The organism is Paenibacillus sp. FSL L8-0333 (assembly GCF_037965665.1).
Classification (GTDB): domain Bacteria; phylum Bacillota; class Bacilli; order Paenibacillales; family Paenibacillaceae; genus Paenibacillus_AQ; species Paenibacillus_AQ odorifer.
Genome location: NZ_CP150186.1, coordinates 2,018,502 through 2,076,172 on the forward strand (window position 1 = coordinate 2,018,502; position 57,671 = coordinate 2,076,172).

58 protein-coding genes (2 of these 58 cut by a window edge) are annotated in these 57,671 nt (G+C 42.3%); 43 read left to right on the forward strand and 15 right to left on the reverse strand.

From position 1 onward, the window contains the following. Both NYE72_RS08665 and NYE72_RS08670 read right to left on the reverse strand, forming a co-directional pair. Positions 1–325, reverse strand: partial view of an HD-GYP domain-containing protein gene (locus NYE72_RS08665; RefSeq protein WP_036684091.1) — the beginning only. 716 nt of this gene lie to the left of the window's left edge; the window shows 325 of its 1,041 coding nt (coding positions 1–325); the start codon lies at positions 323–325; the stop codon falls past the left edge of the window. Between the two features lie 77 nt (positions 326–402). Continuing rightward, positions 403–1,116, reverse strand: coding sequence for a molybdenum cofactor biosynthesis protein MoaE (locus NYE72_RS08670; RefSeq protein ID WP_038569590.1), 714 nt, complete (start codon positions 1,114–1,116; stop codon positions 403–405). Positions 1,117–1,253: 137 nt separating this feature from the next. Here NYE72_RS08670 and NYE72_RS08675 point away from each other — a divergent pair, with 137 nt between their 5' ends. The 15 genes from NYE72_RS08675 (at position 1,254) to NYE72_RS08745 (ending at position 15,322) form a co-directional block, all read left to right on the forward strand. Continuing rightward, positions 1,254–2,693 (forward strand): bifunctional UDP-sugar hydrolase/5'-nucleotidase, encoded by a 1,440-nt coding sequence (locus NYE72_RS08675; protein WP_076214361.1) that lies wholly within the window; start codon positions 1,254–1,256, stop codon positions 2,691–2,693. Positions 2,694–2,767: 74 nt separating this feature from the next. Next, positions 2,768–3,595, forward strand: a complete 828-nt coding sequence (locus NYE72_RS08680) for an undecaprenyl-diphosphate phosphatase (protein ID WP_036684081.1) — start codon at positions 2,768–2,770, stop codon at positions 3,593–3,595. A 144-nt stretch (positions 3,596–3,739) separates the two neighbouring features. Beyond that, positions 3,740–4,852, forward strand: a complete 1,113-nt coding sequence (locus NYE72_RS08685; protein ID WP_036684079.1) for an HD-GYP domain-containing protein — start codon at positions 3,740–3,742, stop codon at positions 4,850–4,852. 221 nt (positions 4,853–5,073) lie between these two features. Beyond that, entirely contained in the window at positions 5,074–6,210 is a 1,137-nt protein-coding gene (gene yfkAB / locus NYE72_RS08690; protein WP_036684078.1) for a radical SAM/CxCxxxxC motif protein YfkAB, read from the forward strand. Between the two features lie 20 nt (positions 6,211–6,230). Beyond that, positions 6,231–7,589: a hemolysin family protein gene (locus NYE72_RS08695; protein ID WP_036684171.1), complete on the forward strand. Its 1,359-nt coding sequence runs from the start codon at positions 6,231–6,233 to the stop codon at positions 7,587–7,589. 164 nt (positions 7,590–7,753) lie between these two features. Then, positions 7,754–8,434, forward strand: a complete 681-nt coding sequence (locus tag NYE72_RS08700; RefSeq protein WP_076100020.1) for a response regulator transcription factor — start codon at positions 7,754–7,756, stop codon at positions 8,432–8,434. After that, positions 8,431–10,185, forward strand: coding sequence for a HAMP domain-containing sensor histidine kinase (locus tag NYE72_RS08705; RefSeq protein WP_076100019.1), 1,755 nt, complete (start codon positions 8,431–8,433; stop codon positions 10,183–10,185). The genes NYE72_RS08700 and NYE72_RS08705 overlap by 4 nt, the downstream gene beginning before the upstream one ends. 42 nt (positions 10,186–10,227) lie before the next feature. Further along, entirely contained in the window at positions 10,228–10,752 is a 525-nt protein-coding gene (gene pssA / locus NYE72_RS08710) for a CDP-diacylglycerol--serine O-phosphatidyltransferase (RefSeq protein WP_036684073.1), read from the forward strand. 7 nt (positions 10,753–10,759) lie between these two features. Then, the gene (locus tag NYE72_RS08715) at positions 10,760–11,254 is read left to right on the forward strand and encodes a DedA family protein (RefSeq protein WP_339211715.1); all 495 of its coding nucleotides are present in this window, start codon (positions 10,760–10,762) and stop codon (positions 11,252–11,254) included. 47 nt (positions 11,255–11,301) lie between these two features. After that, positions 11,302–12,327 (forward strand): AI-2E family transporter, encoded by a 1,026-nt coding sequence (locus NYE72_RS08720; protein ID WP_076100015.1) that lies wholly within the window; start codon positions 11,302–11,304, stop codon positions 12,325–12,327. Positions 12,328–12,534: 207 nt separating this feature from the next. Further along, positions 12,535–12,753 carry a spore coat associated protein CotJA gene (locus NYE72_RS08725; protein ID WP_036684070.1) on the forward strand — a complete coding sequence of 73 codons (219 nt, stop codon included), beginning with the start codon at positions 12,535–12,537 and terminating at the stop codon, positions 12,751–12,753. A gap of 3 nt (positions 12,754–12,756) precedes the next feature. Beyond that, a complete protein-coding gene (locus NYE72_RS08730) occupies positions 12,757–13,023 on the forward strand; it encodes a spore coat protein CotJB (RefSeq protein ID WP_036684069.1) in 267 nt (88 codons plus the stop codon). Positions 13,024–13,073: 50 nt separating this feature from the next. Then, complete coding sequence (locus NYE72_RS08735; protein ID WP_036684067.1) at positions 13,074–13,643, forward strand: manganese catalase family protein; 570 nt, start codon at positions 13,074–13,076, stop codon at positions 13,641–13,643. Positions 13,644–13,757: 114 nt separating this feature from the next. After that, the gene (locus NYE72_RS08740) at positions 13,758–14,447 is read left to right on the forward strand and encodes a helix-turn-helix domain-containing protein (RefSeq protein ID WP_076147889.1); all 690 of its coding nucleotides are present in this window, start codon (positions 13,758–13,760) and stop codon (positions 14,445–14,447) included. A 20-nt stretch (positions 14,448–14,467) separates the two neighbouring features. After that, the gene (locus tag NYE72_RS08745; protein WP_081383579.1) at positions 14,468–15,322 is read left to right on the forward strand and encodes an IS3 family transposase; all 855 of its coding nucleotides are present in this window, start codon (positions 14,468–14,470) and stop codon (positions 15,320–15,322) included. Between the two features lie 381 nt (positions 15,323–15,703). Here NYE72_RS08745 and NYE72_RS08750 read toward each other — a convergent pair whose 3' ends face one another. Beyond that, positions 15,704–16,039, reverse strand: coding sequence for a potassium channel family protein (locus tag NYE72_RS08750; protein ID WP_076104570.1), 336 nt, complete (start codon positions 16,037–16,039; stop codon positions 15,704–15,706). Between the two features lie 218 nt (positions 16,040–16,257). Here NYE72_RS08750 and NYE72_RS08755 point away from each other — a divergent pair, with 218 nt between their 5' ends. Next, positions 16,258–16,596, forward strand: a complete 339-nt coding sequence (locus NYE72_RS08755) for a hypothetical protein (RefSeq protein WP_038569602.1) — start codon at positions 16,258–16,260, stop codon at positions 16,594–16,596. Positions 16,597–16,628: 32 nt separating this feature from the next. Then, positions 16,629–17,036 (forward strand): HAD hydrolase family protein, encoded by a 408-nt coding sequence (locus NYE72_RS08760; protein WP_081388120.1) that lies wholly within the window; start codon positions 16,629–16,631, stop codon positions 17,034–17,036. A gap of 311 nt (positions 17,037–17,347) precedes the next feature. On the opposite strand, the gene NYE72_RS08765 is transcribed toward NYE72_RS08760, so the two are convergent. From NYE72_RS08765 to NYE72_RS08780, 4 genes are all read right to left on the reverse strand, one after another. Further along, positions 17,348–18,547 (reverse strand): MFS transporter, encoded by a 1,200-nt coding sequence (locus NYE72_RS08765; protein WP_076104606.1) that lies wholly within the window; start codon positions 18,545–18,547, stop codon positions 17,348–17,350. Between the two features lie 66 nt (positions 18,548–18,613). Further along, positions 18,614–19,231 carry a sugar O-acetyltransferase gene (locus NYE72_RS08770; protein WP_038569607.1) on the reverse strand — a complete coding sequence of 206 codons (618 nt, stop codon included), beginning with the start codon at positions 19,229–19,231 and terminating at the stop codon, positions 18,614–18,616. 38 nt (positions 19,232–19,269) lie between these two features. Next, complete coding sequence (locus tag NYE72_RS08775; RefSeq protein ID WP_051491321.1) at positions 19,270–20,178, reverse strand: ROK family protein; 909 nt, start codon at positions 20,176–20,178, stop codon at positions 19,270–19,272. Between the two features lie 664 nt (positions 20,179–20,842). Next, on the reverse strand, positions 20,843–21,373 hold the full coding sequence (locus NYE72_RS08780; RefSeq protein ID WP_076100009.1) for a hypothetical protein: 531 nt from the start codon (positions 21,371–21,373) through the stop codon (positions 20,843–20,845). Between the two features lie 318 nt (positions 21,374–21,691). Between NYE72_RS08780 and NYE72_RS08785 the strand changes: the two genes are divergently transcribed. The 7 genes from NYE72_RS08785 to NYE72_RS08815 all read left to right on the forward strand — a co-directional run bounded on the left by NYE72_RS08785 (position 21,692) and on the right by NYE72_RS08815 (position 28,083). After that, positions 21,692–22,222, forward strand: a complete 531-nt coding sequence (locus NYE72_RS08785; protein ID WP_076214349.1) for an RNA polymerase sigma factor — start codon at positions 21,692–21,694, stop codon at positions 22,220–22,222. After that, on the forward strand, positions 22,219–23,043 hold the full coding sequence (locus tag NYE72_RS08790; RefSeq protein WP_038569608.1) for a hypothetical protein: 825 nt from the start codon (positions 22,219–22,221) through the stop codon (positions 23,041–23,043). Before NYE72_RS08785 ends, NYE72_RS08790 begins: the two co-directional genes overlap by 4 nt. Further along, positions 23,033–23,896: an ABC transporter ATP-binding protein gene (locus NYE72_RS08795; protein WP_076214345.1), complete on the forward strand. Its 864-nt coding sequence runs from the start codon at positions 23,033–23,035 to the stop codon at positions 23,894–23,896. Before NYE72_RS08790 ends, NYE72_RS08795 begins: the two co-directional genes overlap by 11 nt. A 5-nt stretch (positions 23,897–23,901) precedes the next feature. Next, positions 23,902–25,035: an ABC transporter permease subunit gene (locus NYE72_RS08800; RefSeq protein ID WP_076214340.1), complete on the forward strand. Its 1,134-nt coding sequence runs from the start codon at positions 23,902–23,904 to the stop codon at positions 25,033–25,035. 200 nt (positions 25,036–25,235) lie between these two features. Further along, positions 25,236–26,450, forward strand: coding sequence for an S-layer homology domain-containing protein (locus tag NYE72_RS08805; RefSeq protein ID WP_256721475.1), 1,215 nt, complete (start codon positions 25,236–25,238; stop codon positions 26,448–26,450). A 143-nt stretch (positions 26,451–26,593) separates the two neighbouring features. Continuing rightward, positions 26,594–27,085, forward strand: a complete 492-nt coding sequence (locus NYE72_RS08810) for an RNA polymerase sigma factor (RefSeq protein ID WP_036684055.1) — start codon at positions 26,594–26,596, stop codon at positions 27,083–27,085. Then, positions 27,082–28,083, forward strand: coding sequence for an anti sigma factor C-terminal domain-containing protein (locus NYE72_RS08815; protein WP_076214333.1), 1,002 nt, complete (start codon positions 27,082–27,084; stop codon positions 28,081–28,083). The genes NYE72_RS08810 and NYE72_RS08815 overlap by 4 nt, the downstream gene beginning before the upstream one ends. Before the next feature lie 798 nt (positions 28,084–28,881). Here NYE72_RS08815 and NYE72_RS08820 read toward each other — a convergent pair. Then, on the reverse strand, positions 28,882–29,226 hold the full coding sequence (locus tag NYE72_RS08820) for a helix-turn-helix domain-containing protein (RefSeq protein ID WP_036684053.1): 345 nt from the start codon (positions 29,224–29,226) through the stop codon (positions 28,882–28,884). Between the two features lie 174 nt (positions 29,227–29,400). Between NYE72_RS08820 and NYE72_RS08825 the strand changes: the two genes are divergently transcribed. The 5 genes from NYE72_RS08825 to NYE72_RS08845 all read left to right on the forward strand — a co-directional run bounded on the left by NYE72_RS08825 (position 29,401) and on the right by NYE72_RS08845 (position 34,221). After that, a complete protein-coding gene (locus tag NYE72_RS08825; protein WP_036684051.1) occupies positions 29,401–30,333 on the forward strand; it encodes an aldo/keto reductase family protein in 933 nt (310 codons plus the stop codon). Between the two features lie 31 nt (positions 30,334–30,364). Beyond that, the gene (locus NYE72_RS08830; RefSeq protein WP_036684049.1) at positions 30,365–31,213 is read left to right on the forward strand and encodes an NAD(P)-dependent oxidoreductase; all 849 of its coding nucleotides are present in this window, start codon (positions 30,365–30,367) and stop codon (positions 31,211–31,213) included. 35 nt (positions 31,214–31,248) lie between these two features. Next, complete coding sequence (locus NYE72_RS08835; RefSeq protein WP_076100000.1) at positions 31,249–32,271, forward strand: SDR family oxidoreductase; 1,023 nt, start codon at positions 31,249–31,251, stop codon at positions 32,269–32,271. Positions 32,272–32,423: 152 nt separating this feature from the next. Continuing rightward, complete coding sequence (locus NYE72_RS08840; RefSeq protein ID WP_036684047.1) at positions 32,424–33,083, forward strand: class I SAM-dependent methyltransferase; 660 nt, start codon at positions 32,424–32,426, stop codon at positions 33,081–33,083. Between the two features lie 85 nt (positions 33,084–33,168). Beyond that, positions 33,169–34,221 carry a CapA family protein gene (locus tag NYE72_RS08845; RefSeq protein ID WP_256717423.1) on the forward strand — a complete coding sequence of 351 codons (1,053 nt, stop codon included), beginning with the start codon at positions 33,169–33,171 and terminating at the stop codon, positions 34,219–34,221. 582 nt (positions 34,222–34,803) lie between these two features. Here the strand turns inward: NYE72_RS08845 and NYE72_RS08850 are convergent. Together NYE72_RS08850 and NYE72_RS08855 are read right to left on the reverse strand one after the other, a co-directional pair. Beyond that, the gene (locus NYE72_RS08850) at positions 34,804–35,637 is read right to left on the reverse strand and encodes a carbohydrate ABC transporter permease (protein WP_036684045.1); all 834 of its coding nucleotides are present in this window, start codon (positions 35,635–35,637) and stop codon (positions 34,804–34,806) included. Continuing rightward, a complete protein-coding gene (locus NYE72_RS08855; protein ID WP_036684044.1) occupies positions 35,637–36,527 on the reverse strand; it encodes a sugar ABC transporter permease in 891 nt (296 codons plus the stop codon). Before NYE72_RS08855 ends, NYE72_RS08850 begins: the two co-directional genes overlap by 1 nt. Before the next feature lie 197 nt (positions 36,528–36,724). On the opposite strand from NYE72_RS08855, the gene NYE72_RS08860 reads away from it, so the two are divergent. From NYE72_RS08860 to NYE72_RS08875, 4 genes are all read left to right on the forward strand, one after another. Continuing rightward, positions 36,725–38,587 (forward strand): histidine kinase, encoded by a 1,863-nt coding sequence (locus NYE72_RS08860; RefSeq protein ID WP_339212059.1) that lies wholly within the window; start codon positions 36,725–36,727, stop codon positions 38,585–38,587. Beyond that, positions 38,580–40,223, forward strand: coding sequence for a response regulator (locus NYE72_RS08865; RefSeq protein WP_339211716.1), 1,644 nt, complete (start codon positions 38,580–38,582; stop codon positions 40,221–40,223). Before NYE72_RS08860 ends, NYE72_RS08865 begins: the two co-directional genes overlap by 8 nt. 125 nt (positions 40,224–40,348) lie before the next feature. Next, complete coding sequence (locus NYE72_RS08870; RefSeq protein WP_076316742.1) at positions 40,349–41,659, forward strand: extracellular solute-binding protein; 1,311 nt, start codon at positions 40,349–40,351, stop codon at positions 41,657–41,659. Between the two features lie 119 nt (positions 41,660–41,778). Beyond that, positions 41,779–43,872, forward strand: a complete 2,094-nt coding sequence (locus tag NYE72_RS08875; protein ID WP_076316743.1) for a glycoside hydrolase family 36 protein — start codon at positions 41,779–41,781, stop codon at positions 43,870–43,872. 76 nt (positions 43,873–43,948) lie between these two features. Here NYE72_RS08875 and NYE72_RS08880 read toward each other — a convergent pair whose 3' ends face one another. Next, positions 43,949–44,740 carry a GHKL domain-containing protein gene (locus NYE72_RS08880; RefSeq protein WP_080742445.1) on the reverse strand — a complete coding sequence of 264 codons (792 nt, stop codon included), beginning with the start codon at positions 44,738–44,740 and terminating at the stop codon, positions 43,949–43,951. Then, complete coding sequence (locus tag NYE72_RS08885) at positions 44,737–45,486, reverse strand: LytTR family DNA-binding domain-containing protein (protein WP_076104094.1); 750 nt, start codon at positions 45,484–45,486, stop codon at positions 44,737–44,739. The genes NYE72_RS08880 and NYE72_RS08885 overlap by 4 nt, the downstream gene beginning before the upstream one ends. A 183-nt stretch (positions 45,487–45,669) precedes the next feature. Between NYE72_RS08885 and NYE72_RS08890 the strand changes: the two genes are divergently transcribed. From NYE72_RS08890 to NYE72_RS08925, 8 genes are all read left to right on the forward strand, one after another. Continuing rightward, on the forward strand, positions 45,670–47,397 hold the full coding sequence (locus NYE72_RS08890) for an ABC transporter ATP-binding protein (RefSeq protein ID WP_076296035.1): 1,728 nt from the start codon (positions 45,670–45,672) through the stop codon (positions 47,395–47,397). Between the two features lie 77 nt (positions 47,398–47,474). Continuing rightward, the gene (locus NYE72_RS08895; RefSeq protein WP_036684027.1) at positions 47,475–47,654 is read left to right on the forward strand and encodes a CLI_3235 family bacteriocin precursor; all 180 of its coding nucleotides are present in this window, start codon (positions 47,475–47,477) and stop codon (positions 47,652–47,654) included. 40 nt (positions 47,655–47,694) lie between these two features. Beyond that, positions 47,695–49,152 carry a Cys-rich peptide radical SAM maturase CcpM gene (gene ccpM, locus NYE72_RS08900; RefSeq protein ID WP_217904434.1) on the forward strand — a complete coding sequence of 486 codons (1,458 nt, stop codon included), beginning with the start codon at positions 47,695–47,697 and terminating at the stop codon, positions 49,150–49,152. 11 nt (positions 49,153–49,163) lie between these two features. Next, complete coding sequence (locus NYE72_RS08905; protein ID WP_036684025.1) at positions 49,164–50,273, forward strand: TIGR04066 family peptide maturation system protein; 1,110 nt, start codon at positions 49,164–49,166, stop codon at positions 50,271–50,273. 16 nt (positions 50,274–50,289) lie between these two features. Then, a complete protein-coding gene (locus NYE72_RS08910; RefSeq protein ID WP_036684022.1) occupies positions 50,290–50,574 on the forward strand; it encodes a hypothetical protein in 285 nt (94 codons plus the stop codon). Between the two features lies 1 nt (position 50,575). Next, positions 50,576–51,211 carry a DUF6033 family protein gene (locus NYE72_RS08915; protein ID WP_036684019.1) on the forward strand — a complete coding sequence of 212 codons (636 nt, stop codon included), beginning with the start codon at positions 50,576–50,578 and terminating at the stop codon, positions 51,209–51,211. A 93-nt stretch (positions 51,212–51,304) separates the two neighbouring features. Continuing rightward, entirely contained in the window at positions 51,305–52,825 is a 1,521-nt protein-coding gene (locus tag NYE72_RS08920; protein ID WP_080742448.1) for a S8 family serine peptidase, read from the forward strand. 601 nt (positions 52,826–53,426) lie between these two features. Continuing rightward, positions 53,427–53,684: an AbrB/MazE/SpoVT family DNA-binding domain-containing protein gene (locus tag NYE72_RS08925; protein WP_036684015.1), complete on the forward strand. Its 258-nt coding sequence runs from the start codon at positions 53,427–53,429 to the stop codon at positions 53,682–53,684. Between the two features lie 105 nt (positions 53,685–53,789). On the opposite strand, the gene NYE72_RS08930 is transcribed toward NYE72_RS08925, so the two are convergent. Continuing rightward, positions 53,790–54,299: a PadR family transcriptional regulator gene (locus tag NYE72_RS08930; RefSeq protein WP_036684013.1), complete on the reverse strand. Its 510-nt coding sequence runs from the start codon at positions 54,297–54,299 to the stop codon at positions 53,790–53,792. Positions 54,300–54,395: 96 nt separating this feature from the next. Beyond that, a complete protein-coding gene (locus tag NYE72_RS08935) occupies positions 54,396–55,559 on the reverse strand; it encodes an ABC transporter permease (protein WP_051491309.1) in 1,164 nt (387 codons plus the stop codon). Between the two features lie 193 nt (positions 55,560–55,752). Here NYE72_RS08935 and NYE72_RS08940 point away from each other — a divergent pair, with 193 nt between their 5' ends. Together NYE72_RS08940 and NYE72_RS08945 are read left to right on the forward strand one after the other, a co-directional pair. Continuing rightward, a complete protein-coding gene (locus NYE72_RS08940) occupies positions 55,753–56,478 on the forward strand; it encodes an HAD hydrolase-like protein (protein WP_051491308.1) in 726 nt (241 codons plus the stop codon). Positions 56,479–56,676: 198 nt separating this feature from the next. Beyond that, positions 56,677–56,985, forward strand: coding sequence for a hypothetical protein (locus tag NYE72_RS08945; protein WP_339211717.1), 309 nt, complete (start codon positions 56,677–56,679; stop codon positions 56,983–56,985). Between the two features lie 222 nt (positions 56,986–57,207). Here the strand turns inward: NYE72_RS08945 and NYE72_RS08950 are convergent, their stop codons facing one another. Further along, positions 57,208–57,671: the 3' portion of a glutathione peroxidase gene (locus NYE72_RS08950; RefSeq protein WP_339211718.1), read on the reverse strand. 88 nt of this gene lie beyond the right edge of the window; 464 of the gene's 552 nt are visible here — the last part of the coding sequence; its start codon lies beyond the right edge, outside the window — the gene reads right to left on this strand; the stop codon is at positions 57,208–57,210.

Consider the following 57,671-nt stretch of genomic DNA (forward strand, 5'->3'; position numbering starts at 1 on the left):
ATTGAAGCGAAGGCTGAAGAATGTCGTTAACCACGGATTGGTTAAAGCTTCCTTTTAATAGTGCTTCCATATAAAGATTCTCAAAGCCGTCAATCATGGTATCAAAACTAGTGGTCACCGTCTGAATAATTGAAGGTCTGCTTAATGGGGCAGGTTCTTCCACTAACGTCTGGATATCAACATAATCAACTCCATGCTGCATCAGCTTGGCGATATCATCTATCTGGAGCAGCGATCCCTTTGGTAATACATGCAGACCTCTTGAACTATAAGCGTCTGAGTTGAGGTGATTACCAGGTTTTAGATCCGAGACGTGTACTCTCAATGCCTATGCCACCTTTTATCCGATTTTATCCAGAATATCAACAAAGTGCAGATTTTTCAATGAAAAAGGAGTGAAGATTAATTGTGGAGGGAATCGGCAGCCTTTTGTTCAGAGCCTACCCAGTGCTGGCCTGATTCATTGATGTCTTTTTTCCAGATAGGGACGGTCTGTTTCAGCAGTTCAATGGCCAGACGACTAGCCTCGTAACAGGTATCGCGATGAGGGGTAGAGACGGCAATGATAACGCTTGCTTCCTTCAGGCCTACAAGCCCAATGCGGTGGGAAATCGCGCAGCGTGCATTCCAGCGATTCTGCACCTCGTCACCAATTTCTTTCAGCTTGCTTAAGGCCATAGGAATATAGGCTTCATAGTCTAATGCTGTTGTACGTTGTTCTCCGGTCATTTCGCGTGTAGTTCCTACAAATAACAGGGATGCTCCATGATTGGCGTCGAGGACGGCATCCAGAAGCTTCTCAGCATTTAAAGGCAGATCCGTTATGCTATAGAGGCCGTCAGAAGTGCTCTCATATAAAGAACCATTCTCTCCACCGGAAACGGGAGGGATTAATGCAACTTCGGCAGACTCGGTGATGAGGGCTTCATCAGGTGCATATTCCCGGTCAATGGCGACCAAAGAAGTTCCAATTAGGGATGCTGCATCCGGATAAGAGGTTGAAAGGAGTTCTTTTAACTTCCCAGCGGTTAAGGGATTCTCTGTCGCATGAAAGGTCAGAGAAGATGAGCCGATAATCTCAGCCAAACCCGCGAACAGACGGATTGTGATATGCATACTTATTCACCTCTGAAATATGTTGTAATGTCTACAATATACCATAATGAGCCTGAAAATGTTATGCTAGGCTCTATAAGATCATGCATCGGCTGCTTCATTAAAGAGCGGCTCAACAGGTAGGAGGAATGTTGCTAATGGGGCATGTGCCGCAAAGACTGACCATACTTCATACCAATGATATACATAGCCATTTCGAAATGGTGAGTCCATTGGCAGCAGAAATCGGGAGACAAAGAGCTGCAGCGGGGGAAGAGCCTGTGCTGTTGCTGGATATTGGCGATCATATGGATCGTGCAGCCGTCGAGACAGAAGGAACTATGGGTCAGGCTAACATCGATGTACTTAACTTAACAGGATATGATGCTGTAACCATCGGTAATAATGAGGGGTTAACATTCTCACAGGAGATGTTATCCTCTATTTTCTCCGGGTTACAGTGCCCAGTGGTATGCTGTAATTTTGTGGAGACTGCAACAGGGGAACCTCCCCACTGGATGAAGCGTCATGCCATCTTGGAGAAGGATGGAATCAGAATAGGAATAACTGGAGCGACAGCGGCATTTAGTTCGTTCTATTCCTTGCTGGGCTGGGATGCCCTGGATCCCGAGACAACCCTTCGGGAACAATGCCTTCTTTTAGCTCCCCGGGTGGATATTCTAATCATCCTTTCTCATTTGGGGCTTCCCGCAGATCGAATTCTGGCAGAGCGGCTGGAAGGTGTGCATGCTATTCTTGGTGGACATACGCATCATATGCTGGAAGAGCCGCTCATGATTAACGGAACAGCTGTATGTGGAGCGGGGAAATTCGGGCGTTACCTCGGGCGGCTTCAATTTGAGCGGAGAGAGGGACAAACTGGATTCAGTCTGGTGGCAGGTGAATGTATTCCGATTGACCCAGAACTGAAGGAAGAGGTTGTAGGTCCTGCCGCTACTATTCATTTGGAGCGTGGTCGTGAGGCTCTTCAGCAGACCGTTGCGATCACAGATCGTGAGCTTCCTTTGAATTTGCAGGGAGAATCCCCTTTTGGCAATCTTTTAGCCCAAGCTGTACGTAGATTTACAGGCGCCAGTTTGTCGATAGTTAACACAGGTCAGCTTCTAGGACCTTTGCCTGAAGGGGAGGTTACAACGGGAATGCTGCACGCCCTATGTCCTTCTCCCATTAATACATGCGTAATCAAGCTGAAAGGCCTAGATATTCGCATAGCTTTGGAGCAGAGTCTTACGGAAGAATTTTATAATAAGGTGATTTTTGGGTATGGCTTTCGCGGGAATTATCTGGGCAGCTTAGCAGTAGATGGGATAAAAATCTTGTACGATCCGCAGCAGATACCGTATGATAACAATATTGCAGTTTTTGTCGAAGGAAATCCGCTGGAGGATGATAAAGAGTATAATGTTGGTACGCTGGACATGTTTACTTTCCGTGCAGGCTATGAGACGATCGCCAATGGGAAGGATCCTTTATTTTTGCTGCCTCATTTTTTACGCGACCTGCTTGGGATGGAATTGCAGCGCCCGGACAGTCTTGATGAATGCATGCTCACTCGCTGGCAGATCAAGTCTGAGTAAACCTGCAGCTTACAAGATTTACTTTTTGATTCCATTTAGACAGTGCTAGATTCCCAAAAAAATAGGAGGAAATTATGGACACGATTACAGCTATTATTTTAGCAATTGTCGAAGGGATCACTGAATTTATTCCTGTTTCTTCTACAGGACACATGATTTTGACCTCGAAGCTTCTGGGCTTTGATGAGCAGGATTCGATTATGAAGACTTATGAAATCGTTATTCAGCTAGGGGCAATATTGGCGATTGCGCTTGTTTACCGCGAGCGTGTGCTTAATTTGCTGGGCATTGGGCGTAAGAACTCAGGAAGAGGCGGTGTGATGCCGGCGTCTCGTTTGAACTTAATCCATGTAATACTTGGGATTGCCCCAGCACTAGCTGTGGCATTTTTTGCCCGCGATTTTATAAAAAGTCTCTTTGGGGCCACGACTGTTCTTTGGGCGCTTGTCGCCGGAGGGATTCTAATGATTATCGCAGAATGGGTAAATAGACGCAAAATTAGAGTTACAGCGCATGAGCTAGACGATCTTTCTTACGGACAGGCGCTGGCTATCGGGATGTATCAGATTATTTCAGTGCTTTGGCCAGGATTTTCCCGTTCGGGATCTACGATCTCCGGAGGGATGTTAAGTGGAGTTAGTTATAAAGCTTCTGCGGATTTCTCCTTCCTTATAGCCATTCCTATTATGTGTGCGGCTTCCGGATATGAACTGTTGGATTCTTATAAGAACTTCACTAGTGAGACGATTGGCTATTTTGTAATTGGATTTCTGATTTCTTTTGTAGTGGCTTATGTAGTGGTCATTTTGTTTATGAAATTGATTCAAAAGATTAGATTGACGCATTTCGCGATCTACAGATTTATTCTTGCTGCTATATTCTGGTTGTTTATTATGCGTTAATGCCCATAGGCAAAGACCTAGACACACCCGATGTTCTTCATGGTGCACCTGTCTGATCTCTACATAAACGGTATAGACAAAGCGTGTGACCCAAGGATTTCAAAACAGAATAGCATTTTACCGTTAAAGGCAGGAGTGAGCTAAGTGCGTTTAGTATCCGTGAATCAGCTTCAAGCAGGCATGAAATTAGGTAAAAAAATATATAATGATGAAGGTCTAACTCTCCTCGCGGATGGGGTGGAGCTTACTGATGCGTTGATCAAGAGGCTTGCAAGAATTGACATCGGTTATATTTACATAGAGGACTCTGTCACGGACGATGTTGAGATTATAGGTATGCTTCAAGATGAGACGCGCAATCAGGCACTGAAGGTGATTCGTAATCAGTTTCAGCAAATGACAGGCGCTTCAGGAATAAGTAAGGGATTCTACCATCTGGATAAAAAATTCTCAAAAATCATGGATAGCATCCTGGATGATTTGTCTTTACAAGAAGATCCGATGATCATGCTGCTTGATATGCACACTGCTGATAACTACTTGTACGTCCATTCCCTGAACGTCTGCTTGTACACTTTGGTGCTTGGCATTGCGCATGGGTACAGCAAAGAGGAGCTTCGAGTGATTGGTCTGGGTGCGCTGCTGCATGATATTGGCAAGACCCAAGTCCCGATAAAAATCATTCAAAAACCCGGCAAGCTCAGTGAAGATGAATTTCGGCATATGCAGGCACACACCGAGATCGGGTATCAGATTCTCAAGGAAGAACCGAATATCCCGCTGCTCGCGGCTCATTGTGCGCTTCAGCATCATGAACGCATTGACGGATCCGGATATCCGCGGGGATTAAAAGGACCTCAAATTCATGAATATGCCAAATGGTTGGGCGTGGCTGATTCCTACGATGCCATGACCTCCAACCGGGTCTACAAAAAGGCTATGCTGCCACATCAAGCCGTTGAGGCGCTTTATGTAGGTTCCGGTACATTGTATGAGCAGAAGCAGCTAGAGTTATTTAGAGATCGTGTGGCTATCTATCCACTTGGTCTTACGGTGAAGCTCAGTACGGGTGAAAGTGGAGTTGTTGTCAAAATAGATCCAAGTACGCCTCACAGACCGATCGTACGTGTGCTTACAGGGCCTGAAGGAGAGAAAGTCGTACCGTTCGAAAGGGATCTAGGAAAAGCCCTCTCCGTTGTTATCGTTGACGTCGCAGATCAAGGCGATTCTGTGGGAACGCCAAAATATTTATCATAGCAGCGAAGAGAGAAGATTAGGCTTGTCCGCATAACTCGCGGAAGCCTATTCTTCGTCTCGCTGCTATTATTTTTTACAGTGAGAAAGCTTGTGAGGACAGTCCGAAAGACATCCGAAGTGCAGTTTTTCTGACTAACGTGGTATGATATAGGATAAGACACCGTTCAATCTTCATGATTATGGGTTAATAATAGGAATAAGATTTAAAGGAGCTAGTACAAATGAATGTTTTAAGACCATTAACATCTTCACCGAAGGAGCTGTCGCCAAGCTACGATCCATGGGATCCCATTACTTCTTTACGCAAGCATGGACGCCATGTGCTAACGAGTGTGGAATTTACAGTAACCAATTTATGTAATATGCGGTGTGAACACTGTGCGGTAGGTGATAGTTTAACCTCTAGAGAAGGGGATATGCTGCCGCTTAAAAATATGTTGGACCGTTTAGATGAAGTAGAGCATCTGGAGACTATTAGTATTACCGGCGGAGAGCCTATGTTTTTGGCCGGAACGGTGGATAATATCATAGTGCCGCTCTTAAAGTATGCCAAAGAGCGGGGGATTAGATCGCAAATTAATTCTAATCTGACGATGCCGTATGCTCGATATGAAAAGCTGCTTCCGTATTTGGACGTTATGCATATTTCTTTTAATTATGTGAACGGAGACGATTTTCATGAAGTTGGTTTTGCCAACAGCGGGCATGCTGTTTCAAAGGAAAGTGCATATCGGTTATATAATGCAATGATTGAGAATTCTCGACGGCTAAGTGAGGATGGTATGCTAATTTCTGCGGAAACTATGATTAATTACCGTACACATACTAAGCTGCCTGAAATTCATAAGTTGATTCTCGATATGGGCGCCAAACGGCATGAGGTACATCCTATGTACAACTCCAGCTTTGCTTCGGCGTTGCCAGTGTTGTCCTTGAATGAAATGCGGACGGCAATCCATAAACTACTGGATACCCGTGATCCGGAGATTTGGATGCTGTTTGGGACCCTTCCGTTTTTTGCTTGCAGCTTCCTGGAAGAAGACCAGAAGCTGATAAGCAGAATGCGCGCCGAGAAGAATGTTACCCTTCGCAATGATCCGGATGGCCGGAATCGAGTGAACGTAAACATGTTTACGGGCGATGTTTTTGTTACAGATTTCGCTGATATCGCAGCCTTTGGCAACATCGAGAACCAAAAGCTGGATGATATATTTATCGATTGGCAGACTAAACACCCGCTGAACCAAAAGGTGAACTGCCACTGCGATGCAGCAGGCTGCTGCGGACCTAATCTGTTAGTGGCGGATATGTATTATCCGGAAGTTGACTTCAAAACTAGAAAAGCGATCAATCTGTAGAAATGAGGCGTTGTTAAGTGGTGCATACGGAATTTGAAGTAGGGAGATTATTGCTTAATCTTTTGCTGGTTCTGGTGCTCGTATTATTGAACGGTATTTTTGTAGCAGCGGAATTTTCATTAGTTAAGGTCAGGCAGTCCCGCCTGACCCAACTTGTCAGTGAAGGTAATAAAATGGCTGGATATGCTCTGAAAGTAAATAAGAGACTGGACTCCTATTTATCCGCCACTCAGTTTGGGATAACACTTGCATCGCTGGGCTTAGGTTGGGTTGGAGAGCCCGCGATTTCTGAGCTGTTGGTCGAACCTTTAATGTACCAGATGGGGATCACCGATCATACCCTGATTTCTACCGTATCTGTGATTATTGGATTTTCGATCATTACATTTTTACATATTGTACTTGGGGAGCTTGCTCCTAAATCGCTTGCGATTCAAAGAACAGAAGGTTCGGCACTGTTGTTATCTGCACCCCTGATGTTCTTCTATAATGTGTTCATGCCTTTTATCTGGGTGCTGAACGCTTCAGCCAACGCGTTGCTTCGGTTAGTCGGTGTGGAGCCTGCAAATGAAAGTGAAGCAGCACACTCGGAAGAGGAAATACGTATTCTGATGAATCAGAGCGCCAAGAGTGGCGTCATTGACAAAGATGAAATGAAACTAATGGATAATATCTTTGAATTCTCAGATCTGCTTGCACGTGAAGTCATGCTGCCTCGTACAGATATGGATGTGCTTTACAGCAATCTTTCGTTAGAAGAAAATATGAAGATTATTACCGAAACGAGACATTCACGTTATCCGGTTGCTCTGGAAGATAAGGACCGTATTATCGGTTTCATTCATATTACCGACCTGTTGTTTGCTCCACCGGAGCAGCAGAATGATCTTACAACTCTGGTTCGGCCTATCCTTAACGTTCCGGAATCGATGGAGATCAGTCATACTCTTCGTTTTATGCAGAAGAATAAGGCGCAGCTAACGTTGGTTGTCGATGAATATGGCGGCACAGCAGGTTTGCTGACAGCAGAAGAGATTCTGGAAGAAATCGTAGGAGATCTGCATGACGAGTTCGAAGATGAGCGTCCAAGTGTGGAACATAACGGGGAGTATATCTCTGTTGAGGGCCGGATGCTGATTGAGGATGTCAACGATCTTACGGGTGTTGTGATTGAAGATGATGAGGTGGATTCCATCGGCGGCTGGTTGTTTAAGGAGCTGGAGGGTAATCCAACCAAAGGAAAACGTGTCAAAGTTGAAGATGTTATTTTTGAAGTCGAGGAATCGACAAGATTGCGTATCACTAGAATTAATATCCACCGGGAACCCCGTGTTGAGGATGAAGAAACCTCATCAAAATTGGACGAGGATAAAGAATAATCTATTAAAGATTGTAACGTATTGTTCCGGTTGATCAGGGATATAATGAACTCCTCCTGTAAGAGCTTTATGGCTCACGACAGGGGGAGTTTTTTGTGGACACATAAAGGACATAACGCTCGTCTATGCTAATGTTTATAAATTGTTTGAAAGCGGGGTCTAGATTGAAAAAGAAACTTCTTCTCGTTGAGGATGAAATTCGTATTCGTGAACTGGTATCTGATTATTTCTTACAGAATGATTGGGAAGTACTTGAAGCGGATAATGGAAGAGATGCATTGGTTTGGTTTGATTCACTGTTGCCGGATCTGCTGATTCTGGATATCATGATGCCTGCTATGAATGGCTTTGAAGTGTGCCGTGAAGTTCGTGAGAAATCAGCGGTACCCATCATTTTGTTAACCGCCAAGTCTACAGATGACGACAAAATCTATGGATTTGAATTAGGAGCCGATGATTATGTTACAAAACCATTTAGTCCAAAGGTGCTGGTAGCCCGGGCAAATGCACTCATGAAGCGGGTTGAAGGCACCCATCAGCCTGAATCTGGCATAATAAAATTTGGTTCCGCGATGTTTAATACCTTAGCTCATCGGTTGGAGGTAGAAGATGCGGAAGTGGAGCTTACCCCTAAGGAATATGATCTTTTATGGCTTTTAATACGAAATAAAGGGATTGTCATTTCAAGGGATACGATCCTCAGTCGGATCTGGGGAATTGAATTTGAAGGAGATTCCAGAGTTGTGGACAGTCATATTAAAAAGCTGCGAAGTAAATTGGGTTATGAATCACGTTTTATTCGTACGGTAATTGGCACAGGATACATGTTCGAGGAAGAGGCATGAGAAGACGGGGAATTACTTTTAAACTGTTTGTGATGACCGTTATCTTTTTCCTTTGCTTCTATGGCATGGTGATTCTAAGCCAATTGCTGTTGTTTGACAATTTCTATCAGAAGCAAAAAGAGCACCGCGTGGAGAAACACCTTAAGAGCTTTGCGGCAAGATATATAAGTGAGCCATGGGGAAGCACTCGAACCTCTCAGGAGCTTGTCCGGTTTATGCTGCGGAATAAAACACAAATGGTTATTTTGAAGCTGGATGGAAAGATGAATTCAGAAGATCCATTTCATATAAAGCTAATCGATGATGACGGGAAGAGTATGGTTGTTTCTTTATCCCTATTCATGAATCAGTACGGAGATTCACTGAGAGCAGCAAACATTAAAGTAGATGATCAGTTGAGCGTGGAAGGCGAACTTTTGGACGAAGACAGTGCTTCACCCGTTATACTCTACCCCATAAGCATTACAAAAAAAGGGGGCGGAACAATAGGGGAGACGGGAGAGACTGGGACGATTCATGCATCTGGTACTGTTGCCGAAGTTGTACTGCCTGATTTGAAAATATGGAATCCACGCCAGGGAATACTGTTTGAGGCTCTAGAGGAATGGTTTCCTTTGACACCGGCGCAGGCAGAAGACTTCAAAAATTTGAAAATACAGAAGCAAGACTGGATTGCTCCCTGGAGTGGGAGTCGCAATTCTGTGGTTATTCTGCCCCTGAAGCAAAGTAACGGAGAAATTGAATTACTATTCACAGTCACTTCATTACAGGAAGTTAAGGATTCGAACGATGCGTTGCGTTGGTTCTTTTTATATCTGGGAATGGGTGGTTTTGTCCTGATTCTGGTGCTTTCTCTCTTTTTCTCGAAAATGGTAACGCGTCCGCTAATTAAATTAAATAACATAGCCAAACGTATGGTTTCTCTGGATTTTACAGGGGACACATCGATTCGGCAGAAGGATGAGTTAGGCAGCCTTTCTAACAGCATGTTCACCTTATCACTAAGTCTGGATTCTGCTTTACGAGAGTTAAGAGAGGCCAATCAGCAGCTAGTTGAGGATATGGAGCAGAAACAAAGAATGGAGATCATGCAGCAGGACTTTTTTGCCAACGCCTCCCATGAATTGAAGACACCACTCAGTATTATCAAAGGTTTTGCTGAAGGCTTGGAAGATGGCGTTAGCGCCGGCAAGCAGGATCACTACATTAAGGTAATTATTGAGGAAGCCGATAAAATGGAGTTTCTTGTCAAAAATATGCTAGATCTAGCGCGGTTGGAGTCGGGCACGATTAAACTTCGGAAAACTTCCTTTATGTTAAGTGAACTGACGGAAAAGGTGACGGACAAGCTGGTCCACTTGCTGAGTGAAAAACATTTGGAAGTCATCATTATTCCTGCAAATGAATTACCGGTCTATGCGGATGTGAACTGGATCGAACAAGTTATGCTAAATTTTATGACCAATGCTATCAGGCATGCGGAAGAAAGAAGTTCTATCACCGTCAATATTGAGAGTCATGCCCAGACTATTGTATTCACTATTCAAAATATAGGAGAATCAATCCCTGAAGATCAGCTGGAGCAGATCTGGGAGCGGTTCTATCGGTTGGAGCCATCCCGCAGTCGAATGACAGGCGGTACGGGTCTGGGGCTTTCCATTGCGAAGCGAATACTAGATATGCATGCTTGTCTTTATACAGTGAAAAATACGGAGAACGGTGTCAGCTTTACTGTGACCTTTGTAGGTTAAATCGGATCAACAGAAATACTGCTATGAAAGGGGTGAGATTGTATGAAATTGAACTGGTTGCCTTCAACGTGCACACTAGGAAACTTGGGACTAGGATCACTGTCCTTGTATTTTACGATTCAAGAACGATATAGCCTAGCTTTATTAATGATTTTGCTCGCGGCAATATGCGATGTACTGGATGGATTACTGGCAAGAATATTGCAATGTACTAGTGAATTCGGTAAACAATTGGACTCATTGGCGGATATTATATCATTTGGTTTAGCGCCTACCTTCCTTATCTTGTTGTATAGGTTAGAAGATGCCCACTGGATTGGACCTGCAGCTGCAGTTTTCTTTTTGATCTGTGGCGCACTTCGTTTGGCCAGATTTAATCTGTCGGCGCCTTCCAAAGGGTTCGTGGGGATGCCGATTACTGCTGCTGGAGTCATTCTGTCGATGATTTCTTTACTAGATGAACGTATGAAACCAGGACTGGTCATCGGATTAATGGCATTGCTGTCCGTAATGATGATCAGCCGTATCCCATTTCCGTCCCTTAAAAAATCCTTCAACAGGAAGTGATACACCCATGCCTTGGATTATAGAGTTTATTTCACAGTACGGATATTTAGCCATATTTGGCCTTATGGCACTTGGGATTGTCGGACTTCCTGTGCCTGATGAGGTGTTAATGCTGTTTGTAGGCTATTTATCCTCCGTTATGGTTTTGGATTTTTCACTTTCTGTATTGGTTTGTTTCATGGGATCCATCACAGGAATGCTTATCAGCTATACTATTGGTCTAAGGCTAGGGCAACCTGTGGTAGCAAAATTCGGCAAGTGGGTTGGCCTTACACCCAAGCGTTTTGCGAGTATGAAAAGATGGTTTTTGCGGTTCGGAAACTGGGCGATTTTCATTGCTTATTTTATTCCAGGTCTGAGGCATGTATCGAGCTATATCTCTGGAATCAGTGCTATGTCTTTCAAAAAATATATACTTATAACGACTGCAGGAGCGCTAACCTGGTCACTCCTTTTTGTTTCTATCGGCTTTTTTGTGGGGGCTAAGTTTTCCTTTTTATAGCCATTGAAGTTTAACATTATTAATCGCAATTGAATGGAGCAAGATCAATGAATGTATTCAAGCGATTCTACGCGAATAGTACTACCAGACGCTTTTTTATTCTCGCACTTATCGGGTTGCTGCTGTACATGGTTCGTGGGATGCTTAATCTGGTGTTGCTGACGTTTCTGATTGCTTTTGTCATGAACAGCTTTCAGATTGTGCTCAGTAAACGAATTGGTAAATTCATGAAGGTTAACAGTAAGGTGATTATTGTCATTTTATACCTTGCTTTAATCGCATTGATTGTACTGGCCCTTGTAAAATATCTTCCTAAAGTATTGGAGCAGATTAAGCAATTAGCCATCTTCCTCACCAATCTCAAGTCAGAGGATCTTCCGCAGAACAAGATTACATTATATTTGTATGATATGCTCAGGGACCTTAACTATCAGTCCTATATCAAAAGAGGCATCGATTATGTGCTGCAGGTTAGCAACTGGGGTGCAACTTTCGTTCTATCAACCATTTTAAGCTTTGTGTTTATTCTGGAGAAGAACCGGGTCGTCAGTTTCACTTCTAGGATGAGAGAGAGCAGGATTGCCTGGTTTTATATAGATCTGGAGTATTTCAGCCGAAAATTCATCGTTTCCTTTGGGAAAGTAATAGAAGCGCAAATTCTCATTGCCATGTTCAATACCTGTCTTACTGTTATTGGCTTGTGGCTGCTTAACTTCCCGTATTTATTTGCCCTGGCGATTTTGATTTTTTTGCTCAGTCTCATTCCGGTGGTTGGTTTTTTGATTTCGCTCATTCCGCTTTTAATAATTGGTTACAACATCGGCGGTCTGATAACAGTTACTTATGTGCTGGCGATTATTGCGGTGTTGCATTTTATCGAAGGCTATTTCTTGAATCCTAAGCTGATGTCCACAAAAATGAATTTGCCGATGTTCTTCACCTTTAGCGTGTTGTTGTTCTCTGAGCATTATATAGGTGTCTGGGGACTTATTCTTGGTATTCCTATCTTTGTATTTATGTTGGATATCCTTGAGATTACCCACGAAGATTCGTTCAAAAGAGCGAACCCCTAAGCTGAATACTAAAAGACTCAAGTTATAAGCTGTTTCCGGTACTTTTCCGGAGACAGCTTATTTGTCGTGCACATTGCTCAAAAAAATTGCTAATGGGCTTTTTTTGTAAATAACGTTTTATATTGTGTCCTGCTGTCATAAGTTAGCTAAGGGAGTAATGTTCAGAGTCTTTAAAGAAGGAACAGGAACAAAGGAGGTACAAAAAAGATGGAATCACAGCTGCGGAGGTATACCCCCTTTAGGGGCCCGTTTGATCCTTGCCCACCGGTGCCGTTCAAGACGTATGTAGTTCCACCCAATCAATTTATCACCTTTCAGCCACCCGATTTGCCACAGTTTAGTTTGCAGGAGGCTCTGAAGTATGGAACGCTCTGGCCAGCACTATTTAGTCCGTATGAATCCAAGTGCAAAGGAGGAGGAAAATAGACTATGGAGGCAAATCCTTGCGACCAACGTTATTATGAATTGCTTGAACAGTTGCAGACCCTTGATTTTGCCTTAGTGGAGTTGAACTTATATCTAAATACGCATCCTGACGATCTGAGAAGTATTGAACAATTTAATCAGCTTACGCTGGAACGAACCAAGCTAGCGAATCATTTTCAGGAGTTATATGGTCCGCTGCAGAATTTTGGCCGCGCTTATTCTAAATGTCCATGGGAATGGAATCAACCCCCTTGGCCTTGGCAGGTGTAAGAGGAGTATAACCGTAAGGAACTATTTTTCTAGAGGAGGGAAGTTCCCGAATGTGGATATACGAAAAAAAACTGCAATATCCGGTACGGGTGGGTAAATGTGATGTCCGGATGGCGCGTTATTTGAGTGAGCAATACGGAGGAGCAGACGGCGAGCTCGCCGCTGCACTACGCTATATGAATCAAAGATACACGATTCCAGATAAAGTTATTGGCGTGTTGAACGATATTTCGACTGAGGAATTCGCTCACCTTGAGATGATTGCCACGATGATCTACAAGCTGACAAAGGATGCTTCGGTATGTGAATTAGAGGAAGCGGGATTAGGGCCACATTTTGTAGCGCATGATCATGCCCTGTTCTACACGGATGCTAGCGGTGTTCCATTCACTGCAGCCTATATTCAAGCTAAGGGAGACCCTTTGGCAGACCTTTATGAAGACATTGCGGCTGAGGAAAAAGCCCGGGCTACATACCAGTGGCTGATTGACATGACGGATGACGTGGACCTGCAGGATAGCCTCAAGTTCCTGCGGGAGCGGGAGATTGTGCATGCATTACGGTTTAAGGAAGCGGTGCAGATTATTATTGATGATCGGAATCAGAAGCGGGTGTTCTAAGGATTTCTGTGAAAAAAACATTAAAAGCCGTTCTCTTCTATTGATAAGCTCCCATCATAGTAGACAGTAGAAAAAACAAAAACTTCTACTGCTACAATGATGGGAGTTTTTCTAATGTCTAATAGAAGTCCAACATCTTTAAAAGTAAAATTACATGTCGTAAGGCTGTGCCTTGAGCACAAGTCAAATCCAAACTATGAGGCAAAGCAGCTAGGTCTTAGTTCACACACAGTTAGAGAATGGATTAGGAAATATAAAGCAGATGGTTTGGACGGGTTGAGGGAATCGAGAACATGGAAATCATACCCAAAGGAATTGAAGCTTGCTGCTGTTAACGAAGTGTTGTCTGGTCGTTGCTCCGTTGAAGAGGTGACAAACAAGCATTATATTTCAAGCAGAAGTGTTTTGACAAAATGGATTACCAAGTATACTAATGAGATAGAATTGAAACCTACACATACAGGAAAAGGACTATCTCATATGAACCAAGGACGTAAAACAACTTTCGAAGAACGCATTGAAATTGCACAATATACCATCGCTAATGGATTGGATTATCAGAAAGCGATTGAAAAGTACGGAGTATCTTATCAGCAAGTTTACGCATGGGTCCGGAAATATCAAGTTGGCCGCGAGGAGGCTCTTCAGGACAATCGCGGTCGCAAAAAGCCTGTAGAAGAACTAGATGAGCATGACCGCCTTAAACTACGGATTAAAGAGCTAGAAGCGCGAAATGAATACCTAGAGATGGAGAATGACTTCGCAAAAAAGTTGGCGGAGATCAAGCGACGAAATACACGCTAACCCTCGTTCGACAAGTAAACTTGTATCAAGCGATTCAAGAACTGAACAAAGAAAAAGGTCACGCAATTACGAAGTTGTGTGCGTTAGCTGGGGTTGCTCGATCTGCCTATTACAAGTGGTTAAAATGGAAACCCTCTTGCATAGAACTTGAAACTCGTGCGTTAGCGAAAGAAGTAAAGCTACGATATGACAAGCGAAAAGGGATTCTTGGCTATCGTCAAATGCGCACGCAATTAAACCGAAAGCTCAAAAAGCAGTACAACAAAAAGCGTTATTACCGAATTATGTGTGCTCTTGGGCTTAAAGCAGTCATTCGCAGAAAACGAGCGAGTTATGTGAAAGCTACGGAGATCCATGTAGTTGAAAATGTAATGAACCGTAACTTTGATGCCAATTCTCCTAATTCAAAATGGTGTACAGATGTGACTGAACTGAAGTACGGGAATGGGCGCAAAGCCTATTTGAGCGCTATTATTGATGTATATGATAATTCCATTGTCTCATGGGTATTAAGCCATTCCAACAACAATAAACTCGTGATGGATACGTTGAAGAGGGCTTACGCGAAGAATCCTGGCGTATCCCCTCTTTTACAAAGCGACAGAGGCTTCCAGTACACGTCTCATGAGTACAACCGACTTCATGTAAAATACGGATTTAAGAAAAGCATGTCTCGTGTGAGTCGGTGTTTGGACAACCAACCTATTGAGCGTTTTTGGGGTACATACAAGTCAGAAAGCTATTATCTTACAAAGTATGACACCTATGATGATGTCCTCACAGAGGTTAGCAAATATATTCACTACTACAATAATTACCGCTACACAGAGTGTTTGGATGGCTTGTCACCTAGCGAATACCGACGAGCTGCATAACGAAGATACCTCAGTTCTGGCAATACGAACTGAGGTATCTAAACTAACTATTTTTGTTTTTTACACTGTCCACTTGACAGGGAGCACTTCACTATAAGAGAACGGCTTTTTTACGTTAGAAAATATGGAGCGGCCAACAATCCAGCCATGCATAAAGCCATTTTTCAAGCCTTGTTTGGTCATTTCAATGGTAATGGTGAAAGCAGTAAAGCTCTTGCAGCCATTGGAGATGAGACACGTTAATCCATCAACATTGCTTTGATTGAAGGTGAAAGTGATTGCGAAAAAGAAACAGATATAATCGAATATTTGAAAAAAATAGCCATGTCAGCTTCGGCTAACAAGGCTATTAATAATGTCACGAGTTCTGGATTCCATTATTTAATTGTTATCTTTATCGGTTTGTTTGATCAGTTCATAAGCGATATACCCCATCATTCCCAAGAACAACCCTGTGCCTGCAATAATGTAAACGATCGTAAATATTTTTCCGAGTGCTGTCTGGGGAACAAATGTTGGATGACCTAATGTACTAAGCGTTGCAACACAGAAATAAATAGCATCCAGGACAGACAAACCTTCCTGTTTGACATAAAAAATGGTTCCGGACAACAGCGTCATCAAAACTAATAAGAATAATGCTTGGAAATTTTTACGTTTGAGCGCTTTCCATAAGCCCGAAAATAAACGTTTTAAAGTTAGTAAAAATGATAACATGCAGCTCCACCCTTCATTTATATTAGAGCATACATAACAAATTAACGTCAAATTTAAAATAGATTTGCAGGAAGAAACCGAGGAGGATGTGGGGAGCTTGAATTTCTAACACTCAGAGCAGAAACTGGTCGCAATCCATTCAAAGCAAGTCTAAGCTATGTTATTATTACCTTATATTTTCCTATAAATAACAATATATAGAGTTTGGAGGTTTATGAATGAGAAGTAAGCGTAGCTTGATAATGCTGTTATTGTTTGCTTTGACGATTATACTTTCAGCCTGTAATGATAAAAAAACTGCAATATTATCCATGGATGAAATACAGGATCTAGCTCATCAAGGCGAGGCGTTGTCGTGGAAGGATTTTGAAGGTTATCCCTTTGAAGATGTCGGTTCAGGCTTGTACATCCGTAAATATGAAATCAATGAAAACTACCATGTGCTGGTGGGTGGCGGAAGTGTTGATGCAGCTCCTCTGTATATAAATCTTGTCAAAAGAAACGGAGAAAAGATCGATATCCGTTATGATGACATCGATCATTTTATCCTCAATTAAATGAGGGGCATTTAGGTCTATGGTTGGCGGGAATGGTGCGGAGAAATGTAGATCCAGAACAACGCGCCAAAAATGTAACTCCATCGGAGCTGGATGAGATTGTGAAGGTAGTTATTTTGAGCAGTCTGAATGGGGAACAACTTATTCATAAGCTGCAAAATCTGCCGATTGAGATCTACCAGCATGGACAAGAAGATATTATGGATATAAGTCCCCAAGGTGTAAACAAATGGACAGGACTAAAAAATTTAGGCATAGAACCGCAGCAATTTATTGCTTTTGGTAACGATGCTAATGATATAGAAATGTTCAGACATTCCGCACACTCGGTTTGTGTTGGCGATCATATAACCTTGGGAGAAGTTGCAACGGAAAAGGTTAGTAGCGGTGAAGAGCAGATTGTTAGAAAAATAATGGAGCTGGCGGGAGGGCTGCGATAATTGTTGGGATGGTGATCACCAGCTCAGAGGTCATTGTTGCGGACTGTATAGTCGCTATTTCAGGATTTAGCTTCATTAGGCGGAGTGTTCGGACTCAGGAGGCGTTATCAAGTCAGAAGACAGCGGTTTTTGCACAAAAACAACTCAATAACGACTCTGGGGTCCGAAAAACCTCGTTTCTGCCTATTTCGAAGCCAATAAGGTCATTTGAGTCCGATGGTGGGAGGTTGGTCGCTATTTGCAACAAAACAACCTGCCATGAAATCAGCAGGTTGTTGCAGGGATGAGCAGAAGTAAGTGCGATAACTATTCTATATAAGTTCTTGGCGGCGATTTAAATAACGATATAAAACACAACCGGATATCGCGCATATAGCTGCACATAAACCGATAAAACCATACCCAGCTTGAAGTCCACGTAGCAAGCCAGTTTGTGTTTCTGCTCCGTAAAGCCGCTTCACACCTTCGATCACTGCACCTATGGCATAGTTGCCAATCACGCTACCGACTCCCATTAGTGTAACTGTAAAGGTGATGGCAGTGTCACTGCCATGCGGATACCTTTTTGCGATAAACGCCATGACGGTCGGATAAATCATAGCGATACCTATGCCTGCTGCTGCAAATAGAAACGCGAGCTGTTCCCCACCCAAAATAGCAGCAAACGTACATAAGGCAGAGAAGGCTGAAAAGATGATAAGCGATAGATTGAAACCAATCTTATCTGTAACCGGCCCCAGCAGGAGCCTTGCTAGCGAGAAGCAGAGAAAAAAGGTGGACAACATACCAGAAGCTGTAACTGTATCCCACAAGTATGCTTTTTCTAGGAAATTCACTAGCCATCCACCTACTGCAAGTTCTGACACTACACCGAAAGAAAGAATAAGCACCATCAGCCATAAAGCGGGATCGCGCACCAGCGTTTTTAATGGGATCCGGTCCTCTTGTGGAAGATCGTCACCCGGAAATGTACTGCGCAAGGCAGATAGAATAGGCAGTAAAGATAAGCTTAGCATAATCAAATACATTCCGCGCCAGTCGAGTGGATGGCCAAATATACTTACCGACATGAGTCCTGTTGCCAGCAGTGGAGCTAAGGTTGAACTAAATCCGTAGAAAAAATGGGATAAGTTCATCATCGTCCCGGTATTTTTTACGAAGATGCGTGCTCCCAAAATGGCAAGACCAATCTCCAGCATTCCGTTTCCGATGTACATCAGGAAATAAGAAGCTGAGAAAAAGGGGTAGCTGTGGGAGATATAGATTAACACTCCTGAAAATATCATGGATGCAAAAGCAATGATACTGACAGCCTTGATCCCCCACTTCCGAACCAATACAGCTGTAAAGGAGCAGGCGATCAAATAACCTAATGCATTTAGGGATAAAAGGGTGCCAAGCTGTTTCTCGTCCAGATTAAAGTCGAATTGGATTCGCGGAATGGCGGGTCCTTTAATATTTTCCGATATGCCAAACACTATAAATCCCAAAAAGATGGTCGCCAATTGCATGGCATAAATCTTGTTAAATCCCCCGAAGCGCTTTTTCAAATTAAGATCCTCCCAGAGCGGGTTACTTTATTGCTCAATGTCTCTGTAATACTCTTCCTTAAGTTTTTCCCAGTGTTGCTTATCGTCTTCGGTGATTGCTCTTAATACCTTGCATGGGTTACCCACCGCAATTACATTGTCAGGGATATCCTTAGTTACGACTGAACCTGCACCGATGATTACATTGTTGCCGATTTTTACCCCAGGATTAATTACCGCGTTTCCACCAACCCACACATTGTTTCCAATGGTAATTGGTGTACCGAATTCAAGCATACTAATACGCACGTCCGCATCTATAGGGTGACCAGCAGTATATACGCCTACTCTAGGTCCAAAGAGAACATTGTTACCAATCGTTACTTTAGCTACATCAAGGATAATGCAGTCAAAATTAGCGTAGAAGTTATTGCCAACGGTAATATTACTGCCGTAATCACAACGGAAGGGAGGTTCAACATATAATGATTCTCCTGTAGACTCAAATAATTGCTTGAGTAGTTCTACTCTATATTCACCTTGTTCTTCCGTCGTATTGTTAAATAAACGAGTGAGCATTCTGGATCTTTTGTTATCCTTTGCTAATTCTTCACCGCCTGCCATATATAGCTTTCCTGCGATCATGTTTTCTTTGTTTGTTGCCATTCGTAGTTCCTCCTGAAGTGTATGTTAGTTTTATGTTTTTAACGGCGCTTCTCAACCAACTGCAATGAGTAGGTTAAGCTTTCAAGTGTGATCGCAATTAATCCGTTCATGTAATGATCATCAGGTTGATCCAGCACAATTAAGTGAGGCATATGCTCCTCTGGAATCACTTCCAGACAACGTTGATAAATCGGCCGCACATTCTCTTGTTTGACTTGTTCTCCTGTGAGAGCTATGGTCTCTGGATTAATAATTGCAATCAGGGACGATATAGTGTGAGCCGCCAAAGGGATGAAGGTATCCGTGTGGTCCAAGCTACTCAATTGCTGTTCACGCGAGATTCCAAACGGTAAAAAAGAGACTTCACCAGCAAATCTAGTATTACCTTTGTGGATATGCCCGTCGATCATCATCCCGGCGCCTGGAAAAGCTCCTTTGATAAAGGTCACCACGACAATGGTTTTATCCTCTTCATAATCCTGCTGTTTATAGAACCCGTAAACGGTCAGATTCATATCATTTTCAATCGTGACTTCAAGCTCGTATTTTTCTCTGAGCAGTGATTCTAAGGGAGCATTAATTAACTCTTTAATGTCACAGATATTAATGACACCTTGGTGAGCAAGGCCGGGAATTCCAATCCCGACTGCCTTGATGTTGTTATATTGTTGGATAAGCGTATCCAGCAGATGGTCGATGGCTGCAGCATCTATGTACTCTAATTCCATCCATCCATGATCCACACGATCACCAACTGAATTGGTCACCGCATAGGTTATGGATTTCTGGCCATCCTCAATTTTGGCATAGATACATGCAATATAGGAAAAATCAGCGTTATAGATAAATCGTCTGGCCGGTCGACCTCCATTTGATGCCTCCAGTTCAGTCTCAATGACTTCACCAGTCTCCAGAAGTTCATTCAGGATATTTCCGCAGGTAGCAATACTTAATCCGGTGGCACTTGCAATCGTGGATTTGGTTCCTTCTTTCATCGATTTCAAGGCCTGCTTGATAAGCTCCTGATTTATCTTTTTAACACGAATAGAATTGTTTGCGATTTGGGTTATTTTATTCACCTCTAGACTTTTAAAAATGGTTATTAAAAGTATTATCAATACTATAACTTGGCTCTATATAATTGTCTAGCAATCGACAGTTTTTTATTATGGATTTTTTTGAAATGACATGTGGCTTTTAATCAACCTGCGGTGTCTAATTAAATGTAAGGTCAAGAGGAGGTTCTTACAATGTCTGGAGCTCATGACAAATCCACTGTTTATCCGGATGCACAGGGAGACAAGCAAAGCTTTGAAATCACTTATAATCAATATCGCGAAAGAATCCATAAATATCTTTTGTTGAAAGTAAACTCGGGTCAGAGCAAATTCATAATCTTGTTATTCCTACTTTTCAATAATTAAATTCCGAGGGCTGGGATCTTTAAACGATCCGAACTAGAGTTGCATGAACAATTTGTTGTATATTTAAAAAATAGATAGTTAGATTTCTATTCAAGGGAACCCATAAGCCATCTGGATGACTTCTGGGCCCTGAATATTTCGATGGAATGCCTAATATGATTAGCGGGTTTAAATCAGAATGTTAGCTTTAATTGGCATCCGCTTGTATAACAAAAGCATATCTATATTCTTTTTCTCCCCAGCTTGCCGTTATGCTAAAGCCTCTATAGTCTTTTTTGTTCTCTTCGTAAAACGAACTCAATGAAGAAGCCATATGCTTTTCGATCGTAAAGGAATATTTACCGTCTTCTTTTGTAATTGGAACTTCTAGTGTTTCTCTGGATGAAAATTGATAAGCTCCACTCTTATTTAGTACGCTATCTTCGAGCGATACATTATCTGGCTCAGAATCTCCAAAGTCTAGAGTAATGATTTCTCCATTTTTTAAATATTGAATATTCTTTACTGCATCCTGCTCAAAGGCGAATTCAAATCCACTTGCTTCAGCGTTTGAGGATAAGTCACTCTTCGCGTTAGCTAATTTAGTGTTAGATAATGTTGTACTTTTAATTTCTTGATCTCCTGCGCTTATCTTAAGATCTCCTATATTACTCTCTGCACATCCACTTATACCTATTAAAGAAACTATTAAAAGAATAGACAGCATCATTTTTTTCATCGAACAATAATCCACCTTTTCCGAAGAGTTTCACAAAAAGACCACTTGTAATGAGTGTACACTATGGAAATTAATAGAATCAATGTTATATAATTCACTAAGATACAAGCTGAGAATGTTCACTCATAATTTGAACCGGGGACATAATCTAGGGAAAATTTATATTCGGCCAGCCAGAACCTTCTGGTTGGTCTTTTTAATGTGATGCGTCTACTTTGTAGGCGATTTCGTTATATTTAGTAGATTGGTAGATTGGAGGGGAATTAAATCGGAGAGGACAAATGGGTCACAGAAGCGCAGCAGGGCAATGAGGCAGCGGTGGAATTATTAATTCGGTATACCTATAGCGATATTTATCGATTCATCAGATGGAAAATACATAATGACGAATTAGCCTGGGATCTTGCACAGACGGTGTATGAAAAAGCATGGGCCAAGCTTGGCAGCTATCAAAATAAACAGGGGAGTTTTCGAGCTTGGTTGATGGTGATCGCGCAAAATGTCTGCATTGACTATTTTCGCAGCAAAAGTGCTCGGCAAGCAGAGTTGAATCAAAGCTTATCTGATGAAATCACAGTCGAAGGAGACTTTCTTGAAGGAATATTACTTCGTGAAGAGGTTAAGCAGGTATACGCCGCGATTTGCTCACTGCCAGAGGAACAGAGGGATGCGCTCTTGTTAAGGTATAAATATGAATTTACGTTTACAGAAATAGCTGCCGTAACTCATGAACCTGAATCAACTGTGAAGTCAAGGGTAAGTCGATCACTGATAAAATTACGCGATTTACTAAGGTATTCCAAGCAAGAGGATATATCCCAACCCCTAAAGAAAGGAGCAGGGAAATGAGGGTTAAACGTAACCATCAAGATTACCTCAATCTAAATTTACAGGATGAGATGACAGCAGAGTCTGTAGAGGAGATAGTGAATTCCATCAAGTGCATTCCTGAACCGCCACTCCTTGACGGTTTTGCAGAAGAAGCCATGAGCAGGTGGAGAAGATCCAAGCGGGCTTTACCTGCGCCAGTCCCACCAGTTCCTCTATTTGTACGGGAACAGATGAGGATTCTTTTTTCACAGGGATGGTGGAGAGAAGTTGTGCTTGGTGTGATCTTGTTTGTAGTAGGATATTTGGTTCTGAGTGTTACGGAGATTGTTAGCCCTATGTTTATTCTGTCCATCGTGGGTTGTATTCCTTTACTGGTGGTCGTCTCTCATACGGCTCGGAATACGCTCTGTGGAATGGGAGAACTCGCACGTAGTTTTAGAATCCCGTTGCATCGGTATGTGCAAGCTCGGTTCCTTATGGCAGGGCTGATCTCACTAATGATTAACTTTAGTGTTACTGCTATGGTAACCCCTTTAGGGGGAAAGGAGTTTATGCTGCGTATGACCTTGCTATGGTGCATCCCAATCCTAATGAATGCGGCGGTAGCGTCAGTATTATCTACGCTGATACGTAATTTTAGACAATTAACGACCGTACTCTTCAGTTTGCCTCTCTTTTGGATGATTTTATTTTCCGGAGAATTTGCAGTGAGCTGGACGACGTCGGTTGAGTTATTTTGGTTAATGGGATTGGGTGTTCTGTCGGCAGTGTTATTTGTCTTAGCCATGAGGTTTCAATCCAGAGTATTGAGCAAGGGAGGGTTTCTGATTGGAGCTTAAACTATGTAATATCGTACATGATTTCGGCAAAAAGCGAATTTTGAATACTATTAACCTTTCTATGTCACCTGGTGTGTATGGTCTTCTAGGACCTAACGGAACAGGAAAAACGACATTGATGCGTATTGTCGCAGATGTTCTGTATCCGACTCGTGGAAATGTACTTTTAGATGGACAAAACAAGGATGACATGGGGGATCAGTACCGGGCTCAGATTGGTTATTTACCACAGGAACTGGGGATGTACAATCATTTTTCAGCTCGTGATTTCTTGTATTATGTTGCTGCCCTAAAGGGGTTGACCAAGAAGGAGGCGAGTGATCGTATAGAGGTTCTGGCTCAAACGGTTAATCTATCCGGTGAAATGGATAAAAAATGCGGAAAGTACTCCGGCGGGATGAAGCGTAGACTCGGTATCGCACAAGCATTGCTTAATAATCCGAGCATCCTCATATTGGATGAGCCCACAGTAGGACTTGATCCCTCGGAACGCGTAAGATTTCGAAATTTAATTTCTGAAATATCAAATGAGCGCATCGTTATTTTGTCTACTCATATCGTTTCTGATGTTGATCATATAGCTAAACAGGTGCTACTGATGGGGCGAGGAGAGTTACTTCGTCAAGGAACAATTAAGGAGTTGACCGATGAATTGCAAGGAGAGGTTTGGGAGGTTCATATCCCTGCACGGTTGCTGGCTCAAATCGAAGAGAAGGGAACTGTAGTGAATGTGCAGCAGTCAGATACTGGACTAGTGGTTCGGATAGTCAGCAAGGATTCGCCAGTTGAGAATGCGGTAATGGTGAATCCTTCATTAGAAGATGTATATATGCATTATTTTCGGAGGGGATGATACACATGAACCGTCTGGTGATGTTTGAATTACGTAAAATTATGATTCCCAGAGTCTGGATTTCTATAGCTGGAAGTATTGCATTAGCCATTTTTTGTTTTGTTAGTTTCTACCCATCCGGTTCGGATAGTCTATTGGTTGTAAACAAGGAAAAGCCTGAAGCTATTGCCGCTCATCTAGGAACGATTCAACCAGATTTAGCTTTGAAATACGCACCTAGACTCAAAGAAGAATATGCTGAAGACAGCGCTTGGCCCAAAGAGGAGAAGATGAAACGAATTCTGGAGCAACACTATGCTGGTACAGCTTATATGGCAGATCAATTCAACAGAAATTTAACAGAGCTGAGAGAGCAGAAGGTTTTATTAGAGCAAGAACCAGGATCTTATGCACTAAGAGATGTTACTAAAAAGCTCTCCATGCTGGAGGAGGGAAAACCACGGGGGTTTTATGTAACGGAGGACTGGGACTTATTACATATATTTTTTTCAAGCTCGCCTGGCGTCGGCGATCTTCTGATCGGTCTTATTCTAGTATTTGCGCTGGCACCCTTGTTCTCTGGTGAGGAAAACTATAGAATGGATGCACTTATTCTATCTAGTAGATACGGAAGGTTGAAGATTGTTTCGGCAAAACTATTAGCTGGATTTATAGTTACGTTTAGCTGGGTTACTCTTTTTTACGGAATTTGCACATTGCTGGCCTGTTTACCGTTCGGCTTCGTGGGCTGGAATGCCCCGCTGAATAGTTACTTTTATTTTGATGAGACTCCATATGCCTTAACCCAGCTGCAGGGATTTGCCCTGAAATATGCTGTAACCTTGCTGGCTGCATGTGGTCTATTGTTATTGACGGCGCTGATATCCGCTTTGTGTCGGAGTAGCTTAAGCAGTCTTGGACTGGCAGCATTCGTAGTTATTCTTCCCCTTTTCTCTTTGCCTGGAATGTTGGGCAAAATAATCTCTTTTTTACCGTCAGGTGTAATGGTTAGCAGATCCTTAATCGTAAAATATGTATCCTATAACATTTTTGGCATCCCTATATTACATCTACCCTTGTCAATTCTTTCGGTGATAATCATAGGTATACTTGCTATAATGCTTATCCCCAAAGCTTTCGAACGTCGATTAAAGGTCTAAGTAGTAGGTAGGTTAAGATCGTTCCCGCTATGAAGGGGAGCGATCTTTTTTGGCTTTTCTTGTGAAAAAGGAGAGCAGTATATTTACGAATCAGACTTTTTACCCGATAGTTAAGATAAAGGGTTAATCACGATAAACCTGACAAAGAGAGCAGGAACCCCTTACCGATAAGAACGAAAGGGATTATTAAATTGAAGATAATGAAGCTATTGGTACTAGGTCTTATCTCGGGGACAATTGTGACATGCGGCAACGTGAGTTATAGAGTTCATGCTGAAACGACAACGTACGAGAATACAGGGACATATGAAGAAGTGGAAGAGGACGGTGAGGAGGATCCGGCATCTTCACTGTTCACTGACATTCAAGGTCACTGGTCTGAACCTTGGGTGCGCTGGGCGTTAGGCAACCAATTGATGGTTGGTTATGATGATGGGAGCTTTCGACCGGATCAGCCGATTACGGAAGCGGAATTTTTGAAATTATTTTATCTTTCTTTCGGCTATCCAAAGGCTACTAGCATAGGCGAAGAATGGACAGCAGCACCGTATAGAATGGCTAAGTGGTGGAATCATCCAGTTACTGGACTACAATATCCAGTGGCAAGATCGACTCCAATCACCAGAATGGCCGCCGCAAGGTTAGTTGTATCTGGTCTAGGGATGAATTACAACGACACGGATTCCGTCGTTTATTTGCTGGGTAACTCTCTACTTCCACTTCCCGGGGAGCCAACTTTAGTCGGTTTTAAAGGAAATCTCCCGCTTACAAGAGCAGAGGCTATACAATGGATGAGAATGCTCAAGCTTAAGGGAATATATACTGTAAATTCTCGTCCAGAAGAACGATCGGATCGGAGTCTATTACCGTCATTACCGGAACAGGGTACAGGCTTGAAGGACTTTATAGCGGCTCCGGTAACTGATAGTGATTTCGGAATAGCGGATAGTGTACGTAATCTTTTTATTGATTTTGGGAGTTCAAGAATGTTAGTAGAGGAACATTACGGGGATTCAACAGGTCAAGATGTATTCAATAATGAAATGTATAAAGAAGTATCTGTACATTATGATACCGAAGGTCGGCTGAACGCTTGGAAAATAGACAAAGATAATGAGCGCATTGATCCAATCCACATAGGTACATTGAACAATATTCGACCTGGGGTAAGTACATTGGAAGATGTGCTAAAGGCATACGGTACATACGTTGCAGTGGATAACGAATACGGGATTATAGTGAGTTACTGGTTTGAGAACAAGGGTGGAGTGTATGAGCCCCGATTGTCACCTTTTGAAATGGATAATATGGAGGGTGGGTTCTATATAGGCTTCATTATTGACAAACAATCTCTGAAAGTTCAAACCATACTCATATCTACAGCTCAGCAGGCAATGAATCCTACGGATATATAGGAATTGTACTGGAACCTTATTCATTCTTTAAAATGTGACGGCATGTCTTTCTGAGGCAGCCGTCTTTTGTTTTATAATTTTTTTCACCTCATAAGCTAACATTCCGAGAACTTTATCGTTATACATACGAAGGGAGGTGCAGGATGAAGCCCGGGCAGCTACATCAGATACTTCAACCTAAAATGTTAGAAATTCAAAAATACTTGATTCGTCTCGGGGCACCTGCAGCCGACGCTGAAGATATCGTACAGGATACGGTGTATAAGGCTCTTTTGTATATTGATTCCATTGATGAGAACAAATTCAGTGCATGGTTATATAAAGTAGCGATCAACCGCTACTATGATCTGTGCCGCCGACGCAAGCGGATAGTCATTCCTATTGACTATGTAGATGTGCCGGATATGGAATTGCCAGAGGATCATGTGCTGTTAAAAGAGAAACGGGAAGACATCGAAAGAGTGTTGGATGAGCTTCTACCGCTCCATAAACAACTCATTATTATGAAATATGAGCTGGAGCTGTCCTATCAGGAGATAGCTGAGCTTCTGGGAATTACGACAGATACAGTGAAATCGGCATTGTTTCGTGCCCGCAAGCAATTTCAAAAAAAGTATAGAGGTGAAGCGGAATGACAGCTCCATGGGAACAAAAGGATGATCAGAACCTTTCAAAAGTAATTAAGAAGGCAAAACGAAAAACAATGATTCGAAACACAATCATTTCTCTAGTGGTGACGGTTATAGTATTATTCGGCGGGATGCTGGGTAACGCCCATCTGACAAGCTGGTTGGCGATGCGTGGTTTGGATGAAGAGAGGATCATGATGAAGATTAGCAGTCCTAACCTTCAGGAGTTGAGAACTGAACTTGATTTAGGGTTTCTATCGGGTAAAGTTGAACTGAGCACTTACAAAGTTGTTGAGGGTGTGCCCATCGTATGGGATACTAAAAAACTGTATTTCGATATGGGCAGCCGGTTTTCTCTGCTTAATAGGGGATACTCTAGTATAAATGTTCCTGACCCGGTAATGACACAGCAAAATTATGAATACTACCGAGGATATAACAGTCAAAATGCTCAGCGGGAAATGATGTTTTATGTGCCTGGAGTGAATTATAACGAAAAAGTGCTGAATGACCTGCCTGCACTCGAACAAATGGAACCTGGTAAGCTCGTAGAAATGGCAGTTTCTTTTGATAAAGGCTACACTCAGGCAGAGGTAGAGAAGATGCTGCCGGCGGGTTTGACACAGACATGGTATTGGGTGGATACGTATGACGATAAAAGGAACCTTGAGTTTATTAGGAATGACAGCGGTCCGAATAAATATGCCTTACCGGAATCAGCTAGACAAGTATATGGCTACGGTGGGGAATGGGAGGGGTTATTTAAGCCGAAACCAGAGGATTTTTTACAATCCTTAACCTATGGGCTTCAGATGAAGGGCAAGCATTACGGAGAGTTTGAGCGAATCTCGAATTACTTGAAAAAGGATAAAGCGGCGCCGGACGCCAGTGATGTACAGCTATTGGGAGTTGTCGTTACTGGAACAGCGAAAGAGCTGCAAAGCCTCAAAGGAAAACCCTATGTAAATACGGCAGTTCTCGGCGCGATTGTGGATAAATATTAGATCAATATAGTAAAAATGTTGGAGGGGTTGTTCTACAGGTGGATTTTCTACGAAAAGAGACGACCTCTCCTTCATTTTCAAAAATGCAAGGGTCAAAAGAGCAGCGATTCATCCTCCTATTGGATCTTCGCTGCTCTGCGTTTTTGATTATCCGCGATCTGCTTCAGTAGTAGATTGAAGGCAAGGCATAGCCTGCTGACCTCAAACGGCAATTTGTGTATGACTTGACGCAGAAATCGCTGGTATCTCCGGTTGTTTTCAGTTAACCAAATACGCATTCCGACTCTATAATTGGGGAATTTTTCCCTATAATTCTTAGATATTTGGTCATCTAACTTATAATTAGGGAAAACCTCCCTGTAATTTACCTGATTTGGTGAAAAAGAAAGGAATCAACCCGATTTTTAGGGAGAAATTCCCTCATTATGCTCTTTTTTAGCGAATATCGGCTATTTTTAGGGAGTTTTTCCCCAATTACACTAAAGCGCACATCACACATCGCACACCGCGGCGCATCACACACAGCACACAGCACACAGCACACAGCACACAGCACACAGCACACAGCACACAGCACACAGCACACCGCACACCGCACACCGCACACCGCACACCGCACACCGCACACCGCACACCGCACACCGCACACCGCACACCGCACACCGCACGCCGCACATATCCCATGGGTTAAAGTAAGAATCCATTGTATAGCCAATTTATAAAAAAGAAGCTACCCTATAAGTAGAATTCTCTACTTTTTGGACAGCTTCTTTTTTCATCAGTCACAATCTGCTCAAGCTAAGTCCATTTCGCGGACCACAGCTTCATTTCCTTCAAAATTTGATGTAAATCCTCACCTTTGGGAGTAAGCGAATATTCTACCGTAACAGGAACAGTCGGAAATACGTGACGCTCAAGCACACCATGCTCCTCCAGATGGCGCAACGTAGTGGTCAGTGCGCGGGGAGACACATTAGTGATTTTTCGTTGCAGTGCCCCAAAACGCTGCGTGCCGTCGAATAGCTCTCTGAGGACAAGAAAGGCCCATTTTCCACCTAATACTTCAAGTGTTTTTTCAACATTACATTCAATAGTAACAGGGGTTTTGGGGATATAATTATTAGTAGATTTAGCTGTCTTCAAGGTATCTCCTCCTGTTTGTGAAGCTACTATACTCTAGTATAGTAACTACACTAGAGATCATATAATAAACTAATTTTCACTTCTTTCTATTATATACAAACTATTCTAGAATGAATATGAGTGCTAAGCAACCTGCCAAAATCAAACACGGAACTATGGAGAGGAGCAGTTATTATGAAATATCGCAGATTAGGTGGAACCGGTTTAAAAGTCAGTGAGATTAGTTTGGGAAGCTGGCTGACATACGGAGGCTATGTGGAAAGAGATAATGCTGTTAATGCCATTGAAACCGCTTACGACTTAGGCGTGAATTTTTTTGATACTGCAAATGTTTATGAAAAAGGTGCTGCCGAGAAAGTACTAGGTGAGACTTTACGTAACTACTCTCGTGAGTCCTATGTATTAGCTACTAAAGTATACGGGGAAATGGGCTCGGGACCTAACGACCGTGGACTATCCCGCAAACATATTACGGAACAGTGTCATGCTAGCTTGAAACGTCTCGGAGTAGAATACGTGGATATTATGTATTGCCACCGTTTTGATCCGGAAACTCCAATTGAAGAAACCTTACGTGCGCTGGATGATCTGGTTCGGCAAGGCAAGGTATATTATGTCGGTGTTAGTGAGTGGACGGCGGCGCAAATGACCGATGCGTTAGCTGTAGCAGACCGCTATTTGCTAGATCATATTGTTGTTAATCAGCCGATTTATAATATGTTTAACCGTTATATTGAGAAAGAGATTATTCCGCTCGGTGAGCGCCGTGGGATTGGACAGGTGGTATTTTCTCCACTGGCTCAAGGGCTGTTAACTGGAAAGTATAACACGGACATCCCTGAGGATAGCCGTGCTGCTAAGCTGGATCGATTAAAAGATTCGATTACAGAAGAAAAGATTGAAAAAGTCCGCCAATTGAGTGGGATCGCCACGGAACTGAATATTTCTGTTGGGAATTTGGCTTTGGCTTGGATTTTGCGTCAACCTAATGTAGCTAGTGCACTGGTGGGTGCCAGCCGTCCGCAGCAGGTCGAAGAGAATGTTAAGGCTTCGGGTATGGAGCTTTCGGAAGAGATTTTGAAGCAGATTGAGGAGATTCTGGAGTAGTTGTTAGCTTCATAAAAAAGGAGACACGCTCATGGCGAAAGTAGTTGTTACAGGCGGCAGTGGGATGTTGGGCAGATGGGTGGTCCGGCATTTTGTAGAGCAAGGGTATGAGGTTGTGAATGTAGATACGCAAAAATCCGCAGATTCTTTGTGCCCAACGATGATTGCTGATTTGAATAATTTGGGTGAAGTATATGGTGTACTTGCTGGCGCTGATGCAGTTGTACATTTGGCTGCGATCCCAGCTGCAAATATAAAGACGAGTGAGGTCACCTTTCAAAATAATGTAGTATCTACCTATAACATTTTGGAGGCTGCAGCGGGTCTCGGGATTCGAAAAGCAGTGATTGCTTCCAGTGAATCCTCCTACGGAATCTGTTTTGCGGTTAATCCTTTGGGGCCGAAGTATGTGCCTATGGATGAGGAGCATCCACAGTTGCCTGAAGACAGCTACGGTCTGTCTAAGGTTGTGAATGAGCAAACCGCTGAGATGTTCTATCGCAGAAAGGGTATACAGGTCGTTTCCCTAAGAATCGGAAATGTTATTGATCCATCGGCGTATGAACGTTTCCCTTCCTTCATTCATGATCCAGCGCAGCGCGATCGGATTCTATGGAGTTATATTGATACACGGGATGTAGCAACAGCTTGCCAATTGGCAATCGAAACGGATGGATTGGGCGCGGTTGCTCTTAATATATGTGCAGATGAGACCAGCATGGCTGTTCCTAGCAGAGAGCTAATGGCCGCACGTTATCCAGAGGTGACGGATTTCCGCCAGCCGCTGGAGGGTCACGAGTCGCTACTCAGTAATGAGAAGGCCAAAAAGCTGCTGAATTGGCAGCCGAAGCACGTATGGCGAGATTATGTTAACCAGTAAATAACGAGCCGGATTCACTATAAGGAGCGTGCAAAATGAAGGTCTTATTTATTGGAGGTACGGGATTAATTAGTCAGGCTGTATCCCCGTTGGCTGTAGCTCAAGGAATCGAGCTGTATTTGTTCAACAGAGGACAGCGGGATGAATTCGTTCCAGAAGGTGCAAAAGTAATTAAAGGAGACATTCGTAATCCGGCAGAAGCCGCATTAGTATTACGAGATTACGAATTTGACGTAGTGGTAGACTGGATTGCTTTTACACCGGAACATGTGCAGGCAGACATTGACCTGTTCACTGGTAAAACGACGCAGTACATTTTCATCAGCTCAGCCTCTGCTTATCAGAAGCCGCAGCGTAATTATGTAATTACAGAAGAGACACCGCTGGAGAACCCTTATTGGGAGTATTCGAGGAATAAAATTGCGTGTGAGCAGCTGTTGATGGAAGCTTACAAGGCGAACGGATTCCCGGTTACGATTGTTCGTCCTTCCCATACCTATGGAAATACAGCCATCCCTGCGGCACTTACGAGTGGCCAGCATCCTTGGTCACTGATCGATCGTATCCGCCGCGGCTTACCTTTAGTCATACATGGAGATGGAACCTCTTTGTGGACACTGACGCATAATTCGGATTTTGCCAAAGGTTTCGTTGGATTGCTTGGACATCCGGAAGCGATAGGTGAGGCCATTCATATAACTTCCGACGAGGTATTAAATTGGAATCAGATTTACGCGGCCATCGGACAAGCGGCAGGTGTGGAACCTAAAGTTGTGCATATCTCCACAGACTTTATCGCAGCCTTTTCCCCTCCAGGGACAGCGGATGGCTTGATCGGTGATCAAGCGGTAAGCAGTGTTTTTGATAATAGCAAAATCAAACGTTTCGTGCCTGACTTCCAGGCTACTGTGCCTTTCTCCAAAGGGATCAAGCAGTCGGTTGCTTGGTTCGAGGCACATCCTGAGCAATGTACAGTCGATGCGGAATGGTCTGCGTTACTTGATAAGTTGATCGAGAGACATGGAATTGAGGCCAAACCTCTTTCATTCTACGCATAAGGTTTATACAGTTATATTTAAAGACGGTCTGTTCCTAAGGGAGCAGCCGTTTTTTTGGGTTTGTCTCGTTCAATGTAAGGTTATGGAATGAATCAGCAAATCATGAATATACTCTCACTACCTAAAATTCCGTTGAAAAAGGAGTCCTGGCCATGCCAACCCATCCCTTTGTCTCGCGTTTTTTCGTAAATTCAGATGCACGTCGTGAGAAGTTGATTTATGATCTGCCGGAATCATGGTGGAGCCGTCCCTTTGAATATGAGTGGTGTATTAACTTTATTTCTCCGCATGGTGTTGTGCTGGATGCCGCCTGTGGGATTCCTCATCCCTTGAAGTTTTATTTGGCAGGGGTTTGTGCAGAGGTCTATGCCTGCGATAAGGACAGTAGGGTTATTTACCCGAAAGCTATCCAAGAATGTATTGAGAATGAGATTGGGGAAAAAGCGGCGAAGCAGGTTATCGCTAGAAGAACAAACAACCTGCATTTCGCTCAAGCTAATCTGACGGATCTGCCTTATGAGGATGAGAGCTTTGACACTGTCTTTTGCATATCAGTATTAGAGCATTTGAGCTTTGAGGATACAGTGGGTACTTTACGGGAATTTCACCGGACGTTGAACGAAGAAGGATTATTGGTATTGACATTTGATTACCCGACGGTAAATCTGAGTCTTATGAATGACCTGCTGCTGCAAACTGGATTTCAGTATTGGGGGGAGACGGATTTTGAGTTGCCTGCGGATGCTGTGCATACGGATGCGTGGGGCGGATTAAATTGCTTCAGAGCCGTTCTGAAAAAAGCAAAGGAATAACAGGTCTTTCTACTCTTAATTTAGTAACCTCTTTCCAGTATGCTAGGATCATAGCTAATAAAAAGATGAGAGGAGGCTGTGTTTTTTGAGATTAGGATCGAAGGTTTTGCGTAGAATAGCACTTATTACACTTATGTTATCACTAATAGTTCCTGTGACATCTGCTTCCAGTGCAGCTTCACTATCTTCAGATCCTATAAAGCTTGCTTTTGCGGGTGATATCCTTTTGGATGGTTTTGTTGGCGATCAGATTGCTAAATATGGGGTGAACTTTCCGTTTGTAAAGGTCGCATCTACGCTGCAAAAGGCTGACATCGCCTTCGCCAATCTGGAGACGCCTGTGTCTATCCGAGGGAAAGCGGCAGAGAAAACCTTTGCCTTCAGATCCAAACCAGCAACGTTAGGTGGCTTAACCTATGCCGGGATTGATGGAGTGTCCTTGGCGAATAATCATATTTTGGATTATGGAAAAGACGCTATGCTCGACACGCTGATCCATTTGGATCGAAACAAGATTGGCCATACAGGAGCTGGCAAAGACGAAGATGAAGCGTTCAAGCCTTATACTAAGACGGTAAAAGGGAAAAAGATCGCCATCCTTGGCGTTAGCCGTGTGCTTTCAAATCCTTCGTGGTATGCCGGCAAAAACAAACCGGGAGCCGCTTCAGCTTACACCTCGCAGCCTATGCTTAGCGCCATTCAGAAGATGTCCAAGGAGAATGATTACACGATCGTATATATTCACTGGAATGAAGAGTTTAAGGATTTCCCTGAAAAGTACGCTCGCACACTAGCTAAACAGATGATTGATAGCGGGGCGGATTTAATTCTTGGCGCACACAGTCACTGCCTTATGGGCATCGAATACTATAAGCACAAGCCCATTTATTATTCACTTGGGAACTTTGTATTTAATCGCTCCACACGTGGTGGGGAAAAAACACTTAATTCTATGCTATTGAACGTTGAGATTAAGGACTCCAAGATGACCAGCAAGATTACACCTGTCAAAATCATTGGCGGACAGCCTAATTTTATGGATGATTCCTACAATAGGAAAACGATTAAGCTGATGAATACCCTATCTTTTAATGCCAACATAGACGCTAACGGCAGGGTCACGGAGAAGGCGCTTTAATTAATACAAACTCTGATTAACTATTCACGGATCACGCTCGATCTCGTTGGAATGCGAAATGTGTGGAGTACTTATGGAGTACGTATGGAGTATGTATGGAGTCCGTATGGAGTACGAATGGAGTACGTATGGTGTATGTATGGTGTACGTAGGATGTGGCGTATGGAATACCTATGGAGTGCCTATAAAAGATCACCGTTGTGTTTGTGAAATAACTGCATTCTATACACCTATTTTATATGTAAAACGGACCATTTTGCTTTTAAGTGTATTCTATGCAACTAAAAACTAGAAAATCGGCCTAGAGGGCATTAAATCAAGAGAATAGTTGTACGAAATACAGCTATATCCATCGGCCGAGCGAGTTGCAGAGTTATAGTTGTACAAAATACAGTTAAACTACTAGTTAGTATTGGAACGTCTGCATCAAAAGCTGACCGTAGCAGTATGCAGAGAGTATTGGAACGTCTGTATAAAAAGCTGACTGAAGCAGTATGCAAAGTATTGGAACGTCTGCATAAAGGGGGAGATCCATATGGATCTCCCCCTTTTTATGCAGAAGCTAGGTTTGGAATCAGTTAATCAGCCCTTCACCGCCCCCGCAACAACACCCTTAACGATGTACTTTTGCAAGAAGATGAATACTACGATTGATGGCAACACCGCCATGACCATAGCAGTCATCGCATATTGCCAATCTGAGGTATATTGGCCCACAAAGGTGTAGGCAGCCAGTGTCAGCGTTTTGGTATCTGGGGAGCCGTTGACCATAAGCAGCGGGAGCAGGAAGTCATTCCAGATCCACATTACGTCGATAATGACAATGGTTGTTGTGACCGATTTCAGCAGTGGGAAGATGACACTGAAGAACAGGCGGAAGCCGGAAGCTCCATCAATCGTGGCACTCTCATCAATTTCAACCGGAATCCCTTTGACGAATCCATGGTAGATAAACACGGCGAGTGGAGCACCGAAACCCCAATATAACAACCCAAGTCCCCAAGTACTCTCAGAGAGATTTAAAGTCTTAGCCGTTTGCAGAACGGTCAGCATGATCGATTGGAACGGAATCAGCATCGGCATAATGCAGAGGAAATAAATCACCCCGCTCAGTCTGGATTTCGTCCGTGCCAGCTTGTAGGCTGCTATGGATGAAATGAACACAATACCCAGTAGACCTACACCGGTAATGACAAAGTTGTTCAGGAACAGCTTCGGATAGTTGATAAACTTCCACACGTAGGAATAGTTGCCGAATACCAGATGTTTTGGCAGGGCGATGACATCTGTCATGACTTCGCTAAAGCTTTTTAACGAGTTGATAATTGTCAGAAATAGCGGATATAGAAACAGAAGAGAGAGGATGACCATAACAACCTCTAGAATGATTCGTCCTGCTTTGCGGTTTGTATTCATTATGCCTCAACCTCTCTTCGTTTGAAGAATGCTAACTGGAGAATGGTTACCACCAAGACGGCCAGGAACAGGATAAGCGCTTTCGCTGTACCGTATCCATACAGATTGTTCTGGAAGGTATCACGGTAGATATCGTAAGCGATACTGTAGGTAGTTCCGCCAGGTCCGCCCCCGGTTAAGGACAGGATGACATCGAACACCTTGATCGAATTGGTCAGTGCCATGAACACAGAAATCGTAATGGATGGAGCGAGCAGTGGCAGCGTAATACTGAAGAATTTTCTCATGGGACCAGCGCCATCAACTGTGGCTGCTTCTTTGAGATCCTCAGGTACAGATTGCAGACCGGCAATATAAATGACCAGATAAAAACCAATCGACTGCCAGATGGAGACGGCCAGTATGGAGACGAAAGCAAGTCCTGGCGTCCCTAGCCAGCTTAGACCAAATATGGACCAGCCTGTACTTTCTCCGAGTGAGTTGAAACCTTGCATAAAGATAAATTTCCAGATAAAACCGACAATGACAAGACTGAGGATATAAGGAATAAAGAAAGCGGCTCTCAGCCAAGGGGTGCTCTTCAGCTTCATGTCCAGAACTAATGCGAGCAAGATGGCCAGCACGTTAACGAGAACAATGTACAGAATCGCATACTTTATGGTGAACCAGGCTGAATTGGCGAAGTTGGTGTCGCCCATAAAGATTTGTTTGAAATTATCAAGTCCGACAAACTTAGGGTGTTTCGAAATTCCGTTCCATTTGGTCATCGAATAGCGGATAGTCATGGCAAACGGAATGTAGAATGCTACAGCGATACAGATTAGGACTGGGAGAGTGAATAATCCGAATTCTGTTTTCTCGCGCCATCTTTTGCCGAGTGATTTTAACATGGATGCACCTCTTCTTGATTTGTTGGGTGGTAATATCGACTAGGCTTGCCACACATAACCATTCCGGTTAGTCTATATTGTGTATTATAGAGCAGTGCCCTATACTCAAAAATGGATTTAAGAGTACAGTTAGGGGTAAAAAGGTGAACTGAAATATTTATAATTAAGCCTGTAAATCGTGGGGGAGGTTGCCGGTCATTATTAAAAAGTGGATCATAAAGCGGTTTGAACCCGTGCTGGAGCTTGTCTCACGCAGGTTGGCGAACAAGCTTATTTTGCTGTTTACAATCATCATTGTTTTGGTGGTGACCTCACTGACGTTCATTTCATACGGCATGCTGCGAAAAGAATCGGTGAATAACAGCATCGCCAGTACGAGCAACAATCTGTTGCTTGTCGGCCGGAATCTGGAGAGTTATTTGGACGGCATCGAGCAATTATCCCTGCCGCAAATATCGTATGACGAGATCACCTATGCGATTTTGCATGAATCGGAGGATTATGCCTCGAAGATGTATGTGGAGGACTACTTGAAGAACCTGTACTTCTCCCGCAATGATCTGGAAGCTATCTACCTGTATGTGATCAAGGAGCACAAGTATTATTATGTCACCAAAGAGAACTACAATATTACCGTGCGGGTCGCCGAGCATCCGTCGATTGAGAATCTTTCCTGGTATAAAAAAGCGTTGGCCAGCCCGTTTAACCGTTCTTACCAGTCTTTTGTAAAAAACCAATCCTCGATGATCAATAGCTCCGACTACCCTATAAATAAGGATAAAAGCTTCATGGGCTACCATCGATTGCTGCGCTCCATAGTTTCCAGAGAGCCGCAGGCGGTGCTCTCCCTTTATTTCAACTCCTCGGTTACTGACGAGATTATGAAGGATATTCCCTTCAGTAAAGGGCAGCACCTAATGTACGTCAGTCCCGATAATGAACCTTTTGTGGTGGATGACCCCGGGTTTTATCAACAGAGCGAACAAGAGGGACTGCTTAAGGAGCTGACACTAGCCTCAGGAGGACGCGTGACGTGGTCGGATAAAGAAGAGAAGTATCTAGTGATTTATGACATCAGCAAAAAAGAAGGCTGGAAGCTGATTAAGCCGATTCCCTACAAAGAAATTTATGAAGCGGCTACGACAACACGCAAATTGAACTATTTCATAGGACTGTTATTTTTAATCGTTTCGGTCATCTTGGTCAGCTTTATTTCGAACAAAATAACGAACCCGCTAAAGAATCTGTCGCTGCAGATGAAGCGGTTCAGTACAGGCAGCTTTGACGCTGAAGCACAGGTTGAAGGAAAGGATGAAATTGCCTATCTGTCTCGCCACTTCAATAAGATGGTGGAAAAGACGAATGAGCTGATCAATGAACGGTATAAAATGAAAATTGTCGAGAAAAATGCTGTACTCAAAGCACTGGAAGCTGAGATCAATCCGCATTTCTTATATAATGCCCTGCAAGCCATTTCCACCAAGGCGCTGAAAAACAACAATGATGATATTGTCGATATGGTCGATAATCTTGCTATGACGTTGAGATACTGTATTAGCGGTAAAGATGTGGTCCATGCCAGAGAGGAATTAAAGCATATTGAACGTTATTTGGCACTGCAGAAGGCTCGTTTTGGAAACAGAATGCAGGTGGCCTACCAGTGGGAAGACCCTTTGCTGGAGCTGGAGATTCCGAAGCTGTCCATTCAGACCTTGGTAGAAAATTGCATCAAGCATGCGCTGGAAAAAGTATCCATAACGATCACAATTACCATTGAAGCGCATGTGACGCCTAGCCATACTGTTATTTCAGTGACGGATGATGGACCGGGGTTTAGCGGGGAGCGGCTGGAGCAAGTGAGAAATTCTCTTCAAATCCAGTGGGAGGATCAGGGCGGAGAAAACGCTGCCGAAAGTGACACGGAAAGCATTGGACTGAAAAATTTGAACACGCGGCTGAAGCTTTTGTATGGTGAGGCTGCGGGTTTGGCCATTACCAGTGATGCTGGCGGAACAAAGATGGACATGCGGTTACCGCGGGGAGGGATTAACCATGTATAAAGTACTGATTATAGATGATGAGGAACCGTTGCGTGAGGCGATCAACATCCTGGGAGACTGGAAAGGACTAGGTGTCGATCAGGTACTGGAGGCTACGGATGGAAATATGGGCCTAGACATGCTGCGTGAGCAAAAGATCGACCTTGTATTGGTTGACATGAAGATGCCGGAGCTGAACGGAAGTGAGCTGCTGCAGATCGTGGAGAAGGAGTTCCCGGAACTGCTGACGATTGTAATCAGCGGCTACAATGATTTTGAATATACCCGCCAGGCTATCCGTTCTAAGGTAGTTGATTATTTGCTGAAGCCGGTCAACCGGGGGGATTTGAATGCGGCCCTGCGTAAAGCTATCGATGTGCTGGAGGCTAAACGCAAGAAAGAAAGCGAGTTCATCAACAGGAACATTACGCTCAACATGTCTCTGCCGAAGCTAAAGGAGAAAATCTATCTGTCGATCATTGAGCGCAGCTTCAAAAATCAGTCCAACGAGGCTTTTCTGCCGTTGATCGGCGCCGATACGACGGGAAACTATTTTGCTGCGGGTGTACTGCGGGTGCTCAATTTGGAACAAGTGCGTCGTAATCGCTTCCATGAGGACCGGGATTTGCTGCATTTTGCCGTCACGAATGTGATTAATGAGAATAGCGATGAGCATTTTCAGGCCTTCAGCTTCGCCAGTCATAAGGGAGAACGCGAGTTCATCGCCATCTTCACGATGAAAGGCGGCTATGAGGAGGACGCAACTTTCCGCTCTTTACATCATATGAAGAAGTTAGTCTCGACGCTGAAGGAGCTATTCGGAATTGTTGTTGCCGGAGGAATTGGACAGCCCTATGGTGACATCATGGCGCTTGCTCAATCCTATGAGACTGCCAAAGCCTCTCTCGACGGGATTGACCTCCTGACGCTGAAGGGAGCGATTGTCACAAATAGCAGCAACGATACTTCCCAGGGGAAAGATAATCCCTCCTTGACGGGACGTATGCCCTTGATTCGCAACGCACTGGAGAGCGGGAACATCAATCATGCCAAAAGTATTTTAAGCGAATTCACAAAGAAATGGGAGGCTTCCGGACGTTTTAATCTGGGCGAGGCTGACCGGCAGATAGAGGAATTTATTATTTTACTGAACGATATTGCGACGGAGCTGGATGCGGTCCCCGAACGTATTCGCGGCGGTAAAGATAAAGGATTGCGTGGGCTAGGCATCGGGAGCGATTTTGCTTCCTTTGGCGAATTTGAGCGGGTACTGAGCGGAATTCTAGATTGCTATGGCAATGAAATCAGCAAAAGCCTTGCTGGCAATCGCCCCAGCGTACTGGAAAATATTAAAGCATACATTGATAATCACTATTTTGAGAATATTAAAATATCGATGTTCACGGATAAATATTTCCTGAGCAGAGAATACTTGATGAAACTTTTTAAAGGGCAATATGGTTATGGCATACATGAGTATGTACAAAAGGTAAGAATGGATAAGGCAAAGGAGCTGCTATCCACCCCCGATTTGAAAATCCAAGACATTTCCGAGATGTTGGGGTACAAGGACAAAAATTATTTCAGCAAGGCGTTCCGGAATTATTATGACTGTTCACCTTCTGAATATCGGGTTCTGCTATTGAACGGGGAGTAGTGAAGCGGTTACATGAACACACTTTTTTACCCTAATAAGTTCACTTATGTACATTCTTATCCTTTTTCTTTTTCTTTAGAATTGTCTCAAGACCACTAGATGCATGAGGAAAAGGGGGCAACATCATGTTAAAAAGATTTATGGCTTTATCTGCGAGTCTGCTGCTCGTCGGCGGATTACTGGCGGGTTGCGGCGGAAACAACAATGCCGCTGACAATAGCGGAACAGGGAATACTCCAGCCACAGATTCTGGCAAGCCGGTCACGATTAATATGTTCACCGCATCACCCGAGTACACTGATGCTTTTAACGCTTATATTGCCGAGTACAAGAAAGTTAAACCGAATGTGACGATTAATCTGGAGATTATGCAGGCTGACTACAATACGGTGCTCAAATCGAAGATTGCTGCGGGAAGTACACCTGACGTATTCCAGACCACAGCGGGCGGAGATATTGATACTTTTGCGGAGTATAGTGCTGACCTAACTAATGAGCCACTGGCTGCGGCGATGACCGATGCAGTGCGTTCTAACATGAGTTCTTCGGACGGTAAAGTGCTCGGTCTTCCGGTAAAAGGAAATCTATTCGTCCTGATGTACAATAAGAAACTGTTGGCTGATGCTGGGATTACAGAAGTTCCTAAGACAACAGCCCAAATGGACGATGCGATTACTAAGCTTGAAGCTAAAGGTATTACTCCTTTTGCCAACGCCTATAAAGAGTGGTGGGTATGGAAACATATCTTCCAACATTTCGTAGATGCGGCAGCCCAAGATGCGGGTACGGATGCTAAGACACTAGTAAATGATTTTATTGCCGGAAAAACCACGATCAAGGATCACCCGGTGCTGTACAATAACTTCTTCAGCTTCGTTGATACTACTGTTAAACATGGCACAGACAAACCGCTTGAACGGGACAGCAATGCTGAAGTCAGCGACTTTGCATCCGGCAAAACAGCGTTCATGACGGGTAAAGGCGCATGGGATGAAGAAGCCATTAAGAAAATCACACCTGACTTCGACCTGGGCATTATGGGTTACCCAGTCAGCGACAAGGCTGAACAGTCCCAGATCATTACGGGTGCGGATCAGGCCCTGCGTATCAATAAGGATTCTGCTGTAGCTGGTGAGACTATTGAGTTCTTCAACTGGCTGTATACTTCTGAATACGGTAAGAACTGGTTCTCTACAGTAGCAAAGGTTATTCCTCCAATTAAGGATGCTCCAATGCCTGACCTGCAAATGCCAAAAGAAATGGAAGAAATCCTCAAAACAGAGAAATCCGGCGACCTGTCCGTGAACTACTCTCTGGATACCTTCCACCAAAAATTTGGTGAGCTCATGCAGGCTTACATCGGCGGCAGCAAAACTAAGGATCAAGCCATCGATGAAATTCAAAAAGCTTGGATTCAATTCGGATCGGCAGAATAACTAGGTTCAGATCAGGGGGCGGGCTCCAAGGTAAGATTCACTTACTGGAGAACCGTCCCTTTTTTATATGTTATATAATCATAAGAAGATACTGAGATAAAGTCAGGAGGTACATTATTATGAATAGCAAAATGATTGAAATCATTGAAAATGGACTATATCTTACGATTGAAGTTACGGAAGATCAGGATGTTCGGCTTTTGCATTTTGGAGCGGCACCTTTGGAAGCAGCCATAGCGGATAAGAACAAGCAAGGCTTCCGGCTGCTGGAGCTGCAATTATCGGGTGAAGACCGCGCCGAATATCACGGGCGCACACACCGAGCATCCTATCCGGGTCTTCGGATGGTATATGCGGGGCACAGCGATACAGTGAATGCGCTCGGACGTAAACTGGAGCTTAGCTTGGTTGATCCGATTACGGAAATCCAGGCAGTACAGCATTTTCAGTTCTACAAGGGCGTGCAAATCGTTCGAAGCTGGACAGTGCTAAAGAATGCTGGAGAAGCTGAGGTGGCAGTGGAATACATCTCCTCCTTTGCTCTTACAGGTGTAGACAAAGAGGGGAGCGGGGAGCGCAATGATAAGATTGAAGTAACCCTTGCCCACAGCGGATGGCAGAGTGAACTTCAGTGGCGGACCTACCGCCTGCCTGAGCTTGGGATGTATCATTTGGCAGACCGTGGCTCCAAACGAATTGCCGCAAGCAATACAGGCTCTTGGTCAGCAGCGGAGCTTCTACCGATGGCGGTTTTGCATAATAAGGAGAGCGGGACAAGCTTGTTCTGGCAGATTGAGCATAACGGCTCTTGGCATTGGGAGCTGACGGATCAATACGATCAGCTTACACTGCTGGTCAGCGGACCTACAGAACATGACAACCATTGGTGGCTGAACCTAGCTCCCGGTGAAGAGTTTACTTCGGTGCCAGCAGCTGTAGGTGCTGTGCAGGGAGGATTTCAGGGCGCGGCAGAACAGCTTACGGTATATCGCCGGATGATCCGCAGACCTAATGAGGATAATGAGCTGCTGCGGATTATTTTTAATGACTATATGAATTGCCTATGGGGAAGCCCAACGACTGAGAAACTACTGCCTTTAATTGATGCTGCCGCAGAAGTAGGTTGTGAATATTTCTGTATTGATGCTGGCTGGTATGCACCCGGAGAGTGGTGGGATGGCGTAGGCCAGTGGGAGCCTTCCAGCGATCGGTTTCCGGAAGGGATTAAATATGTGCTCGACTATATCCGCAGCAAAGGGATGATTCCCGGACTATGGCTTGAGCTGGAGGTTATGGGCATCAACAGCCCGAAGCTTGCGGAGACTGATGACAGCTGGTTTTTCATGCGGCATGGTAAAAGGGTTAAGGACCGTAGCCGCTATCAGCTAGATTACCGCAACCCGAAAGTCATTGATCATGCAAACGGTGTTATTGCGCGTCTGGTTAAGCAGTACGGTGTAGGATACATTAAAATGGATTACAACATCAATGCAGGCATTGGGACAGAAACGGATGCGGACAGCTTCGGAGATGGGTTGCTACAGCATAACCGCGCTTATCTGGCTTGGTTGGACAGCATCTTTGTTCGTTATCCGAACCTTGTCATCGAGAACTGTTCCAGCGGGGGAATGCGCATGGATTATGCGATGCTCAGCCGACACAGCATCCAGTCTACTAGCGACCAGGAGGATTATGTACAGTATGCGGCCATTGCCGCAGGTTCTCCGGCAGCACTGACACCGGAGCAGTCCGCAGTTTGGTCTTATCCGCTGCGCGAGGGTGACGATGAGGAAGTCATCTTCAATATGGTTAATGCGCTGTTGCTTCGTGTACACCAGAGCGGTCATTTGGCGGAGCTTGAACCTCACCGCAGAAGTCTAGTTAAAGAAGCGCTGGATTATTACAAAACCATTCGCAGTGATATCCCACACGCCACACCTTTCTGGCCGCTCGGCCTGCCTGACAGTGAGGGCGAATGGGTCAGCCTTGGCCTGCGGCGCGGCGAACGACGGTATGTTGCAGTATGGCGGATTGCCGGAGAAGCTGCAAATGTCCAATTGCCGATAGAAGAGCTGAAGGGATTTGAACCAGTGATCGCCTGTGCCTATCCTCAGCAGCATAGTTCAACTTGGAATTGGGATCAATCGGCAGGGGTTTTGACGGTGGCACTCCCACCAGGAAAAACAGCGAGATTGTTTGAGATTACTTCGTAAAGCTTGCGGCGGGCCTGCTCCCCTTCAGTCTGCTGTTGGGGAGCGGCCGCTGTACTTGCTAGGGAAATAGTTTTTTTCACTGCCTTTCTAATTCGGTCAGGTTTGGCTTAGCTGCTGAAAGTATGTTTAGAAAAGGTAGTACAATGATTGTTTCGAATTCATTATTTTGAGCGTTAGTAACTAGATGACCTCCGTATTTTTCGGTGACACTTTGAATATTTGTTAAGCCGAATCCGTGAAAAGCGGGATTCTCTTTAAAATTATGCTGCACTATAGTGCTAGAATTGTTCCGTGAGTTGGTGACTTGGATAAACAATGAAGTATCGGTAGTGAAAATTAGCAGCTGAATAAATCTATCTTCTTTTTTTGGAACTCTTGCAGCGGCGTTTAGAGCATTATCCAGCACATTCCCGATCACGGTACATAAGTCAAACCGATCAATATCAATAGCTTCGGCGTGTATATGAATATCATACTTAATAGCAATTTTGTGTTCACAAGCAATATTTAGCGCGTTGCCAATTAAAGAATCAATTACCAAATTACCTGTTGATAGTTTGAGAGAAGGCTGATGAATTTGACCGAGCATTGAATTGATATGATGGATAGATTCCTGAATCTCATTGTTCTGAATACAATTCCGGACATATACCAAATGCTTGTTCGTATCATGGATAACTTGTTTGATGCTTGTAAGGGAATGTGTGGTTTTTTCATAGCTGATGTGTTGATAATCCATCTGTTTATGTAATTGCAGATTTTCTTTAGTCAGTTTGGTGTTTTCATTAATTTTACCGAATAAAAGGATGGTTTCTCTGATTAGCAGAATAAGCAACATCATGATGACCATTGATAGATAAAGAGTCATCCTCGTTCTTTGAATTGTGCAATCATATAATAGGCGTAGGCTTCTTTAACCTCTTTTGCCTGAGTACGGCCAATAGGAAACTGCTCTTGATTGTGCATGACTACGGAAGTAGCTGTAAACTTATGGACATGTTCCAGATTAACAATAACGGAACGATGAATAAGCATAAATGGACGGTTTAGTTTACTTATATATTCTGAAATTGTACCTGGAATTATGTAATGCTGCGTAGAGGTAATGATCTTTAGTCGGTTTTTAGCCAAGGAATGTTTGATTTTAACAATCGCAATAATGTCAGAATTTTTGATCACCATATGTCCATCTTCAGTTTTAATCATTAGAAACCTATTTACAGAAGAAATGATATAGTTACATAGCTTTATTATCTTTGCCTCAAAACACTCATAGTTTACTGGTTTAATCAAATAATGGTAGGGTTGCACATCAAAGCTGCTCATTACGTACTGCGGATAGTTTGTCAAGAATATAATTTGAACCTCCCGATCCGGAAGTGCACGGATTTTTTTTGCAACCTCGATTCCATTTAATCCTCTCAGTTCAATATCCATTAGAAGTATATGAAAAGGATAACTACTCTGTTGATTATAATAGTGAAGCAATTCCTCACCGGAGGTAAAATATTGAGTCTCGAAAGAGTAAGCCGTGCTTTTCATAAGTCTTGGGAGATATTCCTTTAGCAAATCGTGTTCCTTTTTCTCGTCATCGCATACGGCTATGCGTAACAAAGCCATCCCCCCCCATAATTAAATTTGTTAATCTTCAGAGATACCAAAACCTGACACGAAACGTCATTCAGCCTCCTATTCCAACCATTAGCTACCAAATTACCCCAAATATTCTTTTATATGATATATTGATAGCGTTATCAATGTCAAACCGAAGCTTGAAAGTAGAAGAGGATATATTCTATGAATGATAAGGATACCCTTGAAAAACTTATCGGATTATTTAAAGCGCATAAAAAGAATTTATGTATTATTTTTCTGCTCTTAATATTTTCTACTTTGATTAGTTCCATTTTGCCGATGTTCAACAAAATTATTATTGATGAAGGATTTATGAAATCAGATGTTAGAACCATTATTTTAACGGCAATCTACATCTTTCTTTTGTCTATGTTCAGTAGCTTTTTAGATTTGCTCAAAGAAAAACGAAGAATAAAAATAGCTTCAAATATTATCTACTCCTTGCATAAAGCTGCATTTGATCGACTTATGAAAGTGAAAGTGAAATATTTCACTGATAAAAACTGCAGTGAAATTTTAAATCGCGTTAGCACCGATATATCGAATATTTCGCAAATAACGGATGGTAGCATGCTTTTTATTGTTAGTCAGTGTTTTAGTTTGGTAGGAGGAGTTATTGGACTTTTTATCATAAGTTGGGAACTTACACTTATTGTGCTTATTTTAATCCCTATAGAATATTTAATTTTGAAATCGTTTGCTAAAAAAAGAAAGTCTCTTGCGGAAAAATACATCACGAAGGATGGAGAATATTCGCATTGGTTTGAGGATAGTTTGAATGGTGTGAAGGAAACAAGGCTTTTTAATTTATTCATTTTCAAAGAAAAAGAATTTGCAGACAAGCAGAATCAAGTAATAACCTCCCATATGGGAATCAGTTTATTGGATAATTGGCGGATTACTGTGGAGAGATTTCTAATTGGAGGACTAGTTCTTCTAATATATGCTTCTGGATCGACGATGATATTAGATTCAAAGCTTTCGGTAGGAAGTATATTTGCATTTATTACCTATAGCGCTTATGTGACCACTCCTATCTCATCGATGTTGAATATTGGATACTTATTGTCGGGAATAATGCCTTCTGCCCGAAGGTATTATTCATTGCTCGAGGAAGAAATCGAAGCTTGTGATGTAGAATCCGCCAACATTGGTATGAAGCGACTCAACCCTTTTGGGAGCATTCAGTTTGAAAATGTAAGCTTTGCTTATGATACTGAACTGATCTTGTCAAATGTGAATTTCACGATTGGCAGCCATGAGAAAGTGGCCATTGTAGGAATGAATGGTTCGGGGAAGTCTACAATCCTAAATTTAATCCAGAGGTTTTACGAACCACTTGCAGGAAAAATTTTATTTGACGGAGTGGATATTAAGGCTATTAATTTGAATGAATATCGGGAATTAATTTCGACTGTTAGTCAAGAGATATATCTTTTTGACACAACCATCGAAAATAACATAAAACTTTACAGTGAAAACCATGAGGAGCAGTATAGACAGGCTATTGAGGCTACCCAATTATTAGAGAAGGATACAAGCTGGTTTGAGGATTATGTCGTAGGTTCTAATGGGAACAAGTTGTCCGGTGGACAAAAACAAAAAATCGCGATAGCCAGAGCATTAGTAAAAAGCAGGCCTATGGTGATTTTTGATGAAGCGACCTCCAACCTTGATCTTCACTCTGAACAAGCCATCAACCATCTATTAGATACAGCACTCAGTAACAATACAGTGATTATAGTCAGTCATAGGCCGGAAATTCTGAAGCATGTGGATAGAGTAATCTTTTTAGAAAAAGGCCAGGTCTCCGCTATTGGACTTCATGAGAAGTTGTCTTATACAAATGAAAGGTATCGGCTCATCACACAACAGCATCAATTCGTTTAATGGGTTTACCCTTCGAGTGATTTAAATATCAAATATTGATATTTAGATAAATACGATTTGAAAGGAGGAATAGGCATATGAAACAACTTGTAAAAAGAACAAATGCAAATTATGAAACGTTGGAGGCATATGCAGCTTGCAGTGCATGTCCTTGTTATGCATGTACATGCAATGCCAGCGGATCAAACAAAGCAGCCATGAAACAAGTAACCTATACTGGTAACTCCATGAAGATGACTGCTATTGGAATCGGGTAGTAAGTGCAATCTTAAGTATAGCTAAGAGCAGGATGGCTAAATGGCTTTATTAAAAAAGCTGTCCTGCTTCACTTTTAGAGTGGGGGGAGTTCAGGTGCCAGTATTTCATTTATTTGAAACGGTAACGGGAAAATATATGTTCGATGCGAATGCAAATACATTTCTTAAATTAAATGAAAGATCTTATCAGGCTTTGTTGAACTATAGAAATTCAAACTTTGAACAAGTGGAACCGGAGATTCAAAACTTATTTGATTCCGGTTTTTTGGCGGAGAAACAGGATTTTGAGATGATTCATCCCATGAGCGACTCTTTGCAGCACAATTTAAGCAGAAGCGTTGGCTCGATAACTTTGCAGGTCACGCAAAACTGTAATTTAAGATGCAGCTATTGCGCGTATTCAGGGAGCTACTTACACAGAGTACATACCAATAAGAGAATGAAAAAAGAGGTTGCTTTGAAAGCAATTAAGTTTTTGATTGAGCACTCCGTAGATTCTCCAATTATTAATATTGGATTTTATGGAGGAGAGCCCTTACTGGAAATGGACTTAATAAAAGCTTGTGTTGCTTATGCCAGAGAACAAAGTGCGGGCAAAGAACTAACGTTTAACCTTACTACAAACGCAACTTTAATTACCGACGAAACCTTAGAGTTCTTATCTTCTAATGATTTTAATTTAACGATCAGCCTGGACGGCGATGAAGTCGCGCATGATAGAAACCGAGTTTTTGCGGTAAATAATAAAGGCAGTTTTCAGACTATTATGGATAATATTGAAAATATCAAAAACAAAACACCAGACTATGTTGATAAAGTGATGTTCAATGCAGTAATTGATCCAAATTCAGATTTTAGCTGTTCCACAAACTTTTTTTCAAACTATGAGACCGTAAAAGACTTTGCTGTTATGGCAAGTGATATAGCAAGTAGCTACAAAAAAAGTGAGTCCTTAATCAATGACAGTTTTATCAAGATGTATAATTACGAAGTTTTCAAATTATTTCTTTATAAATTTGATAGGCTTAAGAAAAATGATGTATCCAAGCTGGTGATGGAAAGCTTTGATCAAATCCAGGAGAATGTCCATAACAGGCTTAGAATCTCTTTCTATGATGTAAAAAAAGACCATCATTCCGGACCGTGTGTTCCAGGAGTACAACGATTGTTTGTGAATGCTGACGGTGCTCTGTATCCCTGTGAAAGAGTTAGTGAAGCATCTAGTGTAATGAGGATTGGGCATATAGATACAGGCTTTGAATTGGATAATATCCGGAACATACTAAACATTGGAACAATAACGGAGAAAGAATGCAAAGAGTGCTGGGCCTTTAGATATTGCACTTCTTGTGCAATGGCCGCCGATGATATCAGTGAGTTTTCTGCTGCCAAAAAATTAAGTATCTGCAATAAAGTTAAAGAAAACACTGAGAGTTTGTTTAAAGATTATTGCGTACTAAGAGAGTTAGGCTACGACTTTGATAAAGAAAAAGTGTAATGGGGGAGACAATGGTGAAAAAAAGAGCAATTGTTTATCCATATCATGCAGATTTCGGTCCGGTCGTCAGATTCTCCAATTTACTGGGCAACTATGAGCTTGTTTCATTAATGGCACCTTTAGGTTTTGGACTGAATGAAAAAGATGCAGCGTACAGCTATTATGGTGAGGATGTGGGTATAAAAGTTAAAGATTCTTTTTCAGATGATGAATTTGATGTGTTAATGATTTGTGAATTTGAATGCAGTTTTGAAAAAGTGGTGTTCCCGACAATTATCAAAGCCGCAGAGATGGGGAAAGATATTGTTCTGCTTAACAGATGTGCTGATCATGAAGTTGAAATGGTAAAGAAGGTATGCCTGAAAAATAATGTGGAACTCACAAGTTTTTTTGGAATTGACATTGACAGAACGAAAGTAGAACTCGTTGAGAAAATACTGCTGGATATTAATGTTCCGATAATCTGCGTGGCGAGTCTTATGGAAAAATCCAATAAATTTGATGTTCAGCTTAGCCTAAGGGATTATTTCTTGAAAGAAGGGTACAAAGTAAGTCAAATTGGGACAAAATCTTATTGTGAGATTATGGGATTTCATTCTTTTCCTGATTTTATGTTTAATCATAAAGAAGCGGAGATAGATAAAATATTTCTTTTTAATCACTTCTGTAAATATATTGAATTGAACGAACGACCTGATGTAATGATTATCGGAATTCCAGGCGGGACAATGGTATATAATAATCTGTTTACCAATAGATTTGGTATTACTGCATTCGAGGCGGCTAGTGCAATCCATCCGGATGTCGGTATTATGAACTTGACCTATGATGATTTTAATGGAGAGTTTCTCGATAAGATATGTGTGTCAACAAAGCATAAATTAGGTTTTGATATTGATTGTTTTAATATGTCAAATCATAAATTTGATACGGGCAGAAGCAAACAGGATAAAGAATTGAAGTTTTTTACGGTTGATTCTAAGTTGGTTGATGAAAAAATTGCACAAATATCGCTAGAGTCAAAGGTTCCTCTGTTTAATTCGTTAAATGGGACAGACACTTTGAAATTAGCAGAATGCTGTGAAGCTCTATTGTTACAGGAAAATATGCAAATCGTATAAAAGAAGGGTGATATTTATGGATCTGGATCAAGTGCGTGAACAGATAAACGAAATATTATTCGACGTAATGGGAATGGACAAGATCAAGCTTAATGAAAACTACTTCTATGAAGATTTATTGGGCGAGGCGATGCAGTTCTCACCACGGGATTTGTTGGTTCTATTTGTACATATTGAGGAAAAACTAAAAATACAAATTCCGGAAACCGATATATTAAATGGATGCTTCAACAGCCTAGATCGAATTAATAATACAGTTTGCCGCATTCTACAGGAAAAAAGAATAAGGGAGTTGGTTTAAGTTGTTGAATGTAGCTTCACTCAGTAGCCTGAATCGTGCGGGGGCTGCAATGGTAATCCAGAAAAATAAGAGTTCAGAGATTTCATTTCAAGACGCGCTATCGACATCGAGTTCGGAAGCGGTTTTGACGGAATTGGAAAAAAAATTCGACATTAAAATCAACGTTCAAGCCATACCAAAGAACAATGAAGCAGTGAAAAGTGTATACTCTGGTAGTGTTGGCAAAGGGAATGTAACCATTGCTCCAAATATACTGAATCAGTCGGCAACAGATCCACAAATGCAAAAAAGGGTAGAAGCAATTATTCAGGATCATTTTGCTTCCAGCGCTAATGATAAACCCGGTGATGCCAGTGGCGTCATTATACATCCGGATGGAACAGCTACTTTTTGGGTGATTGGTGATTATTTAACACCTGCCGAGCGGGAGAAGATTAATAAAGAAGTAGAGGCAGAAAAAAAAAGAAAGGCGGAGCAGTTAGACTCGTTGAGTAAATTAAGTAGCAGCTCTAGCCTATCACAATTCGGGTTATTTATTGACAACTCCAATAATGGTGAAGAAGATAGCATGTATTTAAATAGTGTGCTACAAGCTAGTCTGGATTCGATGCTGCGGAAAAAGAACCTGTTTAATTAAATGATTAATCACTTTTTTAATCATGACTACCGCCTGGGTCAATGGATTTGTGACCAATGAGGCGGTTTTATTTTTGTCGATCTGTAAAAGGAGATGATGAACATCGAAGCTAAAGTGAAAATTGCCGTGATTGATGATGGTATCAACGAATATTTGCTAGGTGAACCGGTTGTTCAACAGTTGATCTTCAATGAAGATTTCACAATAGACGCTTATACAATAGACAGTCCCGAAAGAATAACTCACGGCACCATCTGCGCAGGCATAATTAAGCACTATTATCCGGAAATCTATATGTATAGCTTGAAGATATTGTCTGATACCTTAAGGGGAAATATCCAGAAGTTGTATAGTGCACTAGAATGGTGCGTTCAAAATGATATCCAAGTTGTAAATATCAGCTTGGGAAGCCATTGCTCAGCGGATTTATTAGAAACGCAGAGAGTTATAAACAAGGTTGCTGGTCAAGGCTTAGTTATTGTAAGTGCCGCAAGTAATCATGATTATATTACATATCCAGCTTCTTTTTCAAACGTTATAGGCGTTAAGAGAGAGGTAAGCAACACGCTGCACGAAGGGGAGTTTTATCTCAATGATAATATCATCGACGGTATAGAATTTACGGCTTTTGCTAGACATCATTTGAATGGTAAAGAGTGCAGCAACTCGAACAGCTTTGCCGCGCCCATGATTACAGCCAAAGTATGTGAACTCATTGGTAAATCTCACCTAACTAACTTGCAGCAAATAAAACTCATGTTGTCGAAAATGGCAAATAACTATAGGGACGATAAACACTTGTTTATTTGCTATGCTGACCCTGATTGGATAAGTGATATATTAGTATGCTATGTGAACGGAAAATGCAAATTGGACAATCGGAATCTTTGCGTTAACATACACGGTGAAATTGTCGTTCCCGCTGAGTCGGCTTATGATGCTGTTGATGCAGCCCTATTGGCTTACAATGAAAATATTGAGACTCTCGTTGTGATCAGCAGAGATCTTTACCCTGATGCTTATGTTGAATTACAGTGGATTGCTTCGAAATACAATAAAAATGTAGTGTTTATTGACAATTACCAAGGAAAAGATATGAACAAGATAGTTAACAATCAGTGTACTAACATTAAGTTATGGCATAGCTTATTCAAAATACACAACATTTACACACTTAACAGCACCCCGTTGCTGATCGAAGAGCCAATGGTTTCTATTTACATCCCTGCTGACACTGACTTTGAAGTTATTCTCTGGTTAAAAGGGCAATTTAAAAATAATAACTATAACAGTTATTTTGCATCGAATCACCCTATCGGAGTTTTATACGGAATAGACTATGTTCCTGAGACAAACTCAGCGCAGACATCTTCCTATTTTTCCTTAATTCTGAATAAGAAATCTTACGATATCGCGATATATGTCTTATATGGCTATGATATTTCGGATAAAATAGAAACGGATATTGAAATAGACATAGAACCATTAAACGGTTACTTTCAAGCAACTTTTGCTGTAAATGGCTTATGCCAGGAACGTATTATCAATATTAAACAGATTGATGAAACCTTTATCGGAGAACTTTATAATTCTATAGTTTATTTACTCTCTTAATGGGGGACAAAAATCATCAAACACTTAGAATACCCTCCATTAATAACTTCTTTGCTAGCCCCTCGTTAGTCGACTTCCGGATTCATCGTATTTACACTACAGTGATATCATCAGCCTTGTATTTACATGAGGATTCGATACACACACTACTCATAGCGAAATTATTATTCCAATGATAGATCCTATTTAAGTTTGACTTACTAAACATCTGGGTAAATGACGGAGTAGCGTTCTTGCTAGTTTTCGACAATTTCCTACTTGTGATTGCGGATAAGCGGAGTGACAAGATTTACAAATAGATTAACGAAGGTATTTTAGGGTAGAATTGTCATCAAGTAGGGTTACATTCTGGGTGGATTTCGACATTCCAGAGAAGCCCCTATTTTTTTGTGTTCTGACACGGCTTCATATCTTGGTGCTCAACAGATATCATACATTGTCGAAATTTTGTCGAATAATATCATATAATGTAGAAAAATAATTGACAGGAAATGAATAGAACTTTAGAATTAGGTAGTAGCGTAATCATTACTATCATATAGAAGCGTACATAGCTTTTAGCAAGAATGATTATAAATGTGACTTCAAGGGAGGATGTACGATGATGAAAGCAACAGGCATAGTAAGAAAAGTGGATGAATTGGGACGTATCGTAATTCCTATTGAACTGCGTAGAACAATGGGAATCGACATAAAAGACCCGCTCGAAATTTTTGTAGACGCTGAAAAGATTATCCTTAGAAAATATGAGCCAACTTGTATCTTCTCCGGAAGCTCAGAAAACCTGATCAATTTCAAAGGTAAAATGGTAAGCAAAGATGTTCTTGATGAACTTATTGCAAGCTTTGATAGAGCATAATCCATATACCACATATGATTCCAAAAAAAAGAACCGGTATTACAAGCACAAGATGTGCCTGTAATACCGGTTCTTTTTTTTATGGTGTACTTTCGAAAGCGGGTTTTATTTAGACTCTAGCACACTTTGGATTTTTTTGATAAAAGCATCATATTGTACGAGGCCTAGCTCCATGCACAACTTCTGGTAGGAAGATAACTTGTAATCTAGCTGGTTCAACTTCTGTTCCAGATCGTCGTACATTGCCTGCTTTTCTATCAATGCTTGCCGAAGCAGATTATCTATGTTCTCTTTGTCCGTCTTTTCCCCAAAATACAGGTGCATAAAAAAGTCAGAACGCAGAACATCTTTTTCGGCTGGTGATTGTAGATAAGCGTGGAACTGATCCAAGCCGGCAGAGGTAATGGTGAATACATTTTTGTCGGGTTTGCCTTCCTGTCGCACAGATTCTTTAGTGATCAGATTCAGCTTTTCCATCTTGCTTAGGGTAGGATAGATCGTGCCATAGCTGGCATCGAAGAAAAATGAGAAGTATTCCTCGAAATGTCGTTTTATCTCGTAACCAGAATGAGGTTTTTCGCTTAAAATCCCCAGAATAACATCTTGTATGTTCATAAATCATTGCCGCTCCTTTCTTTCACTTCCTACCATATCACAACTGCATATCGCTCTCAATTTGAAATGGCATAGCCGGAGTGGCAAACTGTATAATTACGCATTTACTGACACGGGCTCTTGTTCTCGTGAGATCCGAGTTTCTTTACGAAGGAAAGTGACAAGTACGCTTAATACAGCAATTGTTGCCCCAATACAGAGTAAATAGAACATATCTTTCCATACCCCGTTACCCCCGATAACCAGGTCGAGCATACCATTAACTGCATAGTAAGCGGGCGAAAAGGGACCGATCCAGTTATAAAAAGGTGAAAGCACATCGCGTGGAATAGTTGCTCCGGACGCTAACATTTGCATGGAGAGAAGGGCAATATTTAGCCAGCCGCCAGCATCCCCGAGGAGCAGCAGACTAAACTGAGCAAGGATCATACAGGAGAGAATTACCGTGAACTCGAACAGCCACATAAGCAGAAAGCCACGATTAGAGTGGATACCGAGTGAGTTAACCATGATAGTTCCCACTAGTGAGATAAGCACAGCCGTTCCACCCATTATGACAAATCGGGCTGCAAAGCGATTCCATTTACTAAATTGTCCAGACAAGTTGGAGGAAGCTTTATGGAGATTCATCGCGAGTAACATAGCACCGGTAAATGAGGCGGTAACGATCATTAAGGGAACCATAGTTTGTGCAAAATTAGTTGTAGGGTTAATGATTTCGACGTTGGCGGAAATGCGGCTGCTTGCAGCACTTTTGATGATCTCCGCTTGTGCCTGCGGCAGATTCATAGCATCCAAGGTGTGGCTTAGTGCTGAATTACTGCTTTGAGTGTTCATTGCAGCCGTGACTTTAAGTGCTACCGTCTGCATGACATTGCTGACCATCTGCGGATTAGATTCATTTAAGAAGTAGTGGAGTTCAGTCTTTGCAGATGGATTACTGATCTGTCCAGTGAACCCTTGGGGAATATTGATAATCATGCGGATTTCTCTATGCTCAAGTGCTTCTTTTGCATTTTCTAGTTGGAGATCCTGTCTGGTTACGAACTGAAGTGATCCTGCAATCCCATCGACTATAGGCTGGGCATTTGTACCATCCTCATTAACAATAGCAATGGGCAACTGATCTACCCGATCCGTTACATGATCGTACCCTGTAATCCAAATTAAGCTGAAAAAAACTTGGAACAACAGTGCAGTTATAATTCCAATGATGGTAGCAGGCTGCTTGAGGAAGCGTATGATTAATGGATTTGACATGGTTATTTCTCCTTTATATTTCAAGTTGTAATATTACAGATTGAAATATAGCACAACGAAATATAAACTGCAACAGAAAAAGTTAAGAGCATGGACATTACAAAGCGATTTCATATATCATAGGGCTTGTACTGGAAATATCGCACAGATGAATGTCTTACCTGAAGTAGAACAGAATGGGGAGGAACAACAGATGAGTAACGAAGTACAAGGAACGGAACAAAACGTGGTTCATGCGAAACTGAACAAGCCAGAAGCGATTGTATTTGATATGGATGGAACATTGTTCCAGACTGAAAGTCTTTTATTGCCTGCATATCATAAAATGTTCGATATTTTGCGGGAAGAGGGACTATACGTAGGACCTACACCACCAGAAGAACGTATTCTAGGCTGCTTAGGAATGTTGCTGGCAGACATTTGGAAGAATGTTATGCCTGAAGCAGATGAAGCCGTGCACCGCCGGGCGGATGAATTGCTCCTGCAGCTGGAGATTGAAGGGCTTGAAGCCGGAGGCACACTACTGTATCCACAGGTGGTTGAGACACTGACAGCGCTTAAAGAGCGCGGAGTGAAGCTGTTTGTGGCTAGCAACGGGCTGGAGGATTATATTCACAGCATCGTTGTGGTGCATGAGCTTAAGGCGTTGTTCGAAGGCTTGTATAGTGCGGGAGGTCAAGGCACTGCGACTAAGACCGAGCTGCTACGTATTCTTTTGGATAATCATGGTATCAGCAGTGCCTGGATGGTTGGGGATCGTTCTTCTGATGTTCAGGCAGGTAAAGGAAATGGCCAGACCGTAATCGGCTGCGCCTATGCAGGCTTCGGACGTCAGGATGAGCTGAAGGGCTCTGATGTCATTATTACCTCCTTCGACGAATTGGTTGACTTATACGATAACGCAACGATTAGTGAATAAGAACTTACGATGGGGAGTTTGCTTAGCTTACAAGCAAGCGCTTGATCACATAAAAGACAACCTTCTTGAAGAAGGTTGTCTTTTTATTGAAGTCAAAAAGATGGTGCTTCAGTTGAAAGAAATCGGTATCGTCGTCAGGCAGTAAAGATATATACATAAATAAAGGAAGTAATCCGATAAAAAATGGAGAGGGAAAATATGGAAACCGAGAAGCGAGAAGCGAGCCAAGGGAGCATAAATATGATAATGAGTTTCTTTTTTATTACTTTAAGTGCTGAGATTGGAGTGGGGATGTGGTTTTTAGTTATAGGTATAGTCTTTTCTATTGGTGGAGGGAGCCTATTTGTAACTCATTATGATTCCTTGTTTTTTTATAGTGCTGTTCTTTTGTTGTGCATTGTAAGTTATCTATGGTTTATAAAACATCTATTTGAAAAAAATTGGAACTATTACTCCTTATCTGTGTGGGTACCACAATGCTCTTTTTTTCCTTACAGGTTGGCTTAACTAATCATATGGGGGGAGGACAGGCAATTCTTTATGTATTACTGGTTATTGGCTTATATCTTATCTTATTAATACAATTTATTCTGACTTTATATTATTTAATCAAAGTAAGAAAAGATATTTAAATAACATAAAGGGTTCTAAATGTTTTGCATGCCTAATATGTAAACCCTTTATGTTAAACTATCGTTCTCTGTTGGTTAAATTACCAATCGGATTCATTTAATTTAAAAGAAGTGACTCAATAAATGGCTCTATGTCAAAAGGTTTAGTCGTTGTTTCGTATCTACCGTATACATGACCGTTTCTATCGATTAAAAACTTTGAAAAATTCCACTTAACCCCATCGCCGGCATATATGTCCGGATACTTTTCCTGCAGAAAATCCTGCATCCATTTACCGCCTGATGTCTCAGTATCGAATCCTTGAAATGGTGCTTGCTGTGTTAGATATTGAAATAAAGGATGGGCAGACGGTCCCCTAACCTCAACTTTCTCAAATAAAGGAAACTTAACTCCAAAGTTGCTCTCACAATATTCATGTACTTCCGAGTTGCTTTCTGGCTCCTTCTCGTTGAATTGGTTACAAGGAAAACCAAGTATTTCAAACCCTTGCTCATGGTGAATTTCGTAAATTTTTTGGAGATCAGGTAATTGGCGAGAATAGCTGCACCTACTGGCAGTGT

Coding starts and splice junctions, on each gene's coding strand:
- NYE72_RS08670 (WP_038569590.1), bottom strand. CDS start 1,116: ATGCATATCACAATCCGTCTGTTCGCGGGTTTGGCTGAGATTATCGGC.
- NYE72_RS08675 (WP_076214361.1), top strand. CDS start 1,254: ATGGGGCATGTGCCGCAAAGACTGACCATACTTCATACCAATGATATA.
- NYE72_RS08680 (WP_036684081.1), top strand. CDS start 2,768: ATGGACACGATTACAGCTATTATTTTAGCAATTGTCGAAGGGATCACT.
- yfkAB (WP_036684078.1), top strand. CDS start 5,074: ATGAATGTTTTAAGACCATTAACATCTTCACCGAAGGAGCTGTCGCCA.
- NYE72_RS08705 (WP_076100019.1), top strand. CDS start 8,431: ATGAGAAGACGGGGAATTACTTTTAAACTGTTTGTGATGACCGTTATC.
- pssA (WP_036684073.1), top strand. CDS start 10,228: ATGAAATTGAACTGGTTGCCTTCAACGTGCACACTAGGAAACTTGGGA.
- NYE72_RS08715 (WP_339211715.1), top strand. CDS start 10,760: ATGCCTTGGATTATAGAGTTTATTTCACAGTACGGATATTTAGCCATA.
- NYE72_RS08720 (WP_076100015.1), top strand. CDS start 11,302: ATGAATGTATTCAAGCGATTCTACGCGAATAGTACTACCAGACGCTTT.
- NYE72_RS08725 (WP_036684070.1), top strand. CDS start 12,535: ATGGAATCACAGCTGCGGAGGTATACCCCCTTTAGGGGCCCGTTTGAT.
- NYE72_RS08730 (WP_036684069.1), top strand. CDS start 12,757: ATGGAGGCAAATCCTTGCGACCAACGTTATTATGAATTGCTTGAACAG.
- NYE72_RS08735 (WP_036684067.1), top strand. CDS start 13,074: ATGTGGATATACGAAAAAAAACTGCAATATCCGGTACGGGTGGGTAAA.
- NYE72_RS08740 (WP_076147889.1), top strand. CDS start 13,758: ATGTCTAATAGAAGTCCAACATCTTTAAAAGTAAAATTACATGTCGTA.
- NYE72_RS08750 (WP_076104570.1), bottom strand. CDS start 16,039: ATGTTATCATTTTTACTAACTTTAAAACGTTTATTTTCGGGCTTATGG.
- NYE72_RS08755 (WP_038569602.1), top strand. CDS start 16,258: ATGAGAAGTAAGCGTAGCTTGATAATGCTGTTATTGTTTGCTTTGACG.
- NYE72_RS08760 (WP_081388120.1), top strand. CDS start 16,629: ATGGTGCGGAGAAATGTAGATCCAGAACAACGCGCCAAAAATGTAACT.
- NYE72_RS08765 (WP_076104606.1), bottom strand. CDS start 18,547: ATGCAATTGGCGACCATCTTTTTGGGATTTATAGTGTTTGGCATATCG.
- NYE72_RS08770 (WP_038569607.1), bottom strand. CDS start 19,231: ATGGCAACAAACAAAGAAAACATGATCGCAGGAAAGCTATATATGGCA.
- NYE72_RS08780 (WP_076100009.1), bottom strand. CDS start 21,373: ATGAAAAAAATGATGCTGTCTATTCTTTTAATAGTTTCTTTAATAGGT.
- NYE72_RS08790 (WP_038569608.1), top strand. CDS start 22,219: ATGAGGGTTAAACGTAACCATCAAGATTACCTCAATCTAAATTTACAG.
- NYE72_RS08800 (WP_076214340.1), top strand. CDS start 23,902: ATGAACCGTCTGGTGATGTTTGAATTACGTAAAATTATGATTCCCAGA.
- NYE72_RS08805 (WP_256721475.1), top strand. CDS start 25,236: ATGAAGCTATTGGTACTAGGTCTTATCTCGGGGACAATTGTGACATGC.
- NYE72_RS08810 (WP_036684055.1), top strand. CDS start 26,594: ATGAAGCCCGGGCAGCTACATCAGATACTTCAACCTAAAATGTTAGAA.
- NYE72_RS08815 (WP_076214333.1), top strand. CDS start 27,082: ATGACAGCTCCATGGGAACAAAAGGATGATCAGAACCTTTCAAAAGTA.
- NYE72_RS08825 (WP_036684051.1), top strand. CDS start 29,401: ATGAAATATCGCAGATTAGGTGGAACCGGTTTAAAAGTCAGTGAGATT.
- NYE72_RS08830 (WP_036684049.1), top strand. CDS start 30,365: ATGGCGAAAGTAGTTGTTACAGGCGGCAGTGGGATGTTGGGCAGATGG.
- NYE72_RS08835 (WP_076100000.1), top strand. CDS start 31,249: ATGAAGGTCTTATTTATTGGAGGTACGGGATTAATTAGTCAGGCTGTA.
- NYE72_RS08840 (WP_036684047.1), top strand. CDS start 32,424: ATGCCAACCCATCCCTTTGTCTCGCGTTTTTTCGTAAATTCAGATGCA.
- NYE72_RS08850 (WP_036684045.1), bottom strand. CDS start 35,637: ATGAATACAAACCGCAAAGCAGGACGAATCATTCTAGAGGTTGTTATG.
- NYE72_RS08855 (WP_036684044.1), bottom strand. CDS start 36,527: ATGTTAAAATCACTCGGCAAAAGATGGCGCGAGAAAACAGAATTCGGA.
- NYE72_RS08865 (WP_339211716.1), top strand. CDS start 38,580: ATGTATAAAGTACTGATTATAGATGATGAGGAACCGTTGCGTGAGGCG.
- NYE72_RS08870 (WP_076316742.1), top strand. CDS start 40,349: ATGTTAAAAAGATTTATGGCTTTATCTGCGAGTCTGCTGCTCGTCGGC.
- NYE72_RS08875 (WP_076316743.1), top strand. CDS start 41,779: ATGAATAGCAAAATGATTGAAATCATTGAAAATGGACTATATCTTACG.
- NYE72_RS08880 (WP_080742445.1), bottom strand. CDS start 44,740: ATGACTCTTTATCTATCAATGGTCATCATGATGTTGCTTATTCTGCTA.
- NYE72_RS08890 (WP_076296035.1), top strand. CDS start 45,670: ATGAATGATAAGGATACCCTTGAAAAACTTATCGGATTATTTAAAGCG.
- NYE72_RS08895 (WP_036684027.1), top strand. CDS start 47,475: ATGAAACAACTTGTAAAAAGAACAAATGCAAATTATGAAACGTTGGAG.
- ccpM (WP_217904434.1), top strand. CDS start 47,695: ATGGCTTTATTAAAAAAGCTGTCCTGCTTCACTTTTAGAGTGGGGGGA.
- NYE72_RS08905 (WP_036684025.1), top strand. CDS start 49,164: ATGGTGAAAAAAAGAGCAATTGTTTATCCATATCATGCAGATTTCGGT.
- NYE72_RS08910 (WP_036684022.1), top strand. CDS start 50,290: ATGGATCTGGATCAAGTGCGTGAACAGATAAACGAAATATTATTCGAC.
- NYE72_RS08920 (WP_080742448.1), top strand. CDS start 51,305: ATGATGAACATCGAAGCTAAAGTGAAAATTGCCGTGATTGATGATGGT.
- NYE72_RS08925 (WP_036684015.1), top strand. CDS start 53,427: ATGATGAAAGCAACAGGCATAGTAAGAAAAGTGGATGAATTGGGACGT.
- NYE72_RS08930 (WP_036684013.1), bottom strand. CDS start 54,299: ATGAACATACAAGATGTTATTCTGGGGATTTTAAGCGAAAAACCTCAT.
- NYE72_RS08935 (WP_051491309.1), bottom strand. CDS start 55,559: ATGTCAAATCCATTAATCATACGCTTCCTCAAGCAGCCTGCTACCATC.
- NYE72_RS08940 (WP_051491308.1), top strand. CDS start 55,753: ATGAGTAACGAAGTACAAGGAACGGAACAAAACGTGGTTCATGCGAAA.
- NYE72_RS08945 (WP_339211717.1), top strand. CDS start 56,677: ATGGAAACCGAGAAGCGAGAAGCGAGCCAAGGGAGCATAAATATGATA.